The following is a 56,348-nucleotide window of genomic DNA, read 5'->3' on the forward strand; positions in this document are numbered from 1 at the left end:
CAAAACAAGTCTCATCCGGTTTCAATGCCTGGTGGCGCGGATACCGCGGCTCTGCCCGGTCATTCAGGATCGGGGCGTCCCAGCCATCAGTGGTGGCAAAAAAGCGATCGGCGCCCTCGGACCCGAACGCACGCAAATAGCCTTGCACAACCACGTCGATATAGCTCATCAGCAGGGGGTGGCGCCGGCTGGCCGCGGATTGACGGTCATCAGGTACGGCATAAACAGCGATCTCAACCTCGTGTGGCAGAGAATGGGTGACGGCCTTAGTCGCTGGAACGCGGTCGTAGGCCCACTCACGTTGATCCAGCGCGTCCCAGTCATTTCTCGGGACATGGGCAATCATGCCGTCGATTTCAGAAGTGGGATCCGGAATGGCGGTCAGGAAAGCGACCGGGCGCAAATCGGTATGCCGCCAGGCCCGCCGCCATCCCTTCAACTGCGCGGGATGCGGGTTGGGGAAATCGTGGGTCGCGAGGTTCACGAGGCTGCCGTAGCCAAAGAAATAGGGGTCTGCCATGCGGGATCACTTCTGACCGGGAATTGATGTATGTCAAACCGCTTTTTTGCCCAACATGCAATAAGGCAGCATGTTGAACTTAGGGAGGCAAACATGCGGATAACCAAGCGGACAAATATTGCTGTGCGCCTACTGATGTATTGTGCAGCAAATCCAGACAGGTTGGTGACCAAATCCGAGATCGCAAAGGCCTGCAATATCTCGGAAAACCACTTGGCGCAGGTGATCAACCAACTCAGCCAGTTAGATTATCTGAGCACTCATCGCGGTCGCAATGGTGGTATGGTACTCGCTAGATCTGCTGATCAGATACGGATCGGTTCGGTTTTTCGACATATCGAGGGCGACTTGCCGATTGCCGAGTGCTTTGCGGATGCCGACAATACATGCCCGCTCACCAACGCCTGCCGGCTGCGCCTTGCGCTGCGGGACGCGGCCGAGGTCTTTTATGCCTCGCTGGACGAAATCACGCTGGATTCGCTGGTGTGTGACAATGCAAATCTGCTGACGATTTTGCAGCCCGTCGCCTGCGTCCGATAAACTCAGTCGCTGGCGCGCAAGATGCGCGCCGGGCGAACGGCAAGGGGTTTCAAGGCAAAGATCAACCCCGCGCCCAGCGTGACGATGATCCCGGCCAATACGATGCCGATGGCAGATGGCCAGATGACGTCAAAGCTGGTGTCGAAAATATATGTCGCAACAGCCCAGCCGCCGAGGATGCCCACCATCAGAGCTACAATTCCAGCGGCAGACCCCAGCAGAACAGCCCGAAGGGCAAAGCTGATCAATATGCGCCGTCGGTCGGCACCGATGGTCTTCAGGACTGCGGCCTCGTACCGCCGGGCTGGTTCACCCGCTGCCGCGGCGCCGATCAGGACCAGAAAGCCGGTTAGCAGCGATACACCAGCCCCATAAGACGTCGCAGCGGCCAACCCGGCCAGCAGACCCGAGACCCGGTCAATCGCATCGCGGACACGGATTGCGGTGATATTGGGGAATTTACCCGCCAGATCACGAAGGATCGCGGCTTCGGCCTGCTCTTCGGCATAGACGGTGGCAATGAAGCTATGCGGGGCGCCGGCCAGGGCCGACGGGTTCATGGACATGATGAAACCCATCCCGGCGGTCGAGAAATCCACCTCGCGCAGAGAGGTGAGCTCTGCGGTGATGTCGCGCCCCAATATGTTGACGGTCAGTTGGTCACCCAGCTTCAGGCCCATCTCTTCGGCCTCTTCAGCGGCGAAGCTGACCTGAGGCGTTCCGGAATAGTCTTCGGACCACCATTCCCCGGCGGTGACCCGTGCGTTCGAGGGCGGGGCGTCGGAATAGGTGACCCCGCGGTCGCCTTCCAGTACCCAGTGGTCCCCGGCGACCTCAATCGCGGGCTGCCCGTTAATCTGCGTGATGATTCCGCGCAGCATGGGCGCGCTTTGGATCCGGCTTACGGCAGGGTCGTTTTCCAGCCGTTCGGTAAAGCTAGGCATCTGCTCTTTCTGGATATCGACGAAGAAATAAGAAGGGGCGACATCGGGCAGGTTTCCTGAAATCGCGTTTCGCAGGGTGCCGTCGATTTGCCCGACTGCGGCGAGTACCGACAGGCCCAACCCCAGCGACAGGACAACCGATGCGGCCCCTTCGCGTGGGTCGGAAATGGCTGACAGGGCCCATCGCAGGGGCGGATTCCCTCGGGCGGGTTTTGTGGTCAAGCGTGCCAGTTTGCGGATTGCCAGCGCCGCCACCGAAAGCAGAACCAACGCTCCGGCCAACCCGCCGCTGGTCCAAAGGGTCAGGCGCGCCGATCCGCTGAAAAAGGCAGCTGCGCCGATCAGCGCCGCAAGCCCGATGCCTGTCGCTAGGATGTATTTTGCACGGGGCAGGAAGCGCGTCGAAGACAGCGCATCGCGAAACAGGGTCGCAGCGCGGACTTCTTCAGTACGGGCAAGGGGCCAGAGTGTGAATAAAAAGGCGGTGAGCACGCCGTAAAGTGCGGCTTCAGCCAGAGGCTGCGGATAGAACGAGAACACTGCGGGCACAGGCAGGCGAGTTTCGATCAGCGGCGCAAGCAGCAGAGGCACCGATCCACCCAATATGATGCCCAGAAAAATGCCGATGCCAGAGAGAATACCGATCTGGATCAGATAAGTCTGAAACACGGTCGCCCGATCGGCACCCAAAGTACGCAAGGTAGCAATGGTTTCAGTCTTTTGCGCCAGATAGGCGCGCACCGCTGCAGATACGCCGATGCCGCCAACAGCCAGCCCGGATAGTCCAACCAGAACCAGAAAAGCGCTGAGCCGGGCAACAAATTCTGAAATGCCGGGGGCACCGTTCCGTGCATCGGTCCACCGCATTCCGCTGCCTTCAAGGGCTTCGCTTGCCTGCGCCGAAAGAGCTGTAAGATCAGACCCCGGCGGCAGATCTAGACGGTATTTGGTGGAAAACAGAGTACCCGGTGCCAATAATCCGGAATTCAGCAAGTCCTGTGTGCGGATCAGCGTGCGCGGACCCAATCCAAACCCGTCTGCCGCCCCGTCCGGTTCGTGGATCAGGGCTGCCATCAGGACAAATTCCTGAGTTCCAAGTGAAAACCGATCCCCAACCGATAGCTGAAGCCGGTCGATCAGAGCGGGAGCCATTACGGCACCGGGCGCCCCTTGCTGGCCTGTAAAGGCGTCACGCAGGGGCATCTGGGGCTCTAGTATTGGCTTGCCCAACAATGGATAGGAGTCGTCAACGGATTTAACCTGCGTAAGCGCCCGCTGTGGGTCACTATTCTGCTGCGTGACTGCCATTGACCGAAAATCGACGATTTCGGAGATGGCCAAGGCCGCGTCGTTCATCCATGCACGCTCAGCCTCCTCCGCAAAGCGATAGGTGAATTCCAGCTGTGCATCCCCGCCCAGCAGAGCCGCGCCTTCTTGCGTCAGTCCGGTTTGGATGGCGTGGCGGACCGAACCCACAGCAGCAATGGCTGCGACCCCAAGCGCAAGACAAGCCAGAAACACCCGAAAACCGCGCAGACCTCCGCGCAGTTCTCGCCGCGCTAGCCGCCCGGCCATCCGCAGGCTCATTCGGCGGCCTCTTGCCTTGTGTCATCGGCAATCCTTCCATCGCGCAGCCGGACAACACGGTCACATCTGCGCGCAAGGCTGTGGCTATGGGTCACCAGAACCAAAGTAGCACCATGCCTGTCGCGCAGGCCAAGCAGCAGATCAATGATGGCGGCTCCGTTTGTTTCGTCCAGATTGCCGGTAGGCTCATCCGCCAGCAGGATCTGTGGTCGCGGGGCAGAGGCACGGGCGAGCGCGACGCGCTGCTGCTCTCCACCGGAGAGCTGCGCCGGATAATGGTCGCGTCGATGCGTCAGCCCTACGGACTCCAATTCGGCTTCGGCCCGTTGAAAGGCATCTTTGTGGCCGGCCAACTCCAGCGGTGTGGCCACGTTCTCAAGGGCAGTCATCGTGGGGATCAGGTGGAAATTCTGAAATACAATGCCCATGCTGTTGCGTCGGAACCGCGCGAGCTCGTCTTCGTTCATGCGGGTCAGATTTTGCCCGAGTGCGGTTACCTGGCCGCCCGTCGCCTGTTCCAGCCCGCCCATCAGCATTAGTAACGACGATTTTCCTGACCCGGACGGCCCAATCAGACCCAGTGTCTCGCCCTTGTGTACGGAAAGCGTGATGTCGTGCAGGATATCTACCTGACCGGCATTGCCATCCAGCGATAAAGCGGCATTTTCAAGCGATAGAACAGTAGCGATCATGGGTTGGTCCGAACCGAGGTAATCAAATGGGATATGGAGCAGTTGAGATGTTGCGCAAGGCTTTGATGCCGGTGCTTATCACGTGTTGCGGCTTTGCGGCCACAGCAGAAACCGTAGTGATTGCCGCTCTCGGGGATTCTTTGACTCAAGGGTACGGCCTGCCCGAGCAAGACGGATTTGTCCCGCAGCTGGATCGTTGGTTGAAAGATCACGGAGCGGATGTGCGCCTGATCAATGCGGGTGTATCCGGGGACACCACCGCCGGAGGGGCGGCACGTGTGGACTGGACACTGACGCCCGACGTGGATGGGATGATCGTTGCATTGGGCGGGAACGATCTGTTGCGAGGGCTTGATCCGGCAGTTGCACGCGCAAATCTTGAGACGATCCTGAAAGCAGCAGATGGCGCTGAGGTCGCCGTGTTGTTGGTCGGAATGCAGGCGCCGGGGAATTATGGCCCAGATTACAAAGCCGCATTTGATGCGATCTACCCCGATCTGGCGGATCGATATCAGACTGGATATGCGCCAAGTTTTTTCACAGGTTTGACTGCGGCAGGAAACCCCGAAGAAGTACGGGAACACATGCAGGCAGATGGCATCCATCCCAACGCCAGTGGTGTGGCCCTCATCGTTGAAGACCTTGGACCAAAGGTTTTGGAACTTGTGAAATCAGCAGAAGATTGATCAGACGACCGTCACAACTGTTCCAATCGGCACCCGCTGGTACAGGTCGATGACATGCGTGTTCAGCATGCGTATACATCCGTTCGAGGCTGCACGGCCTATGGTCTGCGGCTGAGTGGTCCCGTGAATTCGGAAATAAGTGTCAACGCCGTTCTGGAACAGATAAAGCGCCCGTGCACCTAACGGATTGCCGTCACCGCCAGGCTGCACATAGTCGTTATCCTTGAAACGAGCATATGTAATTGGCTCACGCTCGATCATTTCATTGGTGGGGCGCCAGGTGGGCCACTCCTTTTTGACGTCTATGGTTGCTGTTCCGGTGAACTCCAGCCCGGCTTTGCCCACCCCGCACCCGTAACGGATTGCCTTGCGAGGTTCTGTTACGAAGTACAGATAGAACGAGCGTGGAACCACCAGAAGCTGGCCTGGCAGGAATTGCTTTTTGATTCGAACAAATTGAGGAGTGGGGTCGTATTCGACGGCTTTCTTTGCCGACGCGGCGGTCGAAACAAGGCTTGCTGCTGCTGTTGCAGTCAGGAATGTACGGCGTGTCAACATATCAGCTCTCTTCAATACACAGAAAAATCATGACCATAGTGTCCGGATGATATCCGATCCGGTCAATCGTCGGGTAAGAGTAACTGAATTGTGATGTAATCGCCGGGACACACTTTTACAGGTGGTCGCTCAGGCACAAATAGAAAAGGGCAGAGGAAAACCCTGCCCTTACAGCGGCTTACGCCAGCTGGATGTCGTCGGCGCTTTCGCGACCGTCACGACCCGAGCGCAGCTCGTACGTGACTTTCTGGTTGTCGGCCAGACCGGTCAGGCCCGAGCGTTCGACGGCCGAGATGTGAACGAAGATGTCTTTGCCGCCATCTTCGGGTGCAATAAAGCCGTAGCCTTTGGTGGTGTTGAACCATTTTACGGTGCCTGAAGGCATATCCGTGTTCTCCTTATCTAGTGCTGCCCACGGAGTTGCGACAGCCTGGCGTCGTCGTCTGTATCGATAGACTGAACGCCGTAGAAGGAGACAGTGGGTCGAAATAGAAAAACGGTAGCACTCTGAGTATGCCAGTTCAGACGAGATGTGACAAGCCGGATTTGCAATCCTGAACAACTGAAACTAGCGCCAGGCATCAGAATCTACGCATCAGAATATCCTGAAACAATCTATACAATGTATGTGGTTAGCTGAATTTTTTTGGATTCGCGAGCGCCCGGAAGAACGTCACGCGCCAGACCGTCCGAGGATCACTTTGCGAGCGGCAATTTGCCCACGATCTCGTTCATTTCGGGCGAGGCCACAAAACATCTGGGAAGCTGGGAAATCACTTCGTCAATCGGATCGTAGATTTGGCTCGCGGCCTTTCGCAGATCTTCCGGAATATCTTTTTCAGCCCGTTCACGCCGCGGAGCCGGTACAAATTTCAATCCGGTAAATTCAGAGATTTCGTCCTGATATTCCCACAACGCATCGTAGTGAACGCACAATACCGGGATGTCGTCATAAGTGACCCATTCCTTGATCTGCCGTGCCTGTTGCAGCACATCACGTTCGAAAAGCTCGTCATATGTGCCCGTCGCATGCAGATTGTAGAAGTGCTTTTTTATCCACTCAGGGCCATAGCCTTCCATCGCTGTGTAGACTGAAAAGGTAGAGTCCTTTGTCGAGCCAAAGCAAAAGACGACTCGGGTATCTTTTGACCAGTTTGACAAAACCTGCGGAAAATCATGCGTCTTGTAAAGAAACGGCGCCTGGAAGGTGGCGTCGTCCAACCGAGACACGAAACTGGCCTGACCCGAGAGGTTTGGGTCCAGCCTTTCCAGTGCATCGCGCAGCGCATGGTAGGTCATGGTGCTGCCCGACCGGCCATTGCTTGCGACGATCACACAGTAATCTGTCTTGTACATTTGCCGGATGCGCTTGCGCAGCGGTGCGCTGATTTTCAGCGCGCTACGTTGCCATTTTTCCAACCGTCTTTTGAGCTTCCGTCTCATCGCGCAAACTTCTTATGCTTCAACCGCTTCGGCTCCAGCGCGTCTGGTCCCAGTCGGCGTTTCTTGTCCTCTTCGTAATCCTCGAAGTTGCCCTCGAACCATTCGACATGGGCGTCACCCTCAAACGCCAGGATATGCGTGCAGATCCGGTCGAGGAAGAAGCGGTCGTGGCTGATGACCACGGCGCAGCCGGCGAAATCGACCAGCGCGTCTTCCAGGGCGCGCAGGGTTTCGACGTCCAAATCGTTGGTCGGTTCATCGAGCAGCAGGACGTTGCCGCCCTCTTTCAGCAGGCGGGCCATGTGGACTCGGTTGCGCTCGCCCCCTGACAGCAAGGAGACCTTTTTCTGCTGGTCGCCGCCCTTGAAGTTGAAGGAGGAGCAATAGGCGCGGGAATTGACCTGTGCGTCACCCAGTTGGATGATCTCGGCCCCGCCGGTGATCGCCTCCCATACGGTGTCGTTGTCCTTGAGGTCGTCGCGGGACTGGTCGACATAGGACAGTTCAACCGTGTCGCCAAGCGTGATGGTGCCTGCGTCGGGCTGCTCTTGACTAGTAAGCATCTTGAACAGGGTAGATTTACCGGCGCCGTTGGGCCCGATGACGCCGACAATTCCGCCGGGGGGCAGGGTAAAGTCCAGCCCTTCGATCAGTTGCTTATCGCCCATGTGTTTGGACAGGCCTTCGACCTCGATCACCTTACCGCCAAGGCGCTGGCCGTTGGGGATGACGATCTGTGCGCGGGTCAGCTTTTCGCGCTCGGACTGTTCCGCCAAATCATTATAGGCGTTGATCCGGGCTTTGGATTTGGCCTGACGGGCCTTCTGGCCTTGGCGCATCCAGTCCAACTCGCGTTGCAGGGTCTTCTGCTTAGACTTGTCCTCGCGGGCTTCCTGCTCCAGCCTCTTGGCCTTTTGTTCCAGCCACGCGGAATAGTTGCCCTCATACGGCAGACCACGACCTCGGTCGAGTTCGAGGATCCAGCCCGTGATGCTGTCGAGGAAATAGCGGTCGTGAGTGACGATCAGGATGGTGCCTTTGTAATCGATCAGGTGCTGTTGCAGCCAGGCGATTGTTTCGGCATCCAGGTGGTTGGTCGGCTCGTCGAGCAGTAGCATGTCGGGCGCTTCGAGCAGCAATTTGCACAGCGCGACGCGGCGTTTTTCACCGCCTGAGAGGTTGGCGATATTGGCATCGTCTGGCGGGCAGCGCAGCGCCTCCATCGAAACGTCGATCTGGCTGTCGAGATCCCAGAGGTTCTGGCTGTCGATCTCGTCCTGCAGCTTGGCCATCTCATCCGCGGTTTCGTCTGAGTAGTTCATCGCCAGTTCGTTATAGCGGTCGAGGATCGCCTTTTTCTCGGCCACGCCTAGCATGACGTTTTCGCGCACGCTGAGGCTTTCGTCCAGCTTCGGTTCCTGCGGTAGGTAACCGACTTTGGCGCCTTCGGCCGCCCAAGCCTCACCCGTGAAATCCTTGTCGAGGCCGGCCATGATCTTCATCAGGGTCGATTTGCCCGCGCCGTTGACACCGACGACACCGATTTTCACGCCGGGCAGAAAGCTCAGGTGGATGTTTTCAAAGCACTTCTTGCCACCGGGATAGGTCTTGGAGACACCCTGCATGTGGTAGACATATTGATAGGCGGCCATGTCGCGTCCTTTGGGTCGGAGGAATTTGGTTGGACGGTGTGATAGCGGATGCGTGGGGTGGGGGCAATAAGCGCATGGTAAGACAACAATTCGGTTAGATGTCCGAGTTGCGATCTTGAGTGTTTGGTTAGAAGGTGCCTATGCTTGAGGTATTTGATCACTAGGAGAATTTTTATGGCAGAGCTATCTCTTAGCTTCGGTTTTCATCCAAATCAGTTGGAAATAGACGCTGGCGATCTAAACATAAGAACAGCACCAGATCATGAGTCTATTGTTGCAGATTTCCGGAGTGTCGAGGTGATCGAAAGCGATTGGGTTTACGCACCACCACAAAGGGCTAGGGATTTTATAACTGGCGCAGTGCGTGACAAACCCTATTCCGCCCGTGTCTTCAGGTTGCCCAAAACACACACGATCAGTCATCGTAGGGCAGACGACGAGGATCATCTTGTATTTCATCTTTGGAGCCTGTCCCTTTTTACCGGCCTGCGTCTGACTGCTACAGAGGCTGGATTCCTAGATGCGACTCCGGTTAAGCCCGGGAAATTAGTAGACTTCACTCCATTCTCCGATGATTTGTCACAGAGTATTGATCTCACCGAACGTTTCTGGACTGACAACCGGAGAAACCCTCGCCAGTCTCATCGCTTTGAAGCCGCCGTTCACGCCCTTTTCTTGGCACAGTATCCACCCGCGCTGCAATTTGAACGGTTTCTGTATCTATATGCCGCTCTTGACGCTTGTTATGCACTCGCCACCGAAATACAGCCACCGAATGCCAGAATAGCGCATGCGAAACGTGCTGAGTGGCTATGTCAGTTATTTGACATGAATGTTCCGGAATGGGCAGATTCGAGTAACTCAGGGGGCGCAGAGATTGCCGCAATCCGAAATGATGCGGTGCACGAAGCCCTATATATGGATCAGCCGCTCGGGTTCGGTTTGCATGGTATCAATTCCAATCAGAATCTAACGCTTGAGCTACAAGCGCTCATATGTCGCTTTCTCGTCGCTTTGATTGGGGGTTCTAACACAAGCTACGTGAAATCGCCTGTCGATACGCGGTCAATCTGCAGATTGAGCCTAACGTAACCGATCTATTGAACCCAGGAAGGCCGCCGAATTAAGTGTCTTATTGTGAAGCAATTCAAATAAGAAAGTCCCTCCATGTCCCTGAAAAATCTCATAGCGGGCTGGGCGCAGTCGGGGAGGATTGCGTGGATTGGTCTGCGGTCGGCGCGGAGGGTGGACATGGTCTCGGTCGACGAAGCTATGATTATAGGCGAGGGGCTGCAGGGTGATCATAGCCGCCCGGGAAAGCGGGCAGTGACCTTGATCCAGCAAGAGCATCTGTCGGCGATAGGCTCTTATCTCGGGCGGGGGCCGGTTGCACCCGAAATCCTGCGGCGCAATCTGGTGGTTTCGGGGGTCAATCTGTCAGCGCTCAAGGGGCGAGAGGTGCAGCTGGGCGAGGCCATCCTGCGTTTTACCGTCATCTGCGCGCCGTGCAGCCGGATGGAGGAGGCCTTTGGCAAAGGCGGCTATTCCGCCGTGCGCGGGCATGGGGGCTGGTGCGCCGAGGTCGTGCGGCCCGGGCGGGTTCGTTTGGGCAGCGCTGTGCAACCTGTTGATTGACAACCCCGCCGAGTTCTGAACATCAGCAAGAGATGCAGCGTAGCTCTATCCCATATGTACGGCCCGGGCAGGTCGTGGGGTTGTTCGGGGGGTCATTTGATCCGCCGCATAAGGGCCATGTGCATGTGACACTCGAGGCAATGAAGGCCTTTGGGCTGGATCGGGTGTGGTGGCTGGTCTCTCCGGGCAATCCGTTGAAAGAGCGCGGGCCTGCGCCATTGGCGCGGCGGGTGAAGGCAGCGCAAGCTGTGATGCAGCATCCACGTGTCGAGGTGACGGATATCGAGGCCCAGACCGGCACACGCGCCACGGCGGATACTGTCGCCGCCCTACAGAAGCTTTATCCGCAGGTCAGGTTTGTCTGGCTGATGGGCGCGGATAACCTGGCGCAATTCCATAAGTGGAAGGATTGGCAGTCGATTGTTGAAACCGTACCGGTTGGCGTTGTTGCCCGTCCCGGAGACCGCATCTCTGCACGTATGTCCCCGGCGGCGCGTCGCTATGCCAAATACCGCATCGACGGGCAGGCGCGGCATTTACTCGGCCGGGCACAGGCCCCGGCGTGGTGTTTTGTGAATGTGCCGATGCTGGATGTCAGTTCGACCCAGTTGCGCATTCAGGGGGTTTGGGGCAACAAGGTGTTGCCTGAATAGCCCCTGTGGGCCCATAATTCGGATCTCAGGTTGTTTGCCTGTGATCTCTGGGATTTTAATTAACCCATGAATGATCGTTATTCGCGACGAGGATTTATTGCTGGGCTGGGCGCGGCCCTGATGCCTGTAGCCGTTATGGCTGAGGCACCGCTTACATCATTGAGGCCTCAGATTCGTGATGAGCCGATCGTAGGTGTTGTGCGCTTGGTCGAAGCCGCGAACCTGCGCGGCGAAGTCGCCTTTGCTGTAGCCGACGCTGATACAGGCACGGTGCTTGAAGCCTATGGTGGCGACCGGGGTTTGCCACCGGCAAGTGTTGGCAAGGCCCTGACCGCGCTTTACGCGCTGAATGTGTTGGGTGCTGACTACAGGTTCGAAACTGCGTTGGTCGCTGAGGGGCCCATAGAAAACGGCATTTTGAACGGCGATCTTGTTCTTGTTGGCGGTGGTGATCCTTTGCTGGATACGGATGCGCTGGCCACGATGGCGGCAAACTTGCGCGAGGCCGGAATCACCGAGGTTCGCGGCGCGTTCAAAGTTTATGATGGCGCGTTGCCTTACGTGTTCAGCATTGATCCGGGGCAGCCAGATCATTTGGGGTACAGCCCTGCGATCAGCGGCATTTCTCTGAATTTCAATCGCGTGCATTTCGAGTGGAAAAAGCAGGGCGCCAGCTATGACGTGACCATGGATGCCCGAAGCACGCGCTATACGCCTGCAGTGGAAGTGGCGTCCATGAAGGTCGAGGGCCGCAATCTGCCGATCTATACCTACGAAGCCAGCGCCCGTCAGGACCGGTGGACTGTTGCCAAAGGCGCGTTGGGTAGCGATGGGGCGCGGTGGCTGCCTGTCCGCAAGCCCGCGCTTTATGCAGGTGACGTTTTCAGAACATTGGCCCGATCCAACGGAATTGTGCTGGGGCGGACGCAGGTCACGCGGCAGATGCCGAATGGAACCCCTTTGGTCATTCATCAAAGCGACCCGCTCGAGAGCATATTGCAGGGCATGCTGAAATACTCGACCAATCTCACTGCCGAGATGGTGGGGCTCGCTGCCTCGAGGGCGCGTGGTACGCGACCGCAGACTTTGGCGGAGTCAGCCGCCGAGATGAACAGATGGGCCACAGAGACCTATGGTGTGACCGGGGTTGCGATGGTCGATCATTCAGGGCTTGGGGGCGATTCACGCGTAGCGCCCGAGGACTTGGTGGTCGCGCTGCTGGCGGCGCAGAAAGCCGGAGACCTCCGGCCTTTGCTGAAGAAATTTACCCTTGCCGACAGTCAGGGGCGGCCGGTCAAGGATCATCCGATCAGAGTGAATGCGAAAACCGGAACCCTGAACTTTGTCTCGGGCCTGGGTGGGTTCATAACCTCACCGGATGGGGCAGAGCTGGCCTTTGCGATATTCACGGCCGACATAGAACATCGCGCAACGATCCCCCGAGCGTATCGTGAACGGCCCGAAGGCGGGCGGAGCTGGAATAACAGGTCGCGCAAATTGCAGCGCGCACTGATCGAAAGGTGGGGGAAGCTGGCCGGCAGCAGCTGATGTCAGGTCGTGTGCCGTGCCCGTGCGCCGCGCTCGATGGCAGCGGCATGCAAACGGTCGATGTCCAACTCGTAACGGATTTCCTCGAGCAGCCGCAATTCGGATTCTGCCAGCGTACCATCTGCAGCCGCAACATCACATGCAAGCGCATAGGAGGTTTCGTTCAGGCGTTCGGGCAGGTTGTCGCGAATCAGTCCAAACAGGGCATCCAGACCATCTTCTTGTTCAAACAGATCGAAGACGATCTGGGAAACGCGATACATCCGGTCGATGTCATATTCTGCAAAGACAGGCAGCATGTTGACCGCGCCCTCGATTTTGACCAGCTCGGCGGTGCGGATGGTCTCATCTGATGCAGAGATCGCAACCATAATCGCCACGAGGCAATCTTGAGGAGACATCGGGTGTGGCACTTGGTTGGTCATAGGGGTGTCCTGATTGAACTGTTCTGATCCCGCACGATAGGTGGGGCAGGGAATAGGTTCAACGGATTTTGGAGCGATAGATCAAAGAATGGGCAAAGGGCCACGTGTTTTCGTCTGCCGCAGTACAAAATTGCTGCGAGTGTCGCGGACTAACCCTGATTTCAACAGCCTTTGCATGATGAACGCCTCAAGATCTTCGGGTGTTTTCGAATAGACTTTCAGAATGAAGTCATGATCCCCGGTGATTGAGGCGCACTCGACAATCTGAGCCTCGGTCTCAACCAGCCGCAAAAACGAAGTGATGCTGTCTTCCTGATGATCGCGCAGCGCAACATGAACATAGGCTATTGCGTTCAGGCCGACGGATTTGGCGGGCACACGAGCGGTATAGCCTGCCACAACCCCGGCAGCTTCGAGATCGCGAACCCGCCGCCAACATTGCGAGGCAGACAGGCCGGTACGATCCGCGAGCTCTTGCATAGACAGACGGCCATCGGTCTGAAGCTCTTGCAGGATGGCGATATCCGCGTTTTGAAGCATTTGCGTCATATCTTTTGAGTTTGTGAAATGTTTCGTTCATATTGTATGATCCTGAAAAACATTCAAATGAAATTTTTCACGATGGCTGGCTATGCTCTTTTCAGGAGGAGCTTCCATGCCAAAGTCGACAAAATACGTCGCCAAGGTGGCCAATGCCGATGGTCACATCACATATACCGACGAAGAGGATGCTGTCTGGGCTGATCTTTATGCCGCTCAGCAAGAGAACATACAGCGCTATATGGCGCGTGATTATCTTGAGGGGCTGGACCGGCTGGAGCTTCCGAAAACCCGTGTTCCATCATGCGCTGATATTTCTGAGAGACTTCTGGATATGACAGGCTGGAAAGTGCAGCCTGTACCCGCGCTGATCGGGTTCAAGACCTTCTTTGGCATGTTGGCCGACCGGGTTTTCCCGGCCGCCTCGTTTATCCGGTCCCGCGAGGATTTCGATTATATCGAGGAACCGGACATCTTTCATGAAATTTTCGGCCATACTCCGTTGTTGAGCGATCCGCGATTTGCCGCTTTCAGTCACGCTATCGGATTGGCGGGGGTGCAGGCCGGTGAAAAGGACTATGCTTGGCTGATCCGGCTGTATTGGTTTTCGATCGAATTTGGCCTGCGGAGGCAAGACGGCGCGATCAAGGCGTTGGGATCGGGGCTTGCCTCATCCCCGACCGAACTTGTCTACGCGGTGGAAAGCGAAATACCCGACCGGGATCCCTTTGACGTTCTGACGATCCTGCGCACGCCCTACCGGATTGATATGCACCAGATGGGCTATTTCGTGCTGGACGACCCCGAGGAACTGTTTGCTGCCGCCGATCGGGATTTGCTGGCGGATGTGCATAAGGCGCAATCACTGGGCCTGTTGCCGAATAAGTTTCCCGAAAAGGCAACAGCGGCGGAGTAAGCTGGACATGACCACATCAGAACAAACCTGCACCCTATCGGATCGGACCTGTGCCCCTTGTTCCGGCGGCATTCCAGCTTTGAACCGTGATGCGGCAAGCGCGCATCTGGCTCAGTTGACCCCGGACTGGTCGCTGGATGCGGATGCAAAAACTCTCAGCCGTCATTTCAAATTCAAAGGCTTTGCCAAGGCGACCTATCTGGCAAACCTTTGCGCCTGGCTGGCCGATCAGCAAGGGCATCATCCCGACATCAGATTTGGATGGGGATATGTGGATGTTCAGCTGACGACCCACGAAATTGACGGCCTTAGTGAGAATGATTTCATCTGGGCGGCCAAGTTGGATCAGTTAGTCGTCTGAGGCCAGTTTCCAGACAGGAAAAACAGCTTGCTTTATTGACTCATGCTGCACCGGCACAATAGGAGGGGTCGGTCGGCGGCAAACGAAAGCCGACGCTGTTTTCCCGATGGAGCTTAAAGAAAATGTCTGAACTGCGTGAAACCGCGATGTCGTCCAAGGCTTGGCCTTTTGAAGAGGCGCGCCGGTTGCTCAAACGCTATCAGAAAGGGGCTCCGGACAAGGGGTATGTGTTGTTCGAGACGGGCTATGGCCCGTCCGGCTTGCCGCATATCGGGACATTTGGCGAGGTGGCGCGGACCACCATGGTCAAGCGTGCGTTTGAGGCGCTGTCGGATATTCCGACCAAGCTGATCTGTTTCTCGGACGATTTGGACGGTATGCGCAAAGTGCCCGGCAACGTGCCGAATCCCGAAGCGCTTGAAGAGCATTTGCAGCGTCCTCTGACTTCGGTCCCTGATCCGTTCGGCGAATACCCAAGCTTTGGCGAATACAACAACGCAATGTTGCGCCGGTTCCTCGACACTTTTGGGTTCGAGTATGATTTCTATTCGGCGCGCGACTTTTATCGCTCGGGTCAGTTTGACGAGATTCTGAAGCGGGCGGTCGACAACTATGATGCCGTAATGGCCATCATGTTGAAAAGCCTGCGAGAAGAGCGGCAGCAGACCTATTCGATCTTCCTGCCGATCCACCCCGAAACAGGTCGGGTTCTGTACGTGCCGATGAAAAAGGTCTGCGCCGAGACCTATACCGTCACCTTTGATGACGACGACGGCAAGGAATGGACGCTGCCAGTCACGGGGGGCAACGTAAAGCTGCAGTGGAAGCCGGATTTCGGTGCGCGCTGGGCCGCTCTGGGCGTCGATTTTGAAATGTACGGCAAGGAACATGCCACCAACGAAAAGATCTATGACGCGATCTGCCGGGCGTTGGGTGGCCGTGCGCCAGAGCATTTCAGTTATGAGCTGTTTTTGGATGAGAACGGTCAGAAGATTTCGAAATCTTCGGGCAATGGCGTCTCGATCGACGAATGGCTGACCTATGCACCGACTGAGAGTCTTGCGTATTTTATGTATCAAAAGCCTAAGACCGCCAAGCGGATGCATTTTGATGTGATCCCCAAGGCCTATGATGAATATCATCAGCAACTGCGGGCCTATCCGGGGCAGGAGCTGAAGGCGCAGTTGAACAATCCGGTGTGGCATATCCACGGCGGGGAGGTTCCTGAATCGACCCTGATGGTGCCGTTTGCGATGCTGTTGAATCTGGCGTCGGTTTCGGGGGCTGAAGACAAAGAGGCGCTGTGGGGGTTCATCCGCCGCTATGCGCCTGAGGCCACGGCTGAGACGCATCCTGATCTGGATCAGGCGGCGGGCTTTGCGGTCCGCTACTTTAACGATTTCGTCAAGCCCACCCGCCAGCACCGGGCGCCGACGGATCAAGAGCGCGAAGCGCTGGAGGCGTTGAAAGCAGAGCTGGCGGCATATGACGGACCGATCGAGGATGAGGCGCTGCAATCGGTGGTCTACTCTGTCGGGCGCGAGCGGTTTGACCCTATGCGGGGCTGGTTCACCGCGCTCTACGAGGTGTTGTTGGGCGCATCCCAGGGGCCGCGATTTGGCGGGTTTATCGCGCTTTACGGCGTGCCGGAAACCATTGCGCTGATAGACAAGGCGCTGGCTGGAGAGCTGGTCTGATTTGACCTGATCGCGTGTGGGGCTATCCTTCGATCAGGAGGTGGCCCCATGCGTCGTTTATTGCTTGCTGTATCTTTGAGTGCCGGACTGGCATCAGGAGCCTTTGCCCAAAACGCCGAGATCGAGGCGAATATCGCGGGGCAGATACAGGCATTCAAGGCGGATGATTTCGCAACCGCCTTTACCTTTGCCAGCCCCACCATCCAGCGCCTGTTCGGAACGCCCGAGAATTTCGGGGTCATGGTCCGGCGTGGCTATCCAATGGTCTGGCGACCTGCGGATGTGCGGTTTCTGGAACTTCGCGAAATTTCAGGGGCGTTGTGGCAGAAGGTGATGATCACGGATGGCGACGGGCAGGTTCACATTCTGGACTATGAGATGATCCCTCAGGAAGAGGGCTGGAAAATCAATGGCGTGCAGCTTTTGGGCAATTCGGATCCGGCGGCGTAACGCAACACCACCGTCACGGTGATATGAACGGCGGTTAATTCCTTTTCGATACTCAGACTTTTGCGTTCGGGGTGCGTGGCCCTGGGCACTGGGTTTATGCGCACGGCGACTGACCGCAGCGCGATTGGGAAAGGGATTTCTATGAATAAGGCAATCACTGACGGCATCGTATTCATGCCGCCTGTTTTCGCATCCGGTCTGAACGTGTGGTCGAGCGGCGATGGTACTCCGGGTTCGCCAACCTATGACGGATCGGGGAACGGCGTATATGTCCCGGCCGATGCGGATTTTGGCGGATGTCTGGAAATCCTGAAGGTAAACGCAACACAACAGCTGCGCTATATGGGCCAGACACCGCTGCTGCCGGGATGCTACTTGCAGATCAAAGCTCGGGTAAAAGCGATTAGCGGCCCCTTGCCCGAAGTTCGTATCGCCGCCTGGGCGGGCGGGGCAGGTGATGTTCAGGTGCCGGGCGTGGTCGAACAGGGCCCGGAAACACAGCTGTCCGGGTACGGCACCGTGCATGAAATCACTGCGATTGTGGGCGCGGGGCAACGGACGGGTGTGGATATGCCTTGGGGTGTTTCCACCCTGTACGGGCATTTCGGGCTGGATATTGAAGGCACCAACGGCGCTGTGGTCCGGATCGACGATATCGAGATTACGGATGTCACCAATGTGTTCCTGCGCGACATGATCTCTCTGGTCGATATCCGTGATTTCGGGGCGGTCGGTGATGGTGTAGCGGATGACACAGCAGCGTTTGTCGCCGCTGATCAGGCAGCGAATGGACGACGTGTCTTTGTCTCGGATGGCACCTACCTGTTGACGGAAAACACGACGATCTCGTCTGAGATTGAATTTGAGGGCATGGTCACAATGCCCGATGACAAGATGCTCTTGCTGACGAAGAACTTTAACCTGCCAGCCTATATCACGGCCTTCGGCGCCGAGGACCTGGCATTCAAAAAGGCCTTTCAGGCTTTGCTGAACAACTCGGATCATGAATCGCTGGATCTGGGCGGGCGCAAGATTTCGGTGAGTGAGCCGATTGACATGGCAGCGGCGGTTCCGAACAAACAAACAGGGTTTTCGACACGCCGGATCATCCGCAATGGCCAGTTCGATGTTCAAAGCAGTTCGGCCTGGGGCACCGAGACATTCACATCTCTGGCAACCTACAGCCCATCGGACCCAACGCGTTTGACCAATGTTGCGAATGTTGCCAACATTCCTGTCGGCGCGCTGGTGCAGGGCAGCGGCGTTGGCCGCGAGATCTATGTCCGGTCCAAGGATGAGGGGGCGGGAGAGATCACTTTGAACGCGCCGATCTATAACGCATCCGGGACGCAGACATTTACCTTTTTGTCTTTCAAATATCTGCTTGATTTCAGCGGTTTCAGCACGTTGCGGAAGTTCGGAATGGAAGAGATCGAGTTTCAATGCAATGGCCGCTGTAGCGCAATCCGCCTTGCGCCGTCAGGCAGCACATTTGCCATAACGAACTGTTTTATCAGCCGACCTTTGGATCGCGGTATCACCTCGATCGGTACAGGGTGTCAGGGCATGTTGGTCGATAATTGTCAGTTCCTGTCTTCTGAAGAGTCCTTTGACGTCTCGGATCGCAAGTCGATTGCGTTGAACTCAACGGCCAATGACATCAAGTTGCGCCACAATCGCGCGGTTCGTTTCCTGCATTTTGCGGTGCTGGCAGGGACCAACAACATGGTCTTGGGTAACCATTTTTTCCAGGGAGACAGCATCGCTCAGGGGGTGAGCTCGGCCGGTTTGGTCATGATCGGAACTTACAACAGCTCGACCATCGCCGAGAACTATGTCGATAACTGTTTTGTCGAATGGACAAATGAGCGGGATTCAGACCCAGTTTACACCGCTGGCTTCTCATTCAGCGCCATGAGCATTACCGACAATATCTTCTACTCGAACGAGGTCGCGCCCTGGTTCAGCAGCATTGTCATTCGTCCCTATGGCGCCGGGCATTTCCTGAACGGCGTCGTCGTGACGGGAAACAAATTCCGGTCCATCAACGGAGGGATCGACCGGGCCGAACGCGTGGACACGACATTCGCTGGTCTGAACAACACAGCCCATTTGAACGTGACGTTTGAAAACAATACGTTCCATGGTGTCACTGCTAAAACCGCAAATCCACTGAGGGTACGGCACGCACAGAACACAGCTGCAACGGCGTGGACGGTGTCTTCTGAGGATCGGTTGCCCTTTGGTGGCAAGGCGCGCAGTTGTGACTCGGTTACCGTTCTGGGACCTTTGAAGACAGCGCTTGGGTCAACAAAATATTCGCACCCCTATGTCCTGCTGGAGCACGGGGTGGATGGATCTGATATCCAGTTACGCTGGCCTGAGGGTCTGAAGGGCGAGGTTTCAGCAATCCTGAGGATGGAGCGCTGACGGTGCGGGCGTCTGCCGGAATTAATGTAGGAACGGATTGGACTTAGAATTCGTTCCACAAAGCCAGTTTGATGCCCGTGTTTTTGCGGGCATCATTTCTTTCCACCCCCAGAACCCAGGTAGTAGAACTGTCTTTGGTTCGGATCATGACCGAGGGGCGTGCCTTCCAATATATCGAGTGCCCAGACCTGTAGGCCGTTTCGATTTGGATTAGGGGATTGATCAACCTGTCCGATGAAAGCCCTGTTGTCAGGTCGAGCTTTCGATAGATGTCATCATGTGTTCGGTTTTCGATGGCGGCATCAATCGCGATCCAACCGCTTCCCAAGGCGCTCTGGAATCCTTTGCCGTAAGACAGCGTCACTTTGTACTGTGCCCAGGCCCGTTCATGTTTGTGATATGCACCGGCACCAAATTCAGCAGCGAACCGACCCCATTGGCCCAAATCCGCTACTGGGACACGGGCAAAGATGAGTGCATGGCCATAGAGGTCTTGGTTTTGTTCGAAATCAAAGCCGACCGTCAGGTTCTGGCTGTATCCCCATTCCGCATAGAGAGAGGTTTTATAGTCGTACCCATCCTCAGGGAGTCGAAAAGCTGTCAGTGAGGCGGCTGTGAATGCTGCATCCTTTTCTCGCAGCCATGCACCTGACCAGGCAGGAGAGGCCATCAGCAACAGGTGCAATATCAGGGCAATGCGATACATGCTTGCAGCTTCCGTCAGCATGGTTAACGGAGTGTTAGTGTTTTGTTTATTTTTCGAATTGAAAAGAGCGCGCCTAGGCCAAAAGGAAACACAAGACCTTTCAGAATCCTGTGTTAGGTTTGAGACAGACAAGGGAGTTTCAAGATGCCAAAGATTTCCAAAAACGCTACTGTGCAGACCGTAATCACAACATTTGAAATGACGCCTGGCACCTGCCAGGATCTGCTTGAGGCGTTGACGGATGCCTATGCCAGCTTCATCTCAAAGCAACCTGGATTTGTTGCAGCGGGATTGCACGTGAACGACGCCCAGACCCGGATTGCCAATTATTCGCAATGGGAGCGTCGCGAGGATTTTCTGGCCATGCTGCGTACGTCAGAAATGCGTGATAGAAACCGTAAAATCAACGAGTTGTGCAAGAGTTTTGAGCCCGTCATGTACGATGTTGCGGAAACCTTCAACTGATCCTGACCTGGATCAAGGTCACGCGTCTGGTAATCGACCAGTATACTTGAGCAACCAAGGAGGCGCGTGCCATGTATCACAATATTCTTGTACCAATATCATTCGACGACGCGCGTGATATGCCGTCCGCATTGAAACTGGCGCAACTGTTGGCGGCACCCGAGTCACAGGTCACGCTGCTGCACGTGGTCGAACATATACCGGCCTATGCCAGCGCTTATATGCCGGTCGGGTATCTGGACGATGCGCGCAAGGCCGTTCAGGCCGAGTTGGATGCGCTGGCGGAAAATATTTCGGGCGCCCGCGGAGTCGTTGTCGAGGGGCATTCCGGTCGGACGATCCTTGACTGGGCCGACGTGAATAAGCCGGATCTGATCATCATCGCGTCTCATCGACCAGGTATGCAGGATTTGCTTTTGGGCTCCACCGCTACCCATGTTGTCCGCCACGCTGCATGCTCAGTGCACGTGGTGCGTTAGGTCTCTGCCAGATCACAAGCGAGCAGCCAAGAAATTGGCCGGTCTGTCTTGTTTGCTTGGCCCAGGTTCGTAGAGCGTCCTGCATCGTGACAGAGTTTCACAGATATGTTTGTCCCTTAGGTATCGGCATCCCACGGATACTGGTGTATTGATCGGGAATGCAGCCAGAAAAGACCACTCCCAAGGCGCTGTTCACGGATCCGAAATCGGCCAAACGTGTTCAACGCGCCGAAGCTCTGCGCCGGCGCGCATTGTCACCGGTGCGGATTCTGCTGATGGTCCTCATGTTGCCGCTGACGACAGGCATCATTGCCCTGAGCGTCTGGTTGCGCACTTCAGAATTCGAGCGTGATGAGGCGGTTTTACATCTTGTTGCCCTTGCCGGATGTGGTGCTGCGCTCTCGGTTCTTCCTGGTCCGTTTCTGGAGGGCGAGCCGGGCTATCACCTGCAAAACGATCCCGATCAGGATGGTGTGGCCTGTGGGGTGATTGCCCCGAATGTAGAACAAAGCGCTGCCCCTCAAAAACGCGTTGGCAATGCCAAATTCGTGAGGCCCTGACAGGTGGGTAAGGACTTCGGAACAAAGAGGCTGAGCCGATGACGCGAGCAGAGTTCAACAGTTTCTGCGCGGGCCTGAAGGCCAGCTCTCATGTGGTTCAATGGGGCAACGCAGACGTGTGGAAAGTGGGGGGCAAGGTATTTGCGATCTGCGGCTGGAACGACGGTCAGGACGCCTTCACCTTCAAAGCCACTGAACTGGCCTTTGAGGTGCTGAGCGACGAACCCGGAATTCGCCCTGCGCCATATCTGGCCTCGCGCGGGATGAAATGGCTGCAGGTCTATGAGGACCGCGGGATGAGCGACACGTCGCTGCGCGAGCATATCGTGACGTCCTATGATCTGGTCGTGGCCAAGCTGACCAAGAAGATGCGGGCGGAACTGGGCGTATAGGAATGGGTCATTCCTTCCGCCACCCAGCCCATTTCACCTTTACTCACTTGCGCCAATAGTTGTTCGCTGCCGCCACAGTCTGGTAATTTGTCGCCACGACATGCGACACCATAGTCAGGCTGTCCGCATCGTTTTCGTAGATCGGCCTCAGGCGCTGACGAATCTCGTCATTGGGCTGCGTCTTCTTAACCGCCATCCGTGATAGTTTGATTGCCAGGTCAAATCCCTCCTCGGGTGTCTCGGTGATGAGCGTTGGTAGCCAGGACATGTGTTGTCTCCTATATCGCGTACAATAATATCGAGCACGATATAAACTGCCTTGTGGGCGTGGGTCAATGAATTATATCGTGCACGATATAAGCGAGCGAAGGTGCTGCCGTGACAGATTCTCCGACCCAACCGAAGACCGACGAGATGTTTTGCCATGCGGTCTATACGTCATGGCATGTGATCAACCGCGCTTATAAGAGACACCTCGGCCCGCTAGGGCTGACCTATCCGCAATACATCACCCTGACCCTGCTGTGGCAGAGAGACCGGCGAAATGTCAGTGAGTTGGCCAACGCGTTGTCGATGGAAACCAGCACGCTGACCCCGCTGCTGAAACGCCTTGAGGCCGACGGGCTTGTCGACCGCACCCGTAGCAAAGAGGACGAACGCCAGGTTGTTGTTTCTCTGACCGGGGCGGGATCGGCCTTGCGGTCTGTGGCGCATGAGATCACCGCCTGCATGATCGCCGATACCGGGCTGGACGAACCTGACCTAGACCGCCTTTTGAATACGCTGGAGAAGCTGAAAGCTGGCTTGTCACAGGCCGGCAATTAGTACAGGCCGCAAACACGGTGAACGGCGCTTTGGTAGTTCGGGTTCGATCTGGCTGCGGCTGTGGAATCACAATATGTGAATTCAGATGTCGAGCCTTCCGCGCTGGGCAGCAACTCTGGCGTGTCAGTGGCCCAAATACAGTGAGGCGTATGGTTGAAAATGGCCACAAATCACGCGTATCAATGTGAGATTTCGGGCTGCCGTGCTAGGTTGCGTGCGGCGGGGTCGTTCCGACCGCGCCACATGGCGATATCGCCGGACGAGGGAGGAAGATCATGTTCGCACGTATTACTCAATTCAAGATGAAGCCCGGCACGCGTGAGATGGCGACGGCGAAAATGAACGCATTGAAATCAGAAATCATGGGCATGCCCGGCATGCACAGCTTTACCAATGTGATGAACGAGGACGGGTCGGGCTATGTGATCTCGGTTGTTGAAAGCGAGGCGACCTCGAACGCAAACGCACCCAAAGTGGCCGAGCTGTGGGGCCATTTCGCCGAGTTCATGGAAAGCCCGCCGACCCCCGTCGGCTATGACGTGGTCGCGCACTGGGATAAGGGGTAACGGTTTGGGCGGGGACATCCCCGCCCCTTTTGTCCGAGGGCACGTGCCCGACCTTCGGCCAGCGCAAAGCGCGTGCCCTTCACCCGGTGAAAGGCGCATTGGACCTAATGCGTGCCGGGCAGGGTACACGAGTTCGTCATGGCAACCGTTTGGCCTCACAATTTGTGATTTCAAACGTGGAGGAGTGCGCGCTGGGCTGCAAGTTTGAAGTGTCTGTAAATTCCATCACGCGCTCGCTCAAAACTAGCTTTGCGAGCGGTAAATGACCCGGGCGAAAGCAATAGCGATCAGGCTCAACAGCTCGCGTGCAAAAAGCAGTAGGAGAAAACCTACCAAAACATATGGAGCGCGCGGATGGGCCCAATAACCGGGTTCAAAGAATGTGAGTAGCAATGAAAAAAGCAGAAAGAGAAGCTTCCCTTTGGTGCCGTTGGTGAAGACGCTACCGAAGCGGACCCCTTCATAGTCGCGCAAACAGGGGCCAACTCTGCCCCGGAGACGACATATGATCGAAGGCGGACTCAACGATCAGCTTACTTTAAGAGCAAGTTTGAGGTCCTCGATTGCCCCTATCTGAGATCGGGAAAGCTGGTTTCCGGCCAACGGCGTCAACACTTCCTGCAAACGGTCCCAAGATTGCCCAGAGCCAATTTTTCTCAGACGACGCCCCAGTCTTGGTACCGCATCGCTGGGGCCGTTGCACTGTGTCATCAACCAGCGGCCAAGAACTTCCATTTCCTTTGCTTCTTCCTCAGAACAGCGCAGTTTCGTGCGCAAAAGAACGTGGAGCTGTTGACGTTGCTCAGAAGTGGGCAGGTCATCCAGCTCAATAAAAGCCTGAGATATTGCACAGATTGCAATGCGATCATCGTCGATCCCCTCGACAGGATGGGCGTTGGCGACACTTCGAAAAGCCAGTCTTCTGGGCGCATTCCTGATGGTTGTCGCAACGTCTTGCGCCGTGTTGAGCGCTTCTCTCGGGTTGTTGCGAATCCACCACCATATTGCGCCGCCAATAGCGGTCAGGATGAGAATAACAATCGGCAAATCAATGATCTCCAGAAGTTCAATTGGCGACGATCATCTATCGGTTTTTGTCGTATTGCAACTTTCAGTTGCGGGCATGCCTACCGCTTCCTCCGCTTCACATTCCCACCCCTTTGCCCCGGCTTGCCAGCCGTTGACCGTCCACGCGATTTCACCGCGTCTTCCGAGGCTTTCTCGACCGCCCATTGGCGCGCCATGGGGTCGTCGGCGATGGCCAGATCGACTGCTTCCAGGCGTTTGATCTCGTCCCTAATATTGGCGGCCTCTTCGAATTCCAGATTCTCGGCAGCTTTGCGCATCTTGTCGCGCAGCCCGTCCAGATGCGCCTCAAGATTCGCGCCGTGCATCGGTTTGTCGATGGTGGCGGTGACGCGGTTCATGTCGACGTCGCCTTTGTAGAGACCGGCCAGAACATCCTCGACGTTTTTCTTCACCGTTGCTGGGGTGATGCCGTGTTCTTCGTTATAGGCGATCTGCTTGGCGCGGCGGCGATCGGTTTCGTTCAGCGCGCGCTCCATGGAACCGGTGATCTTGTCGGCATACATGATCACCCGCCCGTCAGCGTTCCGCGCGGCGCGGCCAATGGTCTGAACCAGTGAGGTTTCCGAGCGCAGGAAGCCTTCTTTGTCGGCGTCCAGAATGGCCACCAGCCCGCATTCCGGGATGTCGAGCCCCTCACGCAGCAGGTTGATGCCGATCAGAACGTCGAAGGCCCCCAACCGCAGGTCACGCAGAATCTCGATGCGTTCCAGCGTGTCGATATCCGAGTGCATGTAACGGACCCTGATGCCCTGTTCGTGCATGTATTCAGTCAGGTCCTCGGCCATGCGTTTGGTCAGGGTGGTGACCAGCGTGCGATAGCCATCGGCGGCGACCTTGCGCACCTCGTCCAGCAGATCGTCGACCTGCATGCCGACAGGGCGGATTTCGACCTCGGGATCCAGCAGGCCGGTGGGGCGGATCACCTGTTCGGTGAAGACGCCGCCGGTCTGTTCGATCTCCCACTTGGCAGGCGTGGCAGAAACGAACACGGATTGCGGGCGCATGGCGTCCCATTCCTCGAACTTGAGGGGTCGGTTGTCCATGCAGGATGGTAGGCGGAACCCGTGTTCGGCCAGGGTGAATTTACGCCGATAGTCGCCCCGGTACATGCCGCCGATCTGCGGCACGCTGACGTGGGATTCGTCGGCAAAGACGATGGCGTTGTCGGGGATGAATTCGAACAGGGTCGGGGGCGGCTCGCCCGGCGCGCGACCGGTCAGATAGCGCGAGTAGTTTTCGATTCCGTTACAGACGCCGGTGGCCTCCAACATCTCCAGATCGAAATTCGTGCGTTGTTCCAGACGTTGCGCTTCCAGCAGTTTGCCCTCTCCGACCAGTTGATCCAGTCGGATGCGGAGTTCCTTCTTGATGCCGATGATCGCCTGGTTCATCGTTGGCTTCGGGGTCACGTAGTGCGAGTTGGCGTAAACCCGCACCTGTTCCATATTCGCGGCGCGTTCACCGGTCAGCGGGTCGAACTCGGTGATGGTTTCCAATTCCTCACCGAAGAACGAGAATTTCCAAGCGCGATCTTCAAGGTGGGCGGGCCAGATTTCCAGGCTGTCACCCCGCACCCGGAACGAGCCCCGCTGGAAGGCCTGATCATTTCGGCGGTATTGCTGGGCGACCAGATCGGCCATGATCTGGCGCTGGTTGTATTCACCGCCGACCTTCAGGTCCTGCGTCATCGCCCCATAGGTTTCGACCGAGCCGATACCGTAGATGCACGACACTGAGGCGACGATGATTACGTCATCGCGTTCCAACAGCGCGCGCGTGGCCGAGTGGCGCATCCGGTCGATCTGTTCGTTGATCTGGGATTCTTTCTCGATATAGGTGTCGCTGCGCGCGACATAGGCCTCGGGTTGGTAGTAGTCGTAGTAAGACACGAAATACTCGACCGAGTTTTCCGGGAAGAAACCTTTGAACTCACCATAGAGCTGCGCCGCCAGTGTCTTGTTGGGCGCAAGGATGATGGCGGGTCGCTGGGTTTCCTCGATCACTTTGGCCATTGTGAAGGTCTTGCCCGTCCCGGTCGCGCCCAGCAGGACCTGTTCTCTTTCGCCGTCGAAGATACCGTTGGTCAGCTCTTTGATCGCGGTGGGCTGGTCGCCTGCCGGTGAGAACTCGGTATGCATGACGAATTCTTTACCGCCTTCCAGTTTCAGGCGGGCGCGGACGTCATCAGCAGTCAGCTGAGTCTTGTCGGAATGGGCGTAAGGCATGGGCAGGCTCCGGGTCAGGCCCCTACATTTGTTCTTATTTTGTCCAACTGCAAGACCTGATCCGATCTAGAAACGGCAGTTTCAGTAATACGCAAACCGATGATCCGGAATTTGATCCGAACGCACCTTTTCTTCAAGCGCTTTCAGGTTGTCACCCAGGACACGCCCCATCATCGCTTTCAGCACAGTCTGCCCTATCAGCCATCCCAATGGGCCAAACTTCATTTGATAATCTATGCTCCAGACTACTCTGGATTGGTTGTTGGCAAGGGGTTCAACGGCGATTGCTGCATGTGCTTGGGTCAGAGGCATTGCAGACATCTCAGACAAGCGGACACGGTAGCCCCGGTTGATTTGCCAATCCGTGACTTCTTCGACCAGAGACGTCCCATTTTCAAAATGGCATCGTCGTTTCGATCCCACCCCATCCGCACCTTGTGTTAGCGCATCTACTGATGTCACCTGCGGGGCGAAATCGTCGATATGCATGAACCGGCTCAAAATGGCCCAGATATCTTCGGGTCGGGTATCAATGTCGAGGCTGCGTTCGTGGTGGATCATCTTGCTGTCCTTGTTGTGGCGTTTGAATGATTATACCATTCCCCTAATGACAGTTTTCGTCATCAGAACATCCTTGTCCTCCGCGACATTTGCCACCTTGTCCCAGGCCTCGCTCTGACGCATAAACAACTTCAGCCAAGTGAGTACGGAGAGGCGACATGCGCGCACGGATCTACCAGCCTTCGCGGAATGCGATGACATCGGGTACGGCCAAGACCCGGCATTGGGTGTTGGAATATGCCCCAGCATCCACGCGCGAGGTTGATCCGTTGATGGGCTGGACGTCTTCCAGTGACACCCAGACCCAGGTGCGTCTGAATTTCGACACCAAGGAAGAGGCGCTGGATTACGCCAAGGACAACGGTATCGACGCACAGGTCAGTGAACCGCATAAACGCAAGCCGAACCTGCGCGCGCGCGGTTATGGCGAGAATTTTGCCACCGATCGGCGCGCACCCTGGACGCATTAAATGATCGACATTCGCGAGGCTGACCCAACCTCCGACGCATTGCGCCCGGTGGTCGAGGCGCATTTTGCCCATAGCGAAACCGCCGGGCCAGCCGAGAGCAATCACACGATGGATGCCAGTGCCTTGGCCGGGCCCGGAATGCGGTTCTGGGCTTTGTATGAGGGTAACAAGGTGCTGGGCTGCGGCGCGCTCAAGGCGCTGCCGGATGGGACCGCCGAAGTCAAATCCGTGCATATCCTTGCCACCGCACGTGGCCGCGGTCTGGCGCGAGTGATGATGACCCATCTTGCTGATCACGCACGGGTCGAAGGGACCTCGGCGCTGGTTCTTGAGACGGGCGCCGATCATCTGTCCTACTACGACGCCGCGCGCAGGCTGTATGAAGCGCTGGGCTATTCCTATTGCGGCCCGATCTACGGCTATGAGGCCGACCCCAACAGCGCCTTCATGCGATTGGATCTAAAGCCCGCAGAATAGGCCGGTTGTTGGCACTATCTTCGTTCAGCAATGCCACGACCTGTTGCGTTTCGAGCCGTTGCCGCGTTGCGCCAGGTATCTGGACGAACAGAAAGCGGCCCGTTGGGCAGGTGTATTCGCTTGCAGACTTAAGAGCGCCGCTTGCCAGGGCATCCTCAAGCAAACATAGATGCCCCATCAGGATACCCGCACCTGCCTTCGCTTCTTCCACGGCCAGGCTGTACAGAGAGAACTGCGGCCCGGTCTGCGCATCCTGCAGTTCAATTCCCGTGTTCTGTGACCAGATTGTCCAATCGTCGTTCCAGGTCTGGTCATGCAGAAGGACGGTGTCGCCAAAGTGGTTCATACGTTCAATCTGGCTAGGCGCGCCGACCGGAGAGATGAGATCGGGGCAGATGCAAATCTGCTCGGGCTCAGCATCGGGTTCGCCAATGAATATGGCCAGATCGAACAATTCCCGATCAAGACTGGGTGGGTTTTCCATCGCGGTCACCGAAAAATTGATATGCGGAAACTGCGCCCTGACCCGGCTTAGCCGTTTTGGTAGCCAAAGCTGCGCAACAGATGGCAAGGCGGCGATATGAAAATCGGCGTTGGGTTTGAGGTTGCGGAGGGCACGCGCCGCCTCGGCCAACCCGTCGAACGCCGCAGAGAATTCAGCCACCAGCGAAGCCCCGGCCTTGGTCAGTTCCACCCCCTGCGCGTTGCGCCGAAACAACGCGGTACCTGCCCAGCCCTCCAATGTCTTGATGTGCTGCGAAATCGCTCCGGGCGTGACGCTCAATTCCTCAGCGGCGGCGACAAAGCTGACATGACGTGCGGCAGCTTCAAAGGCGCGCATTGCATTCAGCGGGGGCCCTTTCGGGCGTTTGGGCATGACACTCATTTCAAGCCTTAGTTTTTCTACGCCAAGAAATAGCAAATCTGCTTTGCGCTGTCACGGAATGGCTGCCACCATGCTGCAAAACGGAGGACGTCCAATGACGCTTGCACAACGAGATTGGGTGCCGAGCACCAGCGAAACCCTGATTCAGGACATAGCGGCGACGACGGCGTCCGCAACGTCTGCCGATCTGCTGGCCCGAATCGAACAGCTGGCCGAGCAGAACCGAGTGATCCATGAGGAAGAGTGCTTTAACCTCAACCCTGCGACCAATGTGATGAACCCGAAAGCCGAAGCGCTATTATCCTCTGGCATCGGGTCGCGCCCCTCTTTGGGGTATCCCGGTGACAAATACGAAATGGGACTGGAAGCGATCGAGGAAATCGAAGTGATCGCGGCCCAGCTTTGCGCGGATGTGTTCGATGCCAAATTCGCCGAGGTTCGTGTGCCTTCTGGTGCGATTGCCAACCTCTATGGCTTTATGGCCACCTGCAAACCGGGCGACACAATCATTGCGCCGCCCGCATCTCTAGGCGGGCATGTGACGCATCATGTCGATGGCTGCGCCGGCTTATACGGCTTGCGCACGATAGAGGCCCCGGTGAATGCCGATGGCTATACCGTTGATCTGGACCAACTGCGGGCGCTGGCACGGGCCGAGCGGCCCAAGTTGATTACGATTGGTGGCAGCCTGAACCTGTTCGAGCATCCCGTGTCCGAAGTGCGGTCCATCGCCGATGAGGTCGGGGCCAAGGTCATGTTCGATGCGGCCCATCAATGCGGCATTATTGCCGGGCGCGCCTGGTCCAACCCGCTGGCCGAGGGCGCGCATTTCATGACGATGAGCACCTATAAAAGCCTTGGTGGCCCTGCAGGTGGGCTGATCGTTTCGAATGATGCAGAAATCGCCAAAACGCTGGACGCTATCGCCTTTCCCGGCATGACGGCCAATTTTGATGCGGCGAAAACTGCCGCGCTTGCGGTCACGATGCTGGACTGGAAAGACTTTGGCGCGGCCTATGCGAAAGAGATGATCGCTATGGCGCAGGCATTGGCTGCGGCTATGGATGCACAAAATGTGCCTGTGTTCGCTGGGGCCGAGGGCTTTACCAACTCTCACCAGTTTGCCGTTCTGGCCGAGCCCTTTGGGGGCGGGCAAGCGGCCTCAAAAACCTTGCGCCAAAGTGGGTTCCTTGCCTGTGGCATCGGTCTGCCTGTGGCGGTGGTTGAAGGTGATATGAACGGTCTGCGGATTGGCACGCCCGAGCTTGTCCGCTGGGGGATGACCGCAGGCGATGCGGATCGTCTGGCGGGGTTGATCAAACAAGGTCTGCAAGGCGCGCCGATTGCCTCCGAGGTTTCAGCCTGGAGACGCGCGTTCAACACGCTCTGCTTTGTCCATTAGATCACCGTTTCCGAAAGCAACCGGCGCGCACGATGTTTTGTGATCGTTCAATCCCGGCCTTCACAAATGAATGGCCGGGATCTGTTCCGGTTGATCCAGGCTTAGTTTCCCAGAATTCCAGGCAGGCGCAGCCCGTGTTCACGAGCGCAATCCTTGGCCAGGTCATAACCAGCATCGGCGTGACGCCACACGCCCGAGGCAGGGTCGTTCCACAAAACGCGCTCCAGGCGTTTGGCAGCATCATCGGTGCCGTCGGCGCAGATCACCACACCCGCATGCTGGGAAAAGCCCATGCCAACGCCGCCGCCATGGTGCAGAGATACCCAAGTCGCGCCCGAGGCGGTGTTGACCAGTGCATTTAGCAGAGGCCAGTCCGAGACCGCGTCAGACCCGTCCTTCATCGCTTCGGTCTCGCGGTTGGGCGAGGCGACTGAACCGGAATCCAGATGGTCACGACCAATGACCACCGGCGCGCTTAGCTCGCCCGTTCTAACCATCTCGTTAAACGCCAGACCCAGGCGATGTCGGTCACCCAGACCAACCCAGCAGATACGCGCAGGAAGGCCTTGGAATGCGATCCGTTCGCGCGCCATATCCAGCCAGTTGTGCAGATGCGTGTTATCGGGCAGCAGTTCTTTGACCTTTTGATCGGTCTTGTAGATGTCCTCGGGGTCCCCCGACAAGGCCGCCCAGCGGAACGGGCCAATGCCACGGCAGAATAGCGGACGGATATAGGCAGGCACAAAGCCCGGGAAGGCGAAGGCGTCTTCCAGACCTTCCTCAAGCGCCATTTGCCGGATGTTGTTGCCATAGTCGATGGTTGGAACACCGTCATTGTGAAAGGCGACCATCGCCGCGACCTGTACTTTCATCGAGGTGCGGGCTGCCTTTTCGACCTCTTTCGGGGCGGTTTCAGCCTTGGCGCGCCACTCGGCCACGGTCCAGCCCTGCGGCAGGTATCCGTTGATCGGGTCATGCGCGCTAGTCTGATCGGTGACGATGTCGGGCTTGACGCCGCGCTTGTGGATCTCGGGGAAGATATCGGCGGCATTGCCGATCAGCGCCACGGATTTGGCTTCGCCCGCTTTGGTCCAACGCTCGATCATATCCAGCGCCTCGTCCAGGCTGTGGGTTTTCTCGTCGACATAGCGCGTGCGCAGTCGGAAATCGGCGGATTTCTCGTCGCACTCCACGGCCAGACAGCAGGCACCCGCCATCACAGCAGCCAGTGGCTGAGCACCGCCCATACCACCCAGACCCCCGGTCAGGATCCAACGGCCTTTCAGACTGCCACCATAGTGCTGGCGTCCTGCTTCCATGAAGGTCTCATAGGTGCCTTGGACGATGCCCTGCGACCCGATGTAAATCCAGGAACCCGCAGTCATCTGGCCATACATCGCCAGACCTTTCTTATCCAACTCGTTGAAGTGATCCCAATTCGCCCAATGCGGCACCAGGTTCGAGTTGGCAATCAGCACGCGCGGTGCGTCCTTGTGGGTTTTGACGATGGCGACGGGCTTTCCCGACTGCACGACCAGGGTTTCGTCCGCTTCCAGGTCTTTCAGGCTGTCGACGATCAGGTCGAAATCCTTCCAGGTTCGCGCGGCCCGGCCAATGCCGCCATATACTACCAGCTCGTGCGGGTTTTCTGCCACGTCAGGATGCAGGTTGTTCATCAGCATCCGCAGTGGTGCTTCGGTCAACCAGCTTTTGGCATTCAGTTCGGTCCCGGTTGGCGGATAGATGTCCCGGCTATTCTTACGAGGATCGCTCATCGATCATTCCCTTCAGATTGGATAGAGCCCGACAGGGCAAGGGCATTGAAGTTTTCAATCATGTGTTTCGGCTGCGGTCGCGCGCCATCATGGCAAAGACCGCCATCAGTTAAGGCCCGGCAAAGAGGCGTTCAGCGCGTTCAGCAACGCGCCCGACGCGACTAATTCCTTTGCCGCTTTCAGGTCGGGCGCCATATAGCGATCCTCTTGCAGGCTCGAAACATCCTCGCGCAGCCGTGCGATGGCCTGTTGCAGCAACGGGCTCGTCTGGAGGGGCGCACGGAATTCGATGCCACGCGCGGCGCAGAGCAGCTCGACCCCAAGGATGTGGTTGAGATTTTCGACCATGCGGGCCAGCCGCCGCGCACCATGTGCTGCCATCGAGACGTGATCTTCCTGATTGGCGGAGGTGGGTGTTGAATCGGTGACACAAGGGTTGGCCAGATGCTTGTTCTCGCTCATCAAAGCGGCTGTCGTCACCTCTGCAATCATCAGGCCGGAATTCAATCCGGGTTCAGGTGTCAGGAAGGGCGGAAGATCGAAGCTGAGCGTTGGATCGACCATCAGAGCAATACGCCGTTGACTGATCGCGCCAATCTCGGACAATGCCAGCGCAATCATGTCAGCAGCGAACCCAACGGGTTCCGCGTGAAAATTACCACCGGACACGATCATATCCGCTTCGGTCAGCACAAGTGGATTGTCTGTTGCAGCATTCGCTTCGATCAAAAGGGTTTGTGCGGCCTGTCGCAGGACATCCATCGCCGCACCAGTCACCTGCGGCTGACAGCGGATGCAATAGGGATCCTGAACACGTGTATCATCATCCCGGTGACTTTCTCGAATTTCGGATTGCGCCAGTATCTCACGCATCGAACCTGCCGCTTCGATCTGGCCACGATGTCCTCGCAGCGCATGGATTTCGGGCTGCAGCGGAGCGGTTGATCCCATGATGGCATCGGTGGACATGGCCGAGATGACCAGCGCATTGCGCACAGCACGCCAGACTTCGAACAGACCGGCAAGCGCATAGGCCGTTGAAAACTGTGTGCCATTGATAAAGGCCAAACCTTCCTTGGGGCCAAGCTCGATCGGGGACAGGCCAGCCTTTGCAAGCGCCTCGGCACCCGGAAGAATTTCGCCTTTATATTCCGCCTCTCCCTCACCGATCACCACTGCGGTCATATGTGAAAGAGGTGCCAGATCGCCTGACGCGCCAACCGATCCTTGATTTGGAACAACAGGGGTGACGCCTTTTTCCAGCATGTCTTGCATAAGCTCGATCAGTTGCCAGCGGACGCCAGATGCGCCACGGCCAAAACTCAATAGCTTAAGAGACATCATAAGCCGAACCATCCGGCGGGGCATCGCGTTTCCTACGCCGCAGCAATGGCTGAGGATCAGGTTTCGCTGCAAAGTGGCGGTGTCTTCAGATTTGATCTTGAGACTGGCCAATTTGCCAAAACCCGTGTTGACGCCATAAACCGGTACATCACCCGCAGCGGCGATAGCGATCCGTTTCGCGGCCGCCTCGACCGCAGGACGACACGTCGGATCAAGTATGACCGAGGCTTCATCCCGATAGATGGTTTCAAGCTGAGGCAGAGTAGCCTGCCCGGGCGCCAGAGTGAGAGTTGTCACGCTTGACCTCCAAAGATGCGTTTGTGAAGCGGGTTGAACCCGATACGATAAGAAAGCTCGGCCGGACGGCCCACATTCCAGACCGCCAGATCGGCCCGCTGACCCGCGGCGATCATACCGCGATCACTCAAACCAAGGGCACGCGCTGCGTTACAGGTCACGCCCGCAAGTGTTTCCTCTGGCGTCATGCGGAACAGGGTGCAGCCCATATTCATGGTCAGAAGAAGAGATGTCAGGGGGGATGATCCCGGATTGCAATCGGTTGCCAGTGCCATTGGGACATCGTGTTTGCGCAGCAGCTCAATCGGAGGCTGACGCGTTTCACGCAGAGTATAGAACGCACCGGGCAGGATTACGCCCGCTGTTCCCGCCTGGGCCATGGTGATCACGCCGTCTTCGTCAAGATACTCGATATGATCCGCAGACAATGCGCCATAGGAGGCGGCAAGCTGCGCCCCGCCCAGATTAGAAAGCTGCTCGGCATGCAGTTTAACCGGAAGGCTAAGCGCAGCGGCGGCGTCAAAGACACGGGCGATCTGTTTGGGCTGAAAGGCGATCCCTTCGCAGAATCCGTCAACCGCATCGACCAGCCCTTCTACATGGGCGGCTCGCAAGGTCGGAATGACGACCTCGTCGATATAGGCGTCATCGCGCCCCTTGTACTCTGGCGGAGTCGCGTGGGCGCCCAGATATGTGGTTTGAACAGAAACCGGGCGACGTTTTCCAATTTCGCGCGCGGCGCGCAGCATGTTCAGCTCTGTCTGTTGTTCTAGCCCATAGCCGGACTTGATTTCGATAGTGGTCATGCCCTCTTGGATCATCGCGTCGACGCGGGGCAATGCACTTTCTATCAGCTCTTCCAGGCTGGCGGCCCGTGTCGCTTGAACGGTTGCGTTAATACCGCCTCCGGCGCGCGCAACCTGTTCATAGCTTGCACCATTCAGGCGCATTTCAAACTCTTGGGCGCGGTCGCCGCCAAATACAACATGGGTGTGGCAGTCGATCAAACCGGGCGTCACAAGGCGTCCGTTCAGATCCTCGGCCTCAAGCTCAGTATATTCATCGGGCAGATCGCGTCTGGGTCCGACCCATTCGATAAACTCACCTGATATTACGATGATGCCATCCTCGATTAGCCCATAAGGGCCCTGCTGGCTGGCTTGTGTTGCAATTTTTGCGCCACGAAGGGTTGTTTTACCAGTCATGAGAATCTGATCCCAAGTTGCACTGCTTCTGAAATAGGTATACTGATTACTGCATAATGTGTACACAAAATAATGAAAGGCATCGCGCCGAAGCCGCCTTCTTGGAGTCAAATTAGGTGGAGGTCTTAAGTGCGGGGCAGAGTTACATGCTTCATTGCAGATGTCTTATGTGTATGTATAAGCCAAATAAGGCCGGTTTTTGAGTTGGGGAGTTTTATGGCAAGACCTCAGGGGAACATGAGCTTTCGGGACATCAAGCAGGTGGTTTTGGATCGAATCCAAACCGGTATCTGGAGCCCGGATTCCATTTTGCCAAGCGAGATGGATTTGGCCGCTGAATTCTCAAGTACACGAACAACGGTCAACCGGGCGTTGAGAGAGCTTGCCGAAGAAGGATACCTGGAAAGAAAACGCAAGGCCGGCACGCGGGTTCTGAATTCTCCCATTAGAAAGGCGCAATTTGCGATCCCTTTGGTACGTGACGAGATAACGGCCACCGGTGCGGCCTATCGGTACTCTTTGGTGGACCGAGAGGTGCAACCCGCACCGTCCTGGCTGGCATCACGCCTCGACCTGAAAAAAGAGCAGGACGTCTTGCACCTGCGATGTATGCATTATGCCGACAACGTAGCGTTTCAGCTTGAGGTGCGATGGATAGTTGCCGACGTTGTACCTGAAGTGTTGGAGGAAAGTTTCGATCAATCGGGGCCGAATGACTGGTTGGTTAACAGGGTGCCATTCAGCAATCTGGAGCTTAGTTTCATGGCGACCAAGGCTGATGGTGAAATCTCCAAGTTCCTGGACACGCCACCTGGCGACCCGATCTTTACTGCCGAACGCATTACCTGGCTGCGTCACGCGCCGGTGACATATGCCAAGCTTTACTTTGCGCCGGGATACCGGATGACGACGCATCTCTGATCTGACCGGAGTCCAGCTTTTGGGGCGGTAAAAAATGTCGGTTTTCGTCGGTCTGCCGAATTATGGGCTGACAGAACATCAAACAAAGGGAACGCGATGGCTGTTCAGAATCTGATGACGTTTAAGGTGGGTGCAACGCCGATTTTGCTGAATGTCCCACATGCCGGAACCTTGCTGCCTCCGGAGATAGAACGCCGTTTGCGACCCGCCGCGCTGGAGCTGAAGGATACGGATTGGCACATGGACAAGCTGTCGCTGCCTTGTGCCGAATTGGGTGTGGGTGTCATGGCGGCGCAGTATTCGCGCTATGTGGTGGACCTGAACCGTTCAGCTGATGACGCGCCGCTTTATTCCGGTCCGACAACCGGCCTGATATCGCAAATCGATTTTGACGGTCAGCCGCTTTATCTGGAAGGGCAAGAGCCAGATGGGCAGGAGACACAGGCGCGCATCCAATCCTATTGGGCACCGTATCATCAGGCGCTCAAGGCTGAGATTCTGCGGATCAGGGCGCAGTTTGGCACCTGCATACTGTTGGATCTGCATTCCATCCGTTCCGAAGTGCCAAGGCTGTTTGATGGGGTGCTGCCGGATTTGAATCTGGGCACAAATAGCGGGGCCAGCACAGCCGCGCGCTTTGAGGCCTGCGCCGAAAGATCGCTGGGGTCCGGCCAATACAGCTTTGTCAAAAACGGCCGCTTTAAGGGAGGCCATATTACCCGGCACTATGGCCAACCCGACCAGAACATTCATGCGCTGCAACTCGAAATTGCACAGTCCGCCTATATGATCGAGCACGCCCCTTGGGACCTTGTGCCCCCTAAGGCAGAGGTGCTTTTCGCCGCGATCAAGAACCTTGTTACCGCGTTGCTGGATGAAGTTAACACCACCCGTGGATGACCCAAACAGACTCGCCGATACGGCAGCCAAGTAAAGGAAAGTGGATGACAACTGGATTTCATTTCAAACAGGCACTGACGGACCAGGGCTGGCTTAGCAATATCTCCGTAACCGTTACGGAATCTGGTGAGTTCGGAGCACTGGTCGCGGACGACAATCCCAACGCCTATCCGGTGATTGAAAGCCCGGTTGTGCCGGGCATGCCCAACCTTCACAGTCATTCCTTTCAATACGCGATGGCGGGGTTATCAGAAGTGCGCCGGAATCCGGTCGACAGCTTCTGGTCCTGGCGCGAAATGATGTATTATTTCGCTCATAATGTATCGCCCGAGGACCTGCAGGCAATCACTGCCAAGCTGTATATGGAATTGCTCAAAGGCGGTTATACCGAGATTGTCGAGTTTCATTATCTGCACAATGAAGAAGATGGAGCGCACTATGCCCAATCTGAGGAGCTGTCTTCTGCAATTGTCTCTGCTGCAGATCGAACGAGCCTCAGCCTGACGCATCTTCCGGTGTTTTATGCACACGCAAATTTCGGCGGCGTGTCTCCGCAAGATGCTCAGAGGCGATTCACCAACACACGTGATCAATACGCTTTGCTGATCGAAACCCTGAAGCAGCAGCATGAAAAGCTTAACCTCGGAATCGCGCCGCATTCCCTGCGCGCCGTAACCGAGGATGAAATGTCATGGCTTATGGAGCTTCGGCAAGACCAGTTGCCGGGGTGTCCAGTTCACATCCATGTGGCCGAACAGACCAAAGAGGTGGAAGACAGTATCGCCCATAGTGGCAAACGCTCTGTTTCGGCGCTGATGGACCAGGTCCAGATTGACGCCGCGTGGTGCCTGATCCATGCCACCCATCTGGATGACGCCGAGGTTGCGGCCATTGCCGCTTCGGGCGCGACCGTAGGTCTGTGCCCGCTGACGGAATCAAATCTTGGAGACGGGATTTTCCGGGCGGTCGATTTCGTGGCAGCAAATGGCCATTTTGGTATCGGCTCGGACAGCAACATCTGTACCCAGGCAGTTCAGGAGCTGCGCACACTGGAATATAGTCAGCGCCTGCTGCACCGGCAGCGCAATGTTATGTGCTCCAAGGACATGCCCAATGTTGGCGGTTATCTCTGGCAGACCGCCGCCCAGGGAGGAGCGCGTGCAGCCGGGCGCAATATCGGCCGTATCGCAGAAGGGTGCCGTGCCGATTTTGTAGAACTGTCTTACGATAGGAATGGTCTGATGGCGGCGGTGTCGCCCGGAGCCTTGCTGGATTTCCACATGTTCTCGGGTCAGCAGGCAGAAATCATTGCCGTCTATGTTGCTGGTCAAAAGGTCATTGAAGATGGTCAGCACCCCGATCACGAGTCCATCGACGCCGGATATATTTCCACCATACGTCGGTTGGCGCAAAAACTATGATGAAGGGTGAATAGAACCAACGGAACTCATTACTGCGCGAGCTTAAGAACCTTGGGGCACTTGGTGCTGGTCAGGCTGAATACATTGTCCGAGATCGCCGAGGAATTTTCTGTCACCCAGCCCATTGGTTTCGAACATTCCAGTTGGTTCGCGCCTTCCGTACCTTGTCACATCAATGGCGCGCGTGATGCTGGCGGATCTGAGCGAAACGGAACTGGATCACCGTACCCCCCATGACGGGTCTGGGCATGTGTGCGGTGCTATTAACAATTCCGGCCACCGCAATCAGCTGGGATCTGCAGAAGATCTGATCAAACAGGTTTGCCACTGCGCGGCACAATATCAAATTGCAGTGATGCAGGTGGCGGCATCCCAGTTTGCCGATGTATTCCGTCATCGTGACAGGCTGCATATGCGGCCTGAATTAGTCTGGTAAGTTCGACTCGGTTAGGGCCTTTTGAGGCATGGCTTCGAGGTGCAGTCCACCCAGCAATCAAGGTACCTGTATAAGCTTGCTCCGGTCAGAGATAATGCTGAAATCAGAGAGGTTTTTTGCCCCAAAACCTCATCTCTCCATCAAGTTGACAAGGCGAGGGATTTGGCTGATACAGCCAGAATATGAGCGGGCCGTTAGCTCAGCTGGATTAGAGCAGGGAACTTCTAATTCTCAGGTCGGGGGTTCGAGTCCTCCACGGCTCGCCAAATGCACAATTCCTAATTGAGTATACATCCGCCACCCTCAGATTACGACGTTGGCAAAGCTCTCGACTGTGACGATCGGACGTGGTTGTCCCGCCAGGCTTTCTGCATCGGTCAGACGCTGCGCCAATGGGTCGGCATCGCTAAGGGGGCCAAAGTTCAGCCCGGTTAATTTTTCCAAATCCCGGACGCGGATCTGGAATGTCTTATAGGCACCAAACTCAAATCCACCGACAGATTCCACGCTCCCCTGGTTCGAGAGCATCTGTTGGATGACCTCAACCTGGCTGAGCACATAGGCGGTGGAATGAAGGCGAAGAATGCCTTCGCTGCCATCCTCTTCGGCCAGCATGGTCACGAGCTTGAAGAACTTCAGGGGTACCGGCGATCCGGTATCTTTCAACATCGGCTCGTCACCGGTCAGGATTGGTCCGGTGAACACACAGGCCTTGAATCCATGTGTGCGCACATTTGTCATGATAAAGTTCTCAAGACCCAACCATTGCGCGTGGCTCCGGTTAAAGGCCCGGTGCTGTGGGGCAGCAGCGGTATAGTGAAAGCTGTCATCATTGGCCTGTTTGGCCTGTGCATCATCGACACCCCAATTTGTCGCCGCACGGCGAACCAGGTGGCCCCGGTCAATATCCGCGTGATCATAATCCTCTTTGCCGAGTTGGACATTTGCCGGGATGCGCAGGTCAGCGAACCACTTGTCGCTACCTCGTTTTTGCGGTCGGGTTTTGGCACCATCGATATTCAGCGCGGCAATGATCGGTGTTTTGAAAGTCGCAGAATAGAGAATGCCGAAATTCTGATAGCGCAATTCGTTGGGGCGTTCCGGGGTCGCATCCGACGGAGTGGCAAGTCCAAACGCATTCGGTACCATCGGCAGAGGGACCTCTGCCACTTGAAGGAAGTCCGGGTTGTACCCGTCGCGCGGTTCAAAATGGTCTGCGTCATGGTTTCCGTCAGGTCGTTCTGGCCGGACGATTTCAGTTCCGGGGATCGAGGTCGGCACCGCCCCGTCCAACAATGCGTTGACCGTGCTGATCCTGACCGCCGAGTTTCCGACGCCGAAGGTACCTGCATAATGCAGACCAACCGCTTTGCCGCTGTCCAACGAGATCACAGGCGAGCCCGAGTTGCCGCCCAAAGTCGTGCAGTCATGGCGCAGGATCGTCACGCCGCCATCTTCGATGAGAAATCCGGGCGAAAAGCGTTTCACGTCATACAGGTCGTTGAAATAGTTGGACATCTGCGTGGAGTCATTGCGCAGGGAATCCTTGGCGGGATACCCGATCACCGCGACGCATTCGCCGTGCTGGGCATCCGTATCGGCGCGCGGGATCGGCGTAGGCGTGAAATTGGCCGTATCTGCGGGCAGGTCGATCTTTCCAAGCGCGATATCTGCGGCCGCATCTTCGGCGATATAGGTGAACTTGCGAATGTCGAAAAGCCGGTCGGGGTCGGGTGTCGAGCCGACCTCTTCCAGGAAATCTATCCGGGCGCCATAGCGGGCATTGCCGGGGGCAAACATGAAGACACCATCGCCCAGGAAACTGCGCCGCGCGACCAGCTTGGCAACATGGCGATTGGTGATGATCAGCAGATGGTCGTCCTTCTTTTCGATCACCCAGCCAGTGCCACCCCAGCTAAAGTCATGATTGATAAACTCGATCCGCCCGACCGAGGCGATATTGTCTTCGGCCTTGCCGATACGAATATCGATATCTGGCGGAAAGTCGGACGAAAGTGTTTGTTTGCCTTCAACCTTACCGCCGCGCACGATCAGGGGCGGGCGTCCGACCGCGCGCACGATGGCTTCAAGTTGCGAGGGCGTAGAGCCAAAGCTTTCCAGCTTATTCATCTGCGCGCCCATCAATTCACGGGCACGATCCGGTGTCAGGCCCATTTCACCAAGAATGCCCGGACTGGTATCCAGAGCCTCACGCGCCTTGTCGATTGTTCCGGCATTTCCAAGGCCTTCTAGCCGGCTGAATGTTTCCTTTTCGAAATCGCTCATGGCATTAGTTCCTCAGCTAATATGAAGTTTTCAAACTCAGTCGATATGCCTCTAGAGATCGAGGTATTTTGGCCCCCGCCCTGTTTCGGCAAACATGGTCAGTGCCGGATGAAACACCACGGGCGCCCGGCTTTTGGTAAGCCAACCAAGGATTTCCTCTGTTCCTGAACCATGGGTGAGCCCCCGAGCAACTGGTGCAAGGCGGCGTTGCAGGGTTTGAGTGGACTTACCGCGCCCTTCGTTCAAAGGATCCGCCCAGAAGTTTAGAACTCGGTCTGCCAGACCATGACTGCCGCGTTCCAAAAGGTCGACGGTTCGACTTGACGTCAGGTCGCTCCATTTCCGTGTGGAATTCCATTCTGGTGGCGGTGGTGAGGGGAAGGCCCAATAGCCGCCGATGACTTGTTGCCAACGTCTTGCCGCGCGTGCGAGCGTTGGCAAGTCAGGGATCGGGTGGTAAAAACTGTACCCCTCGGCCCAATCAGCGGTAAGGCCCATGGCGCGCAGCAATGACAGCACGTCGGTGGGCCGGTCGGACATCTGGGCCATTGCGTCATCGATCCCCTGCAGGCCCGGGGCAAAGATGTCAGCCGCCTCATACAGGCCGGTGGCAAGGTTGGACAAATCGCTCAGAACACGACCCCGGCCGCTCACCTGAAACTCGTCGACAAGTGCCAGCATCCGGTCGAAATAGGGGTTCAACGGGGCCAGGGCGAGCCCGTAATCATCCGTCGGTAAGTCTGGGTTGGGCATGTCTGGTTCCGAATACTCCAACCCGAATTCCTGACGGATACCCCCCGCGAAGCGCAGTCTTTCATAGGTTAGTTCACGCGGGCCGTGATCCAGATAGGGGGCGATCAGGCCCAGAACCTCATGATCCCCCTCAAAGCTCATGCCCATTGCGATAAGCGCGAATTCCAGCGCTGCGGACTGCATTCCAATCCGGGATGATCGGTTCACAACGCGTAACGCGACTTCGTGGAATTCCTTGTCGTGCAGGTTCTCGATCAACTGTCTGAACCGGAACTCCCCCAATACCTCCAGCAGGATGCGGCCTTCCAGCTCGGGCCGCTCGTGCATTTGCCTTAGCACTGTGTCTTCGGGCAGAAGGTTGAACAGATCACGTGCCATGGACCAATGACCGCTTTGCCAGTTGTGGCACAGGATCAGGATACCAACCTCGCTTGCCGGATCATAGGCGCCCCGCAGCCCCTCGCGGATGATATGGGTCGCTTCGCGACGCTGGCCCTGTTCCAACATCGCGCGCAGGTCATTGACAGCGCGCTCATCCGGTGAGGCGACATATCCGCGGCTTTTGATAATCTGCGCCCGTGCAGTGGCCGCTTTTGGGGAAATTTGTACCAGTTTCGATGGGGGCAGATCGGAACCGCTGTCCAGCCCGGCTGCGCTGTATTCCCGCTGCTCGGTCTTTTGCACCGGGGCCGAACGCTGGCCGCGTGCCTGACGGATCAGGTCCTGCGCGTCGATTGGCAGCTCGGTCAGAAGATGTTCGGGGAAGCGTTCGGCCAATGAGGGGTCGATGCTTGGCGCGGCTTCTCCGACGCGCATAAGCTGAAGCGAATGGTACAGGAACAGCAGCGGATCGCGGTCGGCGTAATACGCACAGGCCGCGCGGTTGACCTGCGCGGTTTCGATGGGGCTTTGGCTGTAGGTCGGTTCCAACAGGTCCCGCCGCATATCGGCCTTATGGGTCAGTTGACCTTCGGTGGCGGCGTCCATCAGCCAGGATTGCAGACCAAGATCCGCGACGATTGTGCCTGCTTCGTCGCTGAGGTCGCCCAGCCCAAGCGCCGGTGCGACGATGCCGTTCAGATTGTCGGCGTTTATCTCGCTAAGAACCATGCCGTAATTGGCAATGCCGCGCAGATGCACGGGCAGGCGCGATGTGACGGCCCGGTTTACGATGCCTGCAGCAATCGGGTCATTCTCGTCTTCGGAGACTTCGGCCAATCGGCCCTCGGTCTGCACCTCGTCAATCAACAGCCGCAATTTCAACGGGTTGCCCTGACAGCGCAAAATGATCTGATCGCGGAATTCCTCGGGGATTCCGGCCTCATCCAGCGTTTGATTGACCAACTCGTCCTCGATCTGGTCGAGCTTGATGTATTCGCCCCGTCTTGGGTGATCATCGCCGAAAATCGGCCCGCGACCGGCAGAGATGATCGATACTTCGATCTGTTCCTTTTCCACAAAACGGTCCAGATCGCTCATCAGGTTGTTCACGAAAGTAGCGCCCTGACCATCCAGAACTTCAAGCGTATCCAGCAGGATAACCAGGCGCAGACCGGCATCAGCCACCACATTGATCATCGCCCGGATCAACTGACGCGGTGTAAGGTCCGAGCTTTCGTAGATCTCTCGGGTGACCTGTTCGGAATATCGCAGCCGCAAATTGCGGAGTTCGGGGGCCGCTTGGGGTATTGCGGTACCGATCTGACGCGAGATCTCTTCAAAGATTGGACCGGTCTGCAATGAGGGCTGATCGAAATCCAGCCGGATCAGGATGACGTCTTCGCGTTCGCTTGTAATCTGGATGATGCGTTCCAGAAGGTAGGATTTTCCGATTCCGTACTGACCTTCGATATGCAGGGTTTTCAAAGGGGCATGGCGCAACGGATGGTCGATCCAGCGTTGAATCATGTCGATTTCGCTGACTCGCCCCACGAATTTCTCACCCAGGCGCTCTTTTGATCGGCGCTCGCGTCTGAGCAGGTTCAATCGGCTGCGCAGCCTGAACAGGCGGTCATATCCCGGCGCTTTTTGGCCTGCACGCTCTAACGTGACAAGGTGCTGCGACAGGTTTTGTTCATCTGTTTCCGCCTCGATAAGGTGATCCAGAGCGCTCGGTGCGAAACCTTCTCGTCCCGACAGAGCCTGCACGATCTCGGTCTGCGTTGCCGCCGAGTCGAACTCTTCGATCCCGGATAATTCGCGATGTCGTGCAGTCAGGCGCAGTATCCATTTCGTAGAGCTGCCCGACTTATCAACATGGCTCAACTCGCGCAGGGATGACATCAGCCGGGCCCGTAGCACCCGGTTGCGGTACTCATCTTCGCTCAGCACCTCGCGCATAAGCTTCCGTGGTTCAAATGCCCCTCGAAGGGCGGCGGCGCGCAGCAGGCGCGAACGAAGTTCTTCCTGCGCCTGGTTCATTCTTCTATCTCCAGAAAGCGTTTGGCCTCTTGGCGAACACGGGTGACAACGGTTTCCAGATGTTCGCCATCGAATTCACCTGTGTTGTCAGGGCTCAACCCGGCCAGAGCAGAGTCCACCATTGCCCGTCGAGCAGCCGGTGTCAGCTCTTTTGCCGGGTCAAGCGAGGTGATCATGCTGTTCAGTGTAGCCTCAACATCGCTACGTGTGAATGGTCCCAGCTCTTCCACCAATAGGCCGCTGCGCTGCGCGCCGTCGACCGCGCCGACATTGGCAAAACGCAGGGGCGACAGGCGATAGGTCTCATAGCCTGCGAGGATCAGGCGCAGGTTCTCGGATGTGGGCAAGCATTTGGCGATGTGCTCGAACTGTACCTGGGCACGTGGTGAGAGCCCTTCGGGCGGGTTGTCGAAATAGATCCACCATGTTTGCCCTGCGGTTTGGGCGGCCAGGTCCATGTCCGCAATCAGGGTCTCCGCGCGGCTGCCCTCGAATGCAACATCGGTGGTCTGGGCGGCGGTTGTTCCAGCAGCAGCGTCTGGCGAGGCGACGGTCCCGTTGGCCTTCTCGGCCAGATCTGCAAGTAAATCGTCCGTATTCAGGGTCGGCCCCAAACGGATGCAACGATGTTGCGGCGCGGCGTTAGGTGCTTCTTGCATCAGCAGATAGGATTCCAGCATGTCATAGCTGAAACCGAGACCGCGAATAGACGTCGTATCCTCGCGCCTGATCCAGATCCCACGCAGTTTGGATTTGGGATGATCCAGCATATGGGCAAGCCCGGTTACGAATTGGTTGCGGCCGATGATGATGGTTCCGTCAATGTCGCGGCTCAGCGACCACATGTCCCGCTGGTTCGAGTTTTTGCTGATCAGATCTTGGAAGTCGGGGTCATCGTGGAACTGCTCGAAAGGGACAAGCCGTTTGGTCGTCTCCCATTTGCCCTGGTGGATGCCCAGAAACCTGAACTGGCTGTCAAAACCTGGGCCACCCGATGACCCGCCGGATGTGTCGATGTCATGAGGGAACCGCTTGGCGCCAGGTTCTCGGTGCACTTTGCCGGGCATGAACCCCTTGGTGACACCTTCGGGGTAGTGGACCAATGTGAACAGGTCTGCACCCTCAAAATCGGGGGGATCGCCGGTCACATCGACACTGCCATAGGTATGCCCCAGCGGCAGGAATATCCGCAGCAGCGCGATATCCACCTCATCGCCCGGCGGCAGGTTCCCGGCCTTTTCACTGTCGTGATAGGGCCAGAGCTTTACGCATTTTGCCCGGTACCGCTTTTCGTCCGAGGCAAGTATTTCAAGCCGAGGGTCGACCCCGGCGGGCACGGAGTTTAGCGGGTCCAGAACATGGGCTGCAGTCAGCACCAGATTGGGGGCAACAAACGCGCCGGAGCCTTCGAATGTGTTGTTGATCCAGATCTGACAGCGAAAGCTCTCTGCGCGCGGGGCAAAATCGCCCAATGCAGCAAAGTCGAACGAATTATTCGCCGGTGTGCCGATCAGGGTGCCGTCAAACCGAGCGATGTTTTCGGCAAAAATCAGGTTACGGTCGCGCGGCACAGGGTCCGCGCCGCGCGCGCGCAGAAAATTGAGGAACTGTTTGACCTTCGCAGCGTCGACCAGAATTTCCAGCAAGACATCGGCAAGCGTTTCGCCGATATCTTCGTCTACACTTTCCTCGACGGCTTCATAATTCACCGGGTCATCAGGGTCGGGAAACAGCGCAGTCAAAGCATGACGCACAATCGGTTCATGCTTTCGGATTGCAATCCGGATATGCGCTGCATTCACCATCCGTGGCTTATCCCATGCCCAAATAGGCGCTGAGGGCCGGTTTGTCCGACAATGCGGTGTCCAGCCCCGAGGTCGGGGCGTCTTCGCCAACCATGGCCTCGGCCCCACCATCGCTTTCGGCGATGCGTTTGCGGGCCCCACGGCGATAGCTGAGCCAGATGATCTCATTGGCGTAATCGGCCATGTCAGGGGTAACCTCTCCGGCGGCGGTGCTGTCTGTTCCCGCAAGATGCGAGACCAGAATGTTCAATGTTGGGGTCGCATTCGGATCGGGTGCCGCCGGGCTTTCGGCGCCTGTGGGTAGCGGCGCGTCCAGGACCGCCTGAGCGTTGATGATGCCCGCGCCAAGATCGGTGGCCCCGTTCCAGACGGCTGGCTTGTTCATCCCGTGTTTGGCACAGTGCAACCACATCGCCTGAACGGTTGTTCCTGCATTCTGGGCCTTTTGCAACAGCGCCGCCCGACCGCCGTGATGCGCGACCCAAAGTGCAGCGACACCGCCTGTCATCGAGGTGGCAAGCGTGGTGCCCTGGCTGGCGCGGATACCCGAGTTTGGGTCGGTCGCCTTGTTCTTGGCCGCGCCCCAAACGTTTTCGCCATAGGCCGAAAAGCTGACCTCGGGGCCACGCCCAGTTTTGCGCCAGGGGCGTCTGTCGGGCTGCAGTGCAGCGACCGCTGTGCAGATTTCCAGTGATGCATAGGCGGCGGGAAAGACCACGTTCGGATAACAGTTGCCCGCCGCGCAGACGATGACCAGCCCGGCCTGTACCGCATTGCGCAGCGCCTGTTCGGTTGAAGAGACCCGCACCGGCCCGCCAAGCGCCATCACGATGACATCGGCGTTTTGGTTGACCGCATGAGAGATTGCCGCAGGAATACGCAGCTGTGTCATGTCGATCACCGATTTGATCGCCCGGATTGGCAGAACCTTGGCCGCAGGGGCCGTACCGGTTATCGCCCCCGGCGAGGTGGTATCGCCATTCATATCGGCCCCGCCCCGCGATCCGACGACCGAGGTGACAAGCGTGCCATGACCAGGATGTTTTAGGACGCCGCCTGAAAACCGGTCACGCGCATCCCCGTTCCCTTCGACAAAATTCCACATGCCGTTGGTTTCGATCACGCCGGCCAGTTCGCTATGGTCGGAATAGCCCGTGTCGATCACCGCGACCTTGCTACCCTGACCCCGGGTGTGCTGCCAGGCCAGCGGTGTCTTGATCCGTTTGTGGTGCCAGCCATAGGGCCGAGAGTTGTCGCGCTTGGTTTCGCAGAAACTGAGAAAGCTTTCCGTACCCACATGTGCAGCTCCGTACAGGCTGTCTGGCAAGACCGGGTTGGCCTCGGCTACGTCCAGCGCCATACGGAGGGCACGGCCAAATGCAAAAACCTCACGCTCTTGGCCTTTTGGATCGATCTCGGGGAATTCAACAAAGAAAAATCGATCCGCATCTGCGTCGAAGACCGCTTGGGTACTGGTGGCAACATCAGGAAGTGCACTACCCACACGTTCTTGAATAGCCGACAACGATTGCGGTGTATCCGAGACCACTTCAATGACTAGCGGATCGCCGTCGAGCGAGACATCGGACCTTGTTAGGGCGTCATATTCCTGCATGGCAAATATCCTTATACAAAAGCAAAAGATGGTGGGGCGCATGGGCCAACGCCGTAAGCGCCAGCGCGGTCAGCAACAGGGTGAATGCGCTGGCGCGGGGGTCGGGGCGAAGAACGGCGCGCTCCGACAGGATGATCACTGTCAAAAAGATCATGACGGCAAAGTCGTGGGTCCCCAGCATGACAAGCATCATCGGCAAGCAAGAGGTGATGCAATCGCGCGCATAGGTCAGCCCAAAGATCAGCACATCGCGGTCGGCACTTGGACCAAAGGCGGCCAGGACCGGACGGCTGTGGCATTTCCTTAATGCGCTGCGTTTTTGCGGGCTGAACTGCCATGCTGCGGCGCACAGGCAAGCCAACGGTGCAAACACGGTTTGGTGCAGAACCGGCGCCAGAAGAAACGCAGCAAGCGCGCCTGCGACCAGCCAGGCCAACAGATATGGCAGAACAAACAGAAGTGCCGCGCGTGATCTTCGATCTGCGAAGCTGCGCGCGCGGACATGTGCGATCTGCGGAACAAGCGTTGGAAGCATCATCGCCAGAACCATCGCCGGCCAATGCAATGAGGGCGCGGGCACCAAAGCAAGCCAAAGCCATGCAAGCGCGGCCACGCCAAGTGTCGTGCGTATTTCGATATCGGCCCGTCCAAACAGGCGAGGGCGATCTATTCCGGTAGCCGACGCCATGGGCGATCAGTCGAAATAAAGGTTTATGCGGCCGATCTCAATGTCTGGCTGCTGTTCTGTTGGGGCGATCTGTTCCAACCCTGGTACTTGGCCAAAGGCCTCGCTGTCATCAAACATCCGTTGAAACCGGATTTGCAACCTGTTGGCGTCGCCTTGGCTCAGCCCCAGTGCAAAGGCCAGCTTTGTGATCTCGTAAGTCACTGCAAGGCCGTTGCCGCCATGTGGGCCGTCCGGGTTGCTTGCCTGTTCAAGGCCAAACGGCGACAAGGTGCCGATAATCGCTGGCGGCAAAGCGTCATCCGGAAGATCCAGCATGACGCGGTAAGATCCGGGCATGCCACGGCCCTTGATCCCCTCAAGATGCAGGTGAACGCGCCGGGTGGTGCCGGGGGCCTCGGCGCCGGAAATCAACGCGACTGAAGTGTCGAGCTTTACGCCGGCAGTGGTCATTGCACCACGCAACTTGACCGGAGCTTCGCTTGCGCCGGCAAGCTCGGGTTCCTTGCCTGCCATGACGAACTCCTCTGCTGGAATGGCGGGTTCTACTGCTGGTGGAACGCCGTCATATTGAAACCCGTGCAGGACGCTTGTGCTGTCCAGCATTTCTTCGCTGTTGAAGGTGAATGCCGCGCCATCACCATCATGCATCGAGAATGTTTGGCCTGTGCGCCACAGTGGCGAGGGTGGGGCGACATGGCTCGGGTCGGCGTTGCGCCAGACTTCCCATAGCCGATCAATGTTGCAATGGTGCAGCCAGAAAATCGGATCAAAGGCCGCAGTGGCCGGATTTGCCATAAAACCGCCAGAGCCCCCAATCCAAACGTGTATATCGTTATGGGGCGTGCTTTCCAATGCGCCATTGTCCCCACCGCCGGGGTGAAACCCGGTTTGCGGGCCACCAAACCCTGATGAGAAGCCGGGCGTATCATTGGTGAAATCTTCATGATCCAACGCATCCAGCGACACCACGTCGTCCGGAAATCCGAAATCTCCATTCACCACTACACGTCGGCGGGAAAACAGGAAGTTGCGCGTGCCGTCTGACTTGGTCGGCTCACGGAACGCCACAGGAAGGCGGCGCGCATTCGGGTTTTCTGACAGGGGTTGGGAATAGTCCCAATAAGGCAGCGCCCAATCCTGCGGCCCGCCCAGATCGGCAACGGCTTTGCCGACGACGGCCTCAAATGCGGTGATATATCCGCGGTGCCAGGGCAGGAAGAACCAGCTTTGGTGCTGGCATTGGTTCCAGAATTGTCCGGAACCGGGAATGTTCGGAAAATTCTGCGGCTGCCCATGAACTGCGCCCATGAAAAACCACGATGTCGGGTCTTCCAGATCTCGGTCCCAGAGAGCTTCGACAGCACGCTCATACCAGATCAGAGTTTCGTCGTTGGCTGGCAGGGTCCAAACGTTTTTGCGGATTCTTGTGGCCATAACAATACCTCAAACTGCAAATAAATCTTGGAATCTAATAATGCGCCGAGTGTAACACTTGCGTGGTTTTATGTTAACCAAAATGAATCCAAGCCATAGCAGGGTAGGCCTAGACAGGTGTTGACAGTGCCGATGTGCGTTTCCCAGATAAGGTGATTTCAGAGTGACGCGCGGCCTTTCGCTTGCATTCTAAGTCAGAGGCGCCAGTTACTGTTTATTTGTGAATTGGACGGCCGCAGCTGCAGTGGGCACACTTGCCGAGTACCCGAAAACAAGGGTGAATTCGAGTAGCTGTGAAATAATTCTTGCAACCGGTTGCAAAGAGAATCATTGTGGTGTCGAAAAAAGGGATTCGGGGGCGCGGGATGCTAAAAGTAGGATTGCTGGGGGCTGGGCGCATTGGGCGTGTTCACGCGCAGGCTATTGCGGCGCATCCTTACAGTGAACTGAGCGCAGTGTCTGATGCACTGCCCGAAGCTTCGGCGCGTTTGGCTGAGGAATTCGGGGCCAATGCGCGACAGTCACAAGAGATTATTTCCGATCCTTCGATAAATGCAGTGCTGATCGCCACGCCGACGGATACGCATTCCGACCTGATCGAAGCGGCCACCCAAGCCGGGAAAGCGGTATTGTGCGAGAAGCCGGTTGATTTGAGCCTTGAGCGGGCTTTTGCCTGTCAATCCGTTGCAAAAGCCACCGGCCAACCTGTCATGGTCGGTTTCAATCGTCGATTCGACCCGAATTTTGCTGCTTTGAAGGCTGCGTTTGAGGCTGGTGAGGTCGGCAAGGCCGAGTTGTTGTCCATTACATCTTTCGACCCAGCGCCGCCACCGGTGAGCTATGTCAAAGTATCAGGAGGGCTGTTTCGGGACATGATGATTCATGATTTCGACATGGCGAACTTCCTGATGGGTGACCTGCCGGAAGTAATCTCGGCAGTGGGCACATCGGTTGTTGACCCCGAAATCGGTGCCGCAGGTGATGTGGACACGGCGGTCGTGACAATGACTTATGCAGATGGCCGGATCGCTGTGATCAAAAACTCTCGGCGTGCGGCTTATGGGTATGATCAGAGGGTTGAACTGCTGGGATCAGAAGGGATGCTTCAGGCGCAAAATATCCTTGAAAACTCAGTGGTTAAGTCAACTTCGAATGGCGTGACCGGTGCCAAGCCGACTTACTTTTTCCTTGAACGCTACATGTCTGCCTATCGCGCAGAATGGGATGCATTCGTTAGGTCAGTAAATTCTGGATCAGGGGTGCCTGTAACTCTGGACGACGGTGTCGCCGCGCTTGCTATGGCCGAGGCCGCAACCCGTTCTGCGCAGTCCGGACAGCCGATGGTTTTGGCCAAAGTTTTGAAACCGGTTGCAAAATGATCGGATATGCGGAAACTTGGGGCAGCTTCGCCCCGGATCGGGGCGAAGAAGATTCGGTTTAATCGGAAGATTGGGGCCAAGACCCCAACACACTGTTCAAACGGGAGGAGAAACCATATGAATAATTTCTTTAAAGGCGCACTGGCAGCTGGTGCACTGGCGATGGCCACGCCTGCATTCGCGCAGGAGATCGTCGTTGTGTCTCATGGTCAGGCCAATGACGCCTTCTGGAACGTCGTGAAAAACGGCGTTGAGCAAGCGGGCAAGGATGTTGGCGTGAACGTGGAATACCGCGCACCCGAGACCTTTGACATGGTTGCGATGTCACAGCTGATCGACGCCGCCGTGAACCAGGAACCGGACGGGTTGATTGTCTCGATCCCGGATGCCGATGCGCTTGGCCCGTCAATCGAACGTGCTGTTGCTGCCGGAATTCCGGTGATCTCGATCAACTCGGGTTCGGACGTGTCCAAACAGCTGGGCGCATTGCTGCATGTCGGTCAGGACGAGTTTGATGCGGGCAAGGCCGCAGGCGAAAAGCTGGCTTCGATGGGCGGCGCGAATGCGATCTGTGTGAACCACGAAGTCGGAAACGTGGCGCTTGACCTGCGTTGCGCCGGTTTTGCCGAAGGCTTTGGTGGCAGCGTCGAAGTTCTGCCGACCTCGAACGATCCTTCGGAAATCGAAGCGAAGGTCTCGGCCGCTCTGGCCGCGAATGACGCTGTCGACACAGTCATGGCGCTGGGTGCAAGTTCGGCTGGTGAACCCACGGTAGCGGCTGTGAAAGCATCGGGCCGTGATGTGAACGTGGCCTCGTTCGACCTGTCTGCGAACTTCCTGCAGTCCATCGCCGATGGAGATGCGGCATTTGCCATTGACCAGCAGCAGTATCTGCAGGGCTATCTGTCTGTGAACTTCATGGGCCTGCATGCCAAATACGGTCTGATGCCAGGTGGCAACGTGCCATCGGGTCCGAACCTGATCACACAGGACAAGGCAGCCCAGGTTATCGACCTGTCGGCTCAGGGTATCCGCTGATCCGTTTGGGACAGTGAAAAACAGAAACGGCGCCAGGTGCGCCGTTTCAACCGAATTGGGAGGGAAACATGAGTGAGTCAGCGCCCGTCACTACGGACGAACGCGTAAAGAAAGAACCGTTTCTGACCAAGCTGATGAAACGTCCAGAGCTTGGTGCCATGGCCGGTGTGGTCCTGGTGGTCATTTTCTTCGCGCTCACGGCAGACGATTCCATGTTCACGCTGGCTGGAGTTATGAACTTCATGACGCCCGCGGCACAGTTGGGTATCCTGGCTATCGGAGCGGCGCTGCTGATGATCGGGGGTGAGTTTGACCTGTCGATCGGTTCGATGGTTGCCTTTGCAGGCTTGTTCTTTGGTGTCTGCGTGGTGACTTGGCAGTTACCTCTGATCATTGCGATCCCGATGACATTTGTTTTTGCGGCCTTTGTTGGGGCGGTGAACGGCAATATCGTCATACGGTCGGGCCTACCTTCTTTTATTGTAACTCTGGCTTTCCTTTTCATTCTGCGCGGTCTCTCACTGGTGGGTCTCAAAGCAGCCACTGGCGGGTCAACCCAGCTGCGTGGCGTGCGCGATGTAGTCGAAAACGACTGGCTGGCCCCGTTCTTCTCGGGCGAAGCTTTTGCCGGTTTGTTTGCCTGGCTGGCTGCAAACGGATTGATCGATACATTCAAAAACGGGGCGCCGAAAGTACCGGGCATTCCGGTCGAGATTCTGTGGTTTATCGTTCTGGCCCTAGCGGCGACCTATGTTTTGCTGCGGACCCCAGCTGGAAACTGGATTTTTGCCGCCGGTGGCGACAGCAATGCGGCGTCGAATTCTGGTGTGCCGGTGAGCCGTATCAAAGTGTCTTTGTTCATGCTAACCGCCTGCTGTGCGGCGCTGGTCGCAATCATCACCGTGATCGACGCGGGATCGACCGATGCGCGCCGTGGCTTCCAGAAAGAGTTTGAGGCCATCATTGCGGCGGTGATCGGAGGTTGTCTGCTGACCGGTGGCTATGGATCGGCCATCGGGGCGTTCTTTGGCGCGATCATCTTTGGCATGGTGGTCATCGGGCTGACTTACACGGATTTCGATCAGGACTGGTTCCAGGTGTTCCTGGGCGCAATGCTTCTGATCGCGGTATTGTTCAACAACGCCATCCGCAAACGCGTAACCGGGGAGCGCTGATATGACTGAAGACAGCAAGTTCCATCACGGGGATGCGGTAAAGGATGTTGCGCCGATCGTGCAAATGAAGAATATCGAAAAGCACTTTGGTAACATTATTGCCCTGGCAGGCGTCAGCTTTGACGTCAGGCCTGGCGAATGCCACTGCCTGCTGGGCGACAACGGTGCCGGAAAGTCGACCTTCATCAAGACCATGTCCGGAGTTCACAAACCCACCAAGGGCGAGATCTTTTTCGAAGGCAAACCGCTGCAATTTGACACGCCACGCGATGCGATGGAGGCGGGCATTGCGACCGTGTTTCAGGATCTGGCGATGATCCCGCTGATGAGTGTGACGCGGAATTTCTTCATGGGTCGCGAACCGACCAAGGGCAAGGGATTGCTGAAACGGTTCGATATCGACCAGGCCAATGAGGTCTGTATGGCCGAGATGCGCAAGATGGGTATCAATCTGCGCGGGCCGGATCAGGCCGTTGGAACCCTGTCAGGGGGCGAGCGTCAGACGGTTGCCATTGCCCGGGCGGTTTACTTCGGGGCCAAGGTTTTGATCCTTGATGAGCCGACCTCGGCACTTGGGGTACGTCAGACATCGAATGTTTTGGCAACCATCGACAAGGTGCGTAATCAGGGCGTGGGTGTGGTGTTTATCAGCCATAACGTGCGCCATGCGCTGGCAGTGGGTGATCGCTTTACCGTGCTCAATCGTGGCAAGACGCTAGGCACGGCCACACGTGGAGAGATCACACCCGAGGAATTGCAGGACCTGATGGCCGGAGGTCAGGAAATGGCCCAGCTGGAAGGCTCTTTGGGCGGAACGGTTTAACCGTTCCCCCGTCTGGGCCACAGGCCCCTATTTTCGAAATTGCAGGAATGGCCGAGATGGCCTTGTGTTGAAAGGTATCACTATGGGCAACACAGTCCGACTGACCGCAGCGCAAGCTTTGGTGCGCTATCTGGGCGCGCAGATGAACGAAGCGGGCGAGCCCTTTATCGCCGGTATCTGGGCCATTTTTGGCCATGGCAATGTGGCCGGGCTGGGCGAAGCGCTGCACGGCGCGAAAGACAGCCTGCCAACCTATCGCGGGCAAAATGAACAGACAATGGCACATTGCGCGATTGCCTATGCCAAGCAGATGCGGCGGACGCGGGCGATGGCGGTGACCTCATCCATTGGACCGGGGGCCACCAATATGGTCACCGCGGCGGCGTTGGCGCATGTGAATAGGTTGCCGGTTCTGATTATCCCCGGCGATGTGTTTGCCACCCGCGGGCCTGACCCTGTGTTGCAACAGATCGAAAGCTTTGGTGATGGTACGGTTAGTGCCAATGACTGTTTTCGCCCGGTCAGCCGGTACTATGATCGCATCTCGCGGCCTGAACATCTGTTGACGGCCTTGCCTCGCGCCTTTCGCACCATGACCGACCCGGCCGATTGCGGGCCTGTGACGTTGGCCTTTTGCCAGGATGTTCAGGCTGAAGCCTATGACTATCCCGAGAGTTTCTTCGAGCCGAGGGTCTGGTATCAGCGCCGCATTCGCCCGGATGAGGCGGAGTTGGCCCGTGCGGTGACTGCAATCAGATCAGCCAAACGTCCCGTTATCGTTTCCGGAGGTGGCGTGCATTACTCCGGAGCGACGGATGTGCTGCAGAGCTTTGTGGAATCCCACAATATCCCGATCACCGAGACGCAAGCCGGGAAATCGGCGCTGGCTTGGGATCATCCGTTGAACCTTGGCCCGGTTGGTGTAACCGGTGGTGAACCGGCCAACGCCACCTGCGCCGAGGCCGATCTGGTGCTTGCTGTTGGGACGCGGTTGCAGGACTTTACCACCGGGTCCTGGGGGCTGTTTTCCAATCCGAACCGCGAGATGATCTGCCTGAACACAGCCGCCTATGACGCCGAAAAACACGGCGCAATGCCGCTGCAAAGCGATGCGCGTGTCGGGTTAGAGGAACTTGGCGAAGCCTTGCACGGCTACCGGGCCGACCCGGTGGCGGAAACGCTGAAGGCAGATTGGTTTGGCAAGGTGGATGCACTGACCGACGCGCCCGGTGATGGAAACGCGTTGCCTACGGATATGCAGGTGGTGGGTGCGGTACAACGCGCCGCGGACAATAACACGGTAGTCATGTGCGCCGCGGGCACGATGCCGGGTGAGCTGCACAAGCTGTGGAAAGCGCCCCGCCCAGGTGCCTATCACATGGAATACGGATTCAGTTGCATGGGCTATGAAATCGCCGGTGCAATGGGCATCAAGATGGCCCAGCCTGATCGCGACGTCATCTGCTTTACCGGTGACGGCACCTATATGATGGCGAACTCCGAAATGGCGACGGCAGCGATGATGGGCATCTCCTTTACTGTCGTCGTGACCGACAATCGTGGGTTTGGCTGCATCAACCGCCTGCAAATGGGCACCGGCGGGGCCGAGTTTAACAATCTGCTGGATCATGCGGTGCACGAAACGCCCTCGGCCATAGACTTCGCTGCGCATGCGGCGGCGATGGGGGCGACTTCGGTCAAGGTGGGCTCGATCGTTGAGCTGGAGCAGGCATTGGCCAAACGTGGCGAAGTCACCGGCCCCTATGTGGTCGTCATAGACACCGATCCGTACCCGTCGACCGAATATGGCGGCACCTGGTGGGAAGTGGCCGTGCCCGAGGTCAGCATCCGCCCGGAAGTGAATGAAAAGCGCGCTGCCTATGAGGTTGCCATCAAAGAAAGAAACACGAAATGAGCGTGAAGATCGGCATCTCTCCGATTGCCTGGCAGAACGATGATCTGCCGGACCTGACCGCGGCTTACACGATGGAACAGGCCCTGAAAGAGGCGCGCGAGATCGGCTATACCGGCGTCGAACGCGGTCAGCGGATGCCCGGCGATACCGAAGGTCTGCGCGCCTATCTCGACACCAATGATATCGTCCTGTGTGGCGGTTGGTGTTCTGGGGCTTCTCTGGTTAACGATTTTGCCACCGAGCGCGAGGCCGTGCGCGCGCAGGTCGAACAATTCGTAGCGCTCGACAGCCCGTGCATCGTCTATGCCGAATGTTCGAACACCGTGCAGGGGCAGAT

At 57.1% G+C, this 56,348-nt stretch carries 54 protein-coding genes and 1 tRNA gene (2 of these 55 only partly in view); 31 read left to right on the forward strand and 24 right to left on the reverse strand.

Going from position 1 to position 56,348, the window contains the following annotated elements:
* Positions 1–520 carry the 5' portion of a gamma-glutamylcyclotransferase family protein gene (locus tag AC2FIZ_RS08780; RefSeq protein WP_281995369.1) on the reverse strand. Its footprint begins 50 nt before the window's first position, so the window shows 520 of its 570 coding nt (coding positions 1–520); the start codon lies at positions 518–520; its stop codon lies off the left edge, out of view.
* 93 nt (positions 521–613) lie between these two features.
* Here AC2FIZ_RS08780 and AC2FIZ_RS08785 point away from each other — a divergent pair, with 93 nt between their 5' ends.
* Positions 614–1,060 carry an RrF2 family transcriptional regulator gene (locus AC2FIZ_RS08785; protein WP_142635622.1) on the forward strand — a complete coding sequence of 149 codons (447 nt, stop codon included), beginning with the start codon at positions 614–616 and terminating at the stop codon, positions 1,058–1,060.
* Positions 1,061–1,062: 2 nt separating this feature from the next.
* Here the strand turns inward: AC2FIZ_RS08785 and AC2FIZ_RS08790 are convergent, their stop codons facing one another.
* Together AC2FIZ_RS08790 and AC2FIZ_RS08795 are read right to left on the reverse strand one after the other, a co-directional pair.
* Positions 1,063–3,591 carry an ABC transporter permease gene (locus tag AC2FIZ_RS08790; RefSeq protein ID WP_281972505.1) on the reverse strand — a complete coding sequence of 843 codons (2,529 nt, stop codon included), beginning with the start codon at positions 3,589–3,591 and terminating at the stop codon, positions 1,063–1,065.
* Positions 3,588–4,283 (reverse strand): ABC transporter ATP-binding protein, encoded by a 696-nt coding sequence (locus AC2FIZ_RS08795; protein WP_281972504.1) that lies wholly within the window; start codon positions 4,281–4,283, stop codon positions 3,588–3,590. Before AC2FIZ_RS08795 ends, AC2FIZ_RS08790 begins: the two co-directional genes overlap by 4 nt.
* Positions 4,284–4,309: 26 nt before the next feature.
* Between AC2FIZ_RS08795 and AC2FIZ_RS08800 the strand changes: the two genes are divergently transcribed.
* Positions 4,310–4,969 carry an arylesterase gene (locus tag AC2FIZ_RS08800; RefSeq protein ID WP_425595584.1) on the forward strand — a complete coding sequence of 220 codons (660 nt, stop codon included), beginning with the start codon at positions 4,310–4,312 and terminating at the stop codon, positions 4,967–4,969.
* Here the strand turns inward: AC2FIZ_RS08800 and AC2FIZ_RS08805 are convergent, their stop codons facing one another.
* The 4 genes from AC2FIZ_RS08805 to ettA all read right to left on the reverse strand — a co-directional run bounded on the left by AC2FIZ_RS08805 (position 4,970) and on the right by ettA (position 8,622).
* Positions 4,970–5,527, reverse strand: a complete 558-nt coding sequence (locus AC2FIZ_RS08805; protein ID WP_142635628.1) for a L,D-transpeptidase — start codon at positions 5,525–5,527, stop codon at positions 4,970–4,972.
* A 178-nt stretch (positions 5,528–5,705) separates the two neighbouring features.
* Complete coding sequence (locus tag AC2FIZ_RS08810; protein WP_142635630.1) at positions 5,706–5,912, reverse strand: cold-shock protein; 207 nt, start codon at positions 5,910–5,912, stop codon at positions 5,706–5,708.
* 311 nt (positions 5,913–6,223) lie between these two features.
* Positions 6,224–6,970 carry a hypothetical protein gene (locus AC2FIZ_RS08815; protein WP_142635632.1) on the reverse strand — a complete coding sequence of 249 codons (747 nt, stop codon included), beginning with the start codon at positions 6,968–6,970 and terminating at the stop codon, positions 6,224–6,226.
* Positions 6,967–8,622, reverse strand: coding sequence for an energy-dependent translational throttle protein EttA (ettA, locus tag AC2FIZ_RS08820; RefSeq protein ID WP_281972503.1), 1,656 nt, complete (start codon positions 8,620–8,622; stop codon positions 6,967–6,969). The genes AC2FIZ_RS08815 and ettA overlap by 4 nt, the downstream gene beginning before the upstream one ends.
* Positions 8,623–8,796: 174 nt before the next feature.
* Here ettA and AC2FIZ_RS08825 point away from each other — a divergent pair, with 174 nt between their 5' ends.
* The 4 genes from AC2FIZ_RS08825 to dacB all read left to right on the forward strand — a co-directional run bounded on the left by AC2FIZ_RS08825 (position 8,797) and on the right by dacB (position 12,458).
* The gene (locus AC2FIZ_RS08825) at positions 8,797–9,714 is read left to right on the forward strand and encodes a hypothetical protein (RefSeq protein ID WP_281972502.1); all 918 of its coding nucleotides are present in this window, start codon (positions 8,797–8,799) and stop codon (positions 9,712–9,714) included.
* A 75-nt stretch (positions 9,715–9,789) separates the two neighbouring features.
* Entirely contained in the window at positions 9,790–10,257 is a 468-nt protein-coding gene (locus AC2FIZ_RS08830) for an MOSC domain-containing protein (RefSeq protein WP_281972501.1), read from the forward strand.
* A gap of 32 nt (positions 10,258–10,289) precedes the next feature.
* Entirely contained in the window at positions 10,290–10,910 is a 621-nt protein-coding gene (locus tag AC2FIZ_RS08835) for a nicotinate-nucleotide adenylyltransferase (RefSeq protein WP_281972500.1), read from the forward strand.
* A gap of 66 nt (positions 10,911–10,976) precedes the next feature.
* Positions 10,977–12,458 carry a D-alanyl-D-alanine carboxypeptidase/D-alanyl-D-alanine endopeptidase gene (gene dacB, locus AC2FIZ_RS08840; protein WP_281972499.1) on the forward strand — a complete coding sequence of 494 codons (1,482 nt, stop codon included), beginning with the start codon at positions 10,977–10,979 and terminating at the stop codon, positions 12,456–12,458.
* Positions 12,459–12,460: 2 nt separating this feature from the next.
* Here dacB and AC2FIZ_RS08845 read toward each other — a convergent pair whose 3' ends face one another.
* Together AC2FIZ_RS08845 and AC2FIZ_RS08850 are read right to left on the reverse strand one after the other, a co-directional pair.
* A complete protein-coding gene (locus tag AC2FIZ_RS08845) occupies positions 12,461–12,883 on the reverse strand; it encodes a tellurite resistance TerB family protein (protein ID WP_142635642.1) in 423 nt (140 codons plus the stop codon).
* An 81-nt stretch (positions 12,884–12,964) separates the two neighbouring features.
* A complete protein-coding gene (locus AC2FIZ_RS08850; RefSeq protein WP_246097185.1) occupies positions 12,965–13,432 on the reverse strand; it encodes an Lrp/AsnC family transcriptional regulator in 468 nt (155 codons plus the stop codon).
* A gap of 106 nt (positions 13,433–13,538) precedes the next feature.
* Between AC2FIZ_RS08850 and phhA the strand changes: the two genes are divergently transcribed.
* The 5 genes from phhA (at position 13,539) to AC2FIZ_RS08875 (ending at position 19,277) form a co-directional block, all read left to right on the forward strand.
* A complete protein-coding gene (gene phhA, locus AC2FIZ_RS08855; protein ID WP_271948329.1) occupies positions 13,539–14,339 on the forward strand; it encodes a phenylalanine 4-monooxygenase in 801 nt (266 codons plus the stop codon).
* A gap of 7 nt (positions 14,340–14,346) precedes the next feature.
* The gene (locus AC2FIZ_RS08860; RefSeq protein ID WP_271948327.1) at positions 14,347–14,700 is read left to right on the forward strand and encodes a 4a-hydroxytetrahydrobiopterin dehydratase; all 354 of its coding nucleotides are present in this window, start codon (positions 14,347–14,349) and stop codon (positions 14,698–14,700) included.
* Positions 14,701–14,822: 122 nt separating this feature from the next.
* Positions 14,823–16,397, forward strand: a complete 1,575-nt coding sequence (locus AC2FIZ_RS08865) for a lysine--tRNA ligase (protein ID WP_281972498.1) — start codon at positions 14,823–14,825, stop codon at positions 16,395–16,397.
* A gap of 48 nt (positions 16,398–16,445) precedes the next feature.
* Positions 16,446–16,847 (forward strand): DUF4864 domain-containing protein, encoded by a 402-nt coding sequence (locus tag AC2FIZ_RS08870; RefSeq protein ID WP_271948323.1) that lies wholly within the window; start codon positions 16,446–16,448, stop codon positions 16,845–16,847.
* Between the two features lie 141 nt (positions 16,848–16,988).
* On the forward strand, positions 16,989–19,277 hold the full coding sequence (locus AC2FIZ_RS08875; protein ID WP_281972497.1) for a glycosyl hydrolase family 28-related protein: 2,289 nt from the start codon (positions 16,989–16,991) through the stop codon (positions 19,275–19,277).
* 43 nt (positions 19,278–19,320) lie between these two features.
* Here the strand turns inward: AC2FIZ_RS08875 and AC2FIZ_RS08880 are convergent, their stop codons facing one another.
* Positions 19,321–20,004: a hypothetical protein gene (locus AC2FIZ_RS08880; RefSeq protein WP_246097186.1), complete on the reverse strand. Its 684-nt coding sequence runs from the start codon at positions 20,002–20,004 to the stop codon at positions 19,321–19,323.
* A 123-nt stretch (positions 20,005–20,127) separates the two neighbouring features.
* On the opposite strand from AC2FIZ_RS08880, the gene AC2FIZ_RS08885 reads away from it, so the two are divergent.
* From AC2FIZ_RS08885 to AC2FIZ_RS08900, 4 genes are all read left to right on the forward strand, one after another.
* A complete protein-coding gene (locus AC2FIZ_RS08885) occupies positions 20,128–20,448 on the forward strand; it encodes an antibiotic biosynthesis monooxygenase family protein (protein WP_142635654.1) in 321 nt (106 codons plus the stop codon).
* A gap of 71 nt (positions 20,449–20,519) precedes the next feature.
* A complete protein-coding gene (locus tag AC2FIZ_RS08890) occupies positions 20,520–20,927 on the forward strand; it encodes a universal stress protein (protein ID WP_281972496.1) in 408 nt (135 codons plus the stop codon).
* Positions 20,928–21,085: 158 nt separating this feature from the next.
* Positions 21,086–21,487: an excalibur calcium-binding domain-containing protein gene (locus AC2FIZ_RS08895; RefSeq protein WP_496688891.1), complete on the forward strand. Its 402-nt coding sequence runs from the start codon at positions 21,086–21,088 to the stop codon at positions 21,485–21,487.
* Positions 21,488–21,525: 38 nt separating this feature from the next.
* Positions 21,526–21,879 (forward strand): MmcQ/YjbR family DNA-binding protein, encoded by a 354-nt coding sequence (locus AC2FIZ_RS08900; protein WP_142635658.1) that lies wholly within the window; start codon positions 21,526–21,528, stop codon positions 21,877–21,879.
* 43 nt (positions 21,880–21,922) lie between these two features.
* On the opposite strand, the gene AC2FIZ_RS08905 is transcribed toward AC2FIZ_RS08900, so the two are convergent.
* Positions 21,923–22,147, reverse strand: coding sequence for a hexameric tyrosine-coordinated heme protein (locus AC2FIZ_RS08905; protein ID WP_142635660.1), 225 nt, complete (start codon positions 22,145–22,147; stop codon positions 21,923–21,925).
* Positions 22,148–22,257: 110 nt separating this feature from the next.
* Here AC2FIZ_RS08905 and AC2FIZ_RS08910 point away from each other — a divergent pair, with 110 nt between their 5' ends.
* Entirely contained in the window at positions 22,258–22,704 is a 447-nt protein-coding gene (locus tag AC2FIZ_RS08910; protein WP_271948315.1) for a MarR family winged helix-turn-helix transcriptional regulator, read from the forward strand.
* Positions 22,705–22,979: 275 nt separating this feature from the next.
* Complete coding sequence (locus AC2FIZ_RS08915) at positions 22,980–23,270, forward strand: hypothetical protein (protein ID WP_282021601.1); 291 nt, start codon at positions 22,980–22,982, stop codon at positions 23,268–23,270.
* A 528-nt stretch (positions 23,271–23,798) separates the two neighbouring features.
* On the opposite strand, the gene AC2FIZ_RS08920 is transcribed toward AC2FIZ_RS08915, so the two are convergent.
* The 3 genes from AC2FIZ_RS08920 to AC2FIZ_RS08930 all read right to left on the reverse strand — a co-directional run bounded on the left by AC2FIZ_RS08920 (position 23,799) and on the right by AC2FIZ_RS08930 (position 27,145).
* Complete coding sequence (locus tag AC2FIZ_RS08920) at positions 23,799–24,317, reverse strand: hypothetical protein (RefSeq protein WP_496790912.1); 519 nt, start codon at positions 24,315–24,317, stop codon at positions 23,799–23,801.
* A gap of 80 nt (positions 24,318–24,397) precedes the next feature.
* Positions 24,398–26,584 carry an excinuclease ABC subunit UvrB gene (gene uvrB / locus AC2FIZ_RS08925; RefSeq protein WP_271948307.1) on the reverse strand — a complete coding sequence of 729 codons (2,187 nt, stop codon included), beginning with the start codon at positions 26,582–26,584 and terminating at the stop codon, positions 24,398–24,400.
* An 81-nt stretch (positions 26,585–26,665) separates the two neighbouring features.
* Positions 26,666–27,145: an SRPBCC family protein gene (locus tag AC2FIZ_RS08930; RefSeq protein ID WP_281972492.1), complete on the reverse strand. Its 480-nt coding sequence runs from the start codon at positions 27,143–27,145 to the stop codon at positions 26,666–26,668.
* Positions 27,146–27,303: 158 nt separating this feature from the next.
* On the opposite strand from AC2FIZ_RS08930, the gene AC2FIZ_RS08935 reads away from it, so the two are divergent.
* Together AC2FIZ_RS08935 and AC2FIZ_RS08940 are read left to right on the forward strand one after the other, a co-directional pair.
* Positions 27,304–27,615: an ETC complex I subunit gene (locus AC2FIZ_RS08935; RefSeq protein WP_142635668.1), complete on the forward strand. Its 312-nt coding sequence runs from the start codon at positions 27,304–27,306 to the stop codon at positions 27,613–27,615.
* Positions 27,616–28,092 (forward strand): GNAT family N-acetyltransferase, encoded by a 477-nt coding sequence (locus tag AC2FIZ_RS08940; protein WP_142635670.1) that lies wholly within the window; start codon positions 27,616–27,618, stop codon positions 28,090–28,092.
* Here AC2FIZ_RS08940 and AC2FIZ_RS08945 read toward each other — a convergent pair.
* Positions 28,061–28,969: a LysR family transcriptional regulator gene (locus AC2FIZ_RS08945; protein ID WP_281972491.1), complete on the reverse strand. Its 909-nt coding sequence runs from the start codon at positions 28,967–28,969 to the stop codon at positions 28,061–28,063. The two genes, AC2FIZ_RS08940 and AC2FIZ_RS08945, sit on opposite strands and share 32 nt — an antisense overlap.
* A 103-nt stretch (positions 28,970–29,072) precedes the next feature.
* On the opposite strand from AC2FIZ_RS08945, the gene glyA reads away from it, so the two are divergent.
* The gene (glyA, locus tag AC2FIZ_RS08950) at positions 29,073–30,380 is read left to right on the forward strand and encodes a serine hydroxymethyltransferase (protein WP_281972490.1); all 1,308 of its coding nucleotides are present in this window, start codon (positions 29,073–29,075) and stop codon (positions 30,378–30,380) included.
* A gap of 101 nt (positions 30,381–30,481) precedes the next feature.
* Here glyA and hutU read toward each other — a convergent pair whose 3' ends face one another.
* The 3 genes from hutU to hutI form a co-directional block, all read right to left on the reverse strand.
* Positions 30,482–32,155: a urocanate hydratase gene (gene hutU / locus AC2FIZ_RS08955; protein WP_281972489.1), complete on the reverse strand. Its 1,674-nt coding sequence runs from the start codon at positions 32,153–32,155 to the stop codon at positions 30,482–30,484.
* A 105-nt stretch (positions 32,156–32,260) separates the two neighbouring features.
* Positions 32,261–33,796 carry a histidine ammonia-lyase gene (gene hutH, locus AC2FIZ_RS08960; RefSeq protein ID WP_281995361.1) on the reverse strand — a complete coding sequence of 512 codons (1,536 nt, stop codon included), beginning with the start codon at positions 33,794–33,796 and terminating at the stop codon, positions 32,261–32,263.
* Positions 33,793–35,001 carry an imidazolonepropionase gene (gene hutI, locus AC2FIZ_RS08965; RefSeq protein WP_281995360.1) on the reverse strand — a complete coding sequence of 403 codons (1,209 nt, stop codon included), beginning with the start codon at positions 34,999–35,001 and terminating at the stop codon, positions 33,793–33,795. Before hutI ends, hutH begins: the two co-directional genes overlap by 4 nt.
* Before the next feature lie 216 nt (positions 35,002–35,217).
* Here hutI and hutC point away from each other — a divergent pair, with 216 nt between their 5' ends.
* From hutC to AC2FIZ_RS08990, 5 genes are all read left to right on the forward strand, one after another.
* Positions 35,218–35,922 carry a histidine utilization transcriptional repressor HutC gene (hutC, locus tag AC2FIZ_RS08970; RefSeq protein ID WP_281995359.1) on the forward strand — a complete coding sequence of 235 codons (705 nt, stop codon included), beginning with the start codon at positions 35,218–35,220 and terminating at the stop codon, positions 35,920–35,922.
* A gap of 96 nt (positions 35,923–36,018) precedes the next feature.
* Positions 36,019–36,822, forward strand: a complete 804-nt coding sequence (gene hutG / locus AC2FIZ_RS08975) for an N-formylglutamate deformylase (RefSeq protein WP_496790913.1) — start codon at positions 36,019–36,021, stop codon at positions 36,820–36,822.
* A 44-nt stretch (positions 36,823–36,866) separates the two neighbouring features.
* The gene (locus tag AC2FIZ_RS08980) at positions 36,867–38,243 is read left to right on the forward strand and encodes a formimidoylglutamate deiminase (protein WP_282027781.1); all 1,377 of its coding nucleotides are present in this window, start codon (positions 36,867–36,869) and stop codon (positions 38,241–38,243) included.
* A 187-nt stretch (positions 38,244–38,430) separates the two neighbouring features.
* Positions 38,431–38,679, forward strand: coding sequence for a hypothetical protein (locus AC2FIZ_RS08985; RefSeq protein WP_282027782.1), 249 nt, complete (start codon positions 38,431–38,433; stop codon positions 38,677–38,679).
* Between the two features lie 188 nt (positions 38,680–38,867).
* Positions 38,868–38,945 (forward strand) — tRNA-Arg (locus tag AC2FIZ_RS08990).
* Between the two features lie 37 nt (positions 38,946–38,982).
* Here the strand turns inward: AC2FIZ_RS08990 and AC2FIZ_RS08995 are convergent.
* Genes AC2FIZ_RS08995 through AC2FIZ_RS09020 form a run of 6 tightly spaced genes read right to left on the reverse strand, consistent with a single transcriptional unit; the run spans position 38,983 to position 49,681 of the window.
* A complete protein-coding gene (locus AC2FIZ_RS08995) occupies positions 38,983–40,965 on the reverse strand; it encodes a DNA/RNA non-specific endonuclease (RefSeq protein ID WP_496790915.1) in 1,983 nt (660 codons plus the stop codon).
* Between the two features lie 51 nt (positions 40,966–41,016).
* Entirely contained in the window at positions 41,017–44,139 is a 3,123-nt protein-coding gene (locus tag AC2FIZ_RS09000) for an ATP-binding protein (protein WP_496790917.1), read from the reverse strand.
* Positions 44,136–45,944: a S1 family peptidase gene (locus tag AC2FIZ_RS09005; RefSeq protein ID WP_282027784.1), complete on the reverse strand. Its 1,809-nt coding sequence runs from the start codon at positions 45,942–45,944 to the stop codon at positions 44,136–44,138. The genes AC2FIZ_RS09000 and AC2FIZ_RS09005 overlap by 4 nt, the downstream gene beginning before the upstream one ends.
* A gap of 7 nt (positions 45,945–45,951) precedes the next feature.
* Positions 45,952–47,559 carry a S8 family peptidase gene (locus tag AC2FIZ_RS09010; protein WP_281972481.1) on the reverse strand — a complete coding sequence of 536 codons (1,608 nt, stop codon included), beginning with the start codon at positions 47,557–47,559 and terminating at the stop codon, positions 45,952–45,954.
* Positions 47,546–48,247, reverse strand: coding sequence for a copper chaperone (locus AC2FIZ_RS09015; protein WP_281995353.1), 702 nt, complete (start codon positions 48,245–48,247; stop codon positions 47,546–47,548). The genes AC2FIZ_RS09010 and AC2FIZ_RS09015 overlap by 14 nt, the downstream gene beginning before the upstream one ends.
* A gap of 6 nt (positions 48,248–48,253) precedes the next feature.
* A complete protein-coding gene (locus tag AC2FIZ_RS09020; protein WP_281972479.1) occupies positions 48,254–49,681 on the reverse strand; it encodes a tyrosinase family protein in 1,428 nt (475 codons plus the stop codon).
* A 365-nt stretch (positions 49,682–50,046) separates the two neighbouring features.
* On the opposite strand from AC2FIZ_RS09020, the gene iolG reads away from it, so the two are divergent.
* From iolG to iolE, 6 genes are all read left to right on the forward strand, one after another.
* The gene (gene iolG / locus AC2FIZ_RS09025; protein WP_281972478.1) at positions 50,047–51,060 is read left to right on the forward strand and encodes an inositol 2-dehydrogenase; all 1,014 of its coding nucleotides are present in this window, start codon (positions 50,047–50,049) and stop codon (positions 51,058–51,060) included.
* A 117-nt stretch (positions 51,061–51,177) separates the two neighbouring features.
* Complete coding sequence (locus AC2FIZ_RS09030; protein WP_142635704.1) at positions 51,178–52,098, forward strand: sugar ABC transporter substrate-binding protein; 921 nt, start codon at positions 51,178–51,180, stop codon at positions 52,096–52,098.
* A 68-nt stretch (positions 52,099–52,166) separates the two neighbouring features.
* Positions 52,167–53,273: an ABC transporter permease gene (locus tag AC2FIZ_RS09035; protein ID WP_142635706.1), complete on the forward strand. Its 1,107-nt coding sequence runs from the start codon at positions 52,167–52,169 to the stop codon at positions 53,271–53,273.
* Position 53,274: 1 nt separating this feature from the next.
* Positions 53,275–54,096, forward strand: coding sequence for an ATP-binding cassette domain-containing protein (locus AC2FIZ_RS09040; protein ID WP_142635708.1), 822 nt, complete (start codon positions 53,275–53,277; stop codon positions 54,094–54,096).
* Between the two features lie 82 nt (positions 54,097–54,178).
* Entirely contained in the window at positions 54,179–56,011 is a 1,833-nt protein-coding gene (iolD, locus tag AC2FIZ_RS09045; RefSeq protein WP_496790920.1) for a 3D-(3,5/4)-trihydroxycyclohexane-1,2-dione acylhydrolase (decyclizing), read from the forward strand.
* Positions 56,008–56,348, forward strand: the 5' portion of a protein-coding gene (iolE, locus tag AC2FIZ_RS09050; protein WP_142635712.1) for a myo-inosose-2 dehydratase. The gene runs 559 nt beyond the window's last position; the window shows 341 of its 900 coding nt (coding positions 1–341); the start codon lies at positions 56,008–56,010; its stop codon lies off the right edge, out of view. The genes iolD and iolE overlap by 4 nt, the downstream gene beginning before the upstream one ends.

It is taken from the genome of Ruegeria sp. CDSB022 (assembly GCF_059611145.1).

Excerpts from the sequence above, each read along its gene's own strand:
- AC2FIZ_RS08815 (WP_142635632.1), bottom strand. The coding sequence starts at position 6,970 with ATGAGACGGAAGCTCAAAAGACGGTTGGAAAAATGGCAACGTAGCGCG.
- AC2FIZ_RS08940 (WP_142635670.1), top strand. The coding sequence starts at position 27,616 with ATGATCGACATTCGCGAGGCTGACCCAACCTCCGACGCATTGCGCCCG.
- dacB (WP_281972499.1), top strand. The coding sequence starts at position 10,977 with ATGAATGATCGTTATTCGCGACGAGGATTTATTGCTGGGCTGGGCGCG.
- uvrB (WP_271948307.1), bottom strand. The coding sequence starts at position 26,584 with ATGCCTTACGCCCATTCCGACAAGACTCAGCTGACTGCTGATGACGTC.
- AC2FIZ_RS08845 (WP_142635642.1), bottom strand. The coding sequence starts at position 12,883 with ATGACCAACCAAGTGCCACACCCGATGTCTCCTCAAGATTGCCTCGTG.
- AC2FIZ_RS09010 (WP_281972481.1), bottom strand. The coding sequence starts at position 47,559 with ATGCAGGAATATGACGCCCTAACAAGGTCCGATGTCTCGCTCGACGGC.
- AC2FIZ_RS08885 (WP_142635654.1), top strand. The coding sequence starts at position 20,128 with ATGCCAAAGATTTCCAAAAACGCTACTGTGCAGACCGTAATCACAACA.
- AC2FIZ_RS08865 (WP_281972498.1), top strand. The coding sequence starts at position 14,823 with ATGTCTGAACTGCGTGAAACCGCGATGTCGTCCAAGGCTTGGCCTTTT.
- AC2FIZ_RS08915 (WP_282021601.1), top strand. The coding sequence starts at position 22,980 with ATGTTCGCACGTATTACTCAATTCAAGATGAAGCCCGGCACGCGTGAG.
- AC2FIZ_RS08980 (WP_282027781.1), top strand. The coding sequence starts at position 36,867 with ATGACAACTGGATTTCATTTCAAACAGGCACTGACGGACCAGGGCTGG.
- AC2FIZ_RS08930 (WP_281972492.1), bottom strand. The coding sequence starts at position 27,145 with ATGATCCACCACGAACGCAGCCTCGACATTGATACCCGACCCGAAGAT.
- AC2FIZ_RS08890 (WP_281972496.1), top strand. The coding sequence starts at position 20,520 with ATGTATCACAATATTCTTGTACCAATATCATTCGACGACGCGCGTGAT.
- AC2FIZ_RS09035 (WP_142635706.1), top strand. The coding sequence starts at position 52,167 with ATGAGTGAGTCAGCGCCCGTCACTACGGACGAACGCGTAAAGAAAGAA.
- AC2FIZ_RS08830 (WP_281972501.1), top strand. The coding sequence starts at position 9,790 with ATGTCCCTGAAAAATCTCATAGCGGGCTGGGCGCAGTCGGGGAGGATT.
- AC2FIZ_RS08810 (WP_142635630.1), bottom strand. The coding sequence starts at position 5,912 with ATGCCTTCAGGCACCGTAAAATGGTTCAACACCACCAAAGGCTACGGC.
- hutI (WP_281995360.1), bottom strand. The coding sequence starts at position 35,001 with ATGACTGGTAAAACAACCCTTCGTGGCGCAAAAATTGCAACACAAGCC.
- AC2FIZ_RS09015 (WP_281995353.1), bottom strand. The coding sequence starts at position 48,247 with ATGGCGTCGGCTACCGGAATAGATCGCCCTCGCCTGTTTGGACGGGCC.
- hutC (WP_281995359.1), top strand. The coding sequence starts at position 35,218 with ATGGCAAGACCTCAGGGGAACATGAGCTTTCGGGACATCAAGCAGGTG.
- AC2FIZ_RS08805 (WP_142635628.1), bottom strand. The coding sequence starts at position 5,527 with ATGTTGACACGCCGTACATTCCTGACTGCAACAGCAGCAGCAAGCCTT.
- hutU (WP_281972489.1), bottom strand. The coding sequence starts at position 32,155 with ATGAGCGATCCTCGTAAGAATAGCCGGGACATCTATCCGCCAACCGGG.
- hutG (WP_496790913.1), top strand. The coding sequence starts at position 36,019 with ATGGCTGTTCAGAATCTGATGACGTTTAAGGTGGGTGCAACGCCGATT.
- AC2FIZ_RS09030 (WP_142635704.1), top strand. The coding sequence starts at position 51,178 with ATGAATAATTTCTTTAAAGGCGCACTGGCAGCTGGTGCACTGGCGATG.
- AC2FIZ_RS09040 (WP_142635708.1), top strand. The coding sequence starts at position 53,275 with ATGACTGAAGACAGCAAGTTCCATCACGGGGATGCGGTAAAGGATGTT.
- phhA (WP_271948329.1), top strand. The coding sequence starts at position 13,539 with ATGCCAAAGTCGACAAAATACGTCGCCAAGGTGGCCAATGCCGATGGT.
- AC2FIZ_RS08870 (WP_271948323.1), top strand. The coding sequence starts at position 16,446 with ATGCGTCGTTTATTGCTTGCTGTATCTTTGAGTGCCGGACTGGCATCA.
- AC2FIZ_RS08895 (WP_496688891.1), top strand. The coding sequence starts at position 21,086 with ATGCAGCCAGAAAAGACCACTCCCAAGGCGCTGTTCACGGATCCGAAA.
- AC2FIZ_RS08945 (WP_281972491.1), bottom strand. The coding sequence starts at position 28,969 with ATGCCCAAACGCCCGAAAGGGCCCCCGCTGAATGCAATGCGCGCCTTT.
- glyA (WP_281972490.1), top strand. The coding sequence starts at position 29,073 with ATGACGCTTGCACAACGAGATTGGGTGCCGAGCACCAGCGAAACCCTG.
- ettA (WP_281972503.1), bottom strand. The coding sequence starts at position 8,622 with ATGGCCGCCTATCAATATGTCTACCACATGCAGGGTGTCTCCAAGACC.
- AC2FIZ_RS08900 (WP_142635658.1), top strand. The coding sequence starts at position 21,526 with ATGACGCGAGCAGAGTTCAACAGTTTCTGCGCGGGCCTGAAGGCCAGC.
- AC2FIZ_RS08825 (WP_281972502.1), top strand. The coding sequence starts at position 8,797 with ATGGCAGAGCTATCTCTTAGCTTCGGTTTTCATCCAAATCAGTTGGAA.
- AC2FIZ_RS08935 (WP_142635668.1), top strand. The coding sequence starts at position 27,304 with ATGCGCGCACGGATCTACCAGCCTTCGCGGAATGCGATGACATCGGGT.
- AC2FIZ_RS08860 (WP_271948327.1), top strand. The coding sequence starts at position 14,347 with ATGACCACATCAGAACAAACCTGCACCCTATCGGATCGGACCTGTGCC.
- AC2FIZ_RS08850 (WP_246097185.1), bottom strand. The coding sequence starts at position 13,432 with ATGACGCAAATGCTTCAAAACGCGGATATCGCCATCCTGCAAGAGCTT.
- AC2FIZ_RS08835 (WP_281972500.1), top strand. The coding sequence starts at position 10,290 with ATGCAGCGTAGCTCTATCCCATATGTACGGCCCGGGCAGGTCGTGGGG.
- AC2FIZ_RS09020 (WP_281972479.1), bottom strand. The coding sequence starts at position 49,681 with ATGGCCACAAGAATCCGCAAAAACGTTTGGACCCTGCCAGCCAACGAC.
- AC2FIZ_RS08875 (WP_281972497.1), top strand. The coding sequence starts at position 16,989 with ATGAATAAGGCAATCACTGACGGCATCGTATTCATGCCGCCTGTTTTC.
- AC2FIZ_RS09000 (WP_496790917.1), bottom strand. The coding sequence starts at position 44,139 with ATGAACCAGGCGCAGGAAGAACTTCGTTCGCGCCTGCTGCGCGCCGCC.
- AC2FIZ_RS08800 (WP_425595584.1), top strand. The coding sequence starts at position 4,310 with ATGGGATATGGAGCAGTTGAGATGTTGCGCAAGGCTTTGATGCCGGTG.
- AC2FIZ_RS08790 (WP_281972505.1), bottom strand. The coding sequence starts at position 3,591 with ATGAGCCTGCGGATGGCCGGGCGGCTAGCGCGGCGAGAACTGCGCGGA.
- AC2FIZ_RS08995 (WP_496790915.1), bottom strand. The coding sequence starts at position 40,965 with ATGAGCGATTTCGAAAAGGAAACATTCAGCCGGCTAGAAGGCCTTGGA.
- AC2FIZ_RS08905 (WP_142635660.1), bottom strand. The coding sequence starts at position 22,147 with ATGTCCTGGCTACCAACGCTCATCACCGAGACACCCGAGGAGGGATTT.
- AC2FIZ_RS08880 (WP_246097186.1), bottom strand. The coding sequence starts at position 20,004 with ATGCTGACGGAAGCTGCAAGCATGTATCGCATTGCCCTGATATTGCAC.
- AC2FIZ_RS08795 (WP_281972504.1), bottom strand. The coding sequence starts at position 4,283 with ATGATCGCTACTGTTCTATCGCTTGAAAATGCCGCTTTATCGCTGGAT.
- iolG (WP_281972478.1), top strand. The coding sequence starts at position 50,047 with ATGCTAAAAGTAGGATTGCTGGGGGCTGGGCGCATTGGGCGTGTTCAC.
- AC2FIZ_RS08985 (WP_282027782.1), top strand. The coding sequence starts at position 38,431 with ATGCTGGCGGATCTGAGCGAAACGGAACTGGATCACCGTACCCCCCAT.
- iolD (WP_496790920.1), top strand. The coding sequence starts at position 54,179 with ATGGGCAACACAGTCCGACTGACCGCAGCGCAAGCTTTGGTGCGCTAT.
- AC2FIZ_RS08785 (WP_142635622.1), top strand. The coding sequence starts at position 614 with ATGCGGATAACCAAGCGGACAAATATTGCTGTGCGCCTACTGATGTAT.
- AC2FIZ_RS09005 (WP_282027784.1), bottom strand. The coding sequence starts at position 45,944 with ATGGTGAATGCAGCGCATATCCGGATTGCAATCCGAAAGCATGAACCG.